Source organism: Lysinibacillus sp. NPDC058147 (assembly GCF_042884205.1).
In the GTDB taxonomy this organism is placed as follows: domain Bacteria; phylum Bacillota; class Bacilli; order Bacillales_A; family Planococcaceae; genus Lysinibacillus.
In genome coordinates, this window is record NZ_JBHVUJ010000002.1 from 725,836 (window position 1) to 783,506 (window position 57,671).

The following is a 57,671-nucleotide window of genomic DNA, read 5'->3' on the forward strand; positions in this document are numbered from 1 at the left end:
GAGCAACATAATTAGAAAATAATCAATTTATACGATTAACCTAACTAAAAATGCTTAAAAATAAAAGGTAATCACTATTAGACTTGATTAAGATGTGATTACCTTTTCTGTATGTGGTGGATAATGTAGGCTAACAAAGCTAACTCCATTTGTGGCTCATAACGAGAATTCGAATTCGTAAGTTAATACTTAGATTATATTTTCATGTTTAATTCTCTATAAGGGTTATAGCATTGTAGCCATTTATCAGCTTCACTAACCATCCACGTTCCAAATTCATTTAAAAACGATAACAATAGGTTTACATCAATTATGGGTGCTATGGCATATTCAAGTGCTATTTTCATGTCGTTTTTCTTTTCAGGGTAATATTTCGAAAACAATTTATAAGCAGGATATAAATCCCTTGTATATGTGTTTGCTTTAGTTATGACAAGTGCAAGTCCTGCTCTTACTATAATTTTCATAATCCACTTGCAACAATCTTTAATATCCTCTATATCTGAATTATCTTGAAGATCATCACAGGCATTTTTAATTTGACCTTGTAAATGAATTAGGTGCTCATTTGCTAAAGCTTCATTTGCTTTATATCTTGGTAATCGAGATATCAAGTCTTCTCCAAACACACATATTCCATGGGTTTTTAGTATGAAACTAATTATTGAAAAAGATGACGTATTTAAAATATCTTCTATGCAGTAAAAACTTAGTTCAATACCATCTACACAAGTATGTTTTTGATTTAATTCTTGTTCTAGTTATCCAAAGGGGCGAAGCTTCGCAACATTTTTATAAACGTCGTGACTTTGTTTTAAACATTGCATCTTTTTTACAAACATCGCGACTTTATTTTAAAACCACATATGACTATCCCCTGCCCTATATAATATCTAGTTAAAAGGCGAGCTAATCTTGTCTGTTAAATCATCATTTAGGAGTAGCGGAACACCAAATCATTTGTTTTTAAATTAATTGTGGTAATTTCTTCAAAAGCATGAAATTCGAATCAATTGCAAAAAAAATAGTGAAAAGTAAATTGTAATATAATAATATTAATATTGGTTATTTTAACAATAGTTCTATTTCCTCACCTCTTTTTGGATGTATAAGGAATGGAACCAAAGGGATTTTCTGTTTGGTCAATTGATTAAAATACATATTAAACTACATTATAAAAGTAAGGATTGATCTTATATCGGTCCCTTAGTTTTTATAATAAAAAATAATTAAGGAGAGTTTATCTTGAAAAACAAAATGAAAAAGGTTTTGGCATCCGTTTTAGCAGCTGGACTCATGTTATCCAGTTTCTCTTTCACAAAAGCTGAAGCAGCCATTCCTGAAGTACCTAATCCAAACAAAACAGTTATGCTAGTTCCCTTGGATGACAGACCTATGAACACTGATACTGTTAAAAAGGCAGCTTCGGCAGCCGGTATTAAGTTGATCATGCCACCTAAAAACATTATTGCTACTAGTTTACAAAAAAATTCTACAGGAGCTGGGTCACATGGCGGTGATGCTTCTGCAATTATTCAATGGATTAAAGATAATGAGCATTTAGCAGATGGATTTATCCTTTCAGCTGATATGATTCATTCTGGCGGTTTAGTTGAATCCCGAAGCTTTTCACCAACATACTCAACTGAACAAGGAAGTACTAATTTAAATATCATTGATCAAATTCGTGATGATTATCCTAACAAACCTCTTTATGTTTTTGATTCTGTTATGCGTTTAGCTTCAACTGTAGAATATGAGGGTCTGATACAAGAAGATTATGATAATTTACGAGCGTTTGGACAGGTACCTCGTGTTCTTAATTCTTCTAGCCATGCCAACGTTAAAGCTAACTATGATATTGCTCCTTCTAAAACAGATAATACTCAACCAGGTGGAAAAATTCAATTTTCTACTTCTAAGGTTTCTGAAGCAACTAGAGCTAAATATTATGCAACTAGAGCTAGAAAGTTTGATCTAAACAAAGTAGTTGTTGACAAAACAGCTGCCGGGAAAATCGATTATGTTGTTTTCGGTGTTGATGATTCAAGCACGAACACAATTCAAACGAATGAGATTAACTGGCTTACATGGCAACAAAATAACGTTCTTATCAATAAATCTAAAATTGTATCTGATCTTGACGGTATTTCTTTAAACTTATTAGCTCGTATGACGAAAGAACTTTACAATCAGCCTTCTTTAAAATACTATGTTGAGTATTTTGGAACAGACGGAAAAACAACTGAATTTTATGATGAATATGCTTATGAAAGTGTACATGCTACTTTAAAGAAACAAATTGAAATTAGTGGAGGTACTTATGTAACAGATAAAAATTCAGCTGATGTAAGTATCCTAGCATTAAGTCCAGATTCAATTTATCGTGGAGCGTTAGTTTCTGCTTTTGAAAGTAACATGGTAAACAGTATACCTACAGTTGTTTTGGATTTCTATAATATAAAACATCGTCCTGATAGTTATATCATTAGCAACATTTTAGCAGGAACAAATGCATCTCGTATGCTTGCCTATTCGGCTTGGAACACCTTTGGAAACCGTATGGGAATTGCTTTAGGTACTGCAGGCTCTAGAATGAATTTTATGAAATACGAAACAAATTCAACTAAACTAAGGGATGCATCTAAGGCTTTTACTTCATTGTCAATTGACCGTATCGCAGAAGACTATGGTTATAAAGCGAATAGACAAGAAAATGTAAAAAATGAAATTATGAAGTATAACGGTAATACTCAGAACATGAAAAATAGTAGCATGACGGATTCGGAAATAAAAGCTATTGATAATTACACGTTAACTCAAATGCAAGCTGCACAAAACGAAGTTGTAAAATCTTTTTCTGGCAGACGTGTTATTGAAAAAATTAATGGGCCAAGAAGTTTAGGTCTAGTATTCTTTAATTCTGCTCCTACATTAACTGATTCAGATGTTAGTCTTCCTTGGAACCGCTACTTTGAAGTACAAATTGACACTGGAGCATCTAACTTATCCGATTAAATCTTCCCCCTTTTGTTCTATTAGACTAAAGAGTACCCCTTCCTTTAAGGTTGGGGTACTCTTGTTTAATCAAAAGATGTAGCTTTGGAAAAAAAATGATTAAAAAATATCCCTAAACGGGCAAAATACTTATATTTATTATATTACTAGTTTTATAGTTTTTGCCCATCTTAAAAAACACCTATAACCGCACGTCCCCATTACTCGTATAATGGTTTTTCAGTATGGTTTTTAGGCTGTGTTGTTACATGATTTGTTATTTTATGCTCATCTATATTGACAGGTTCATTTATATTGACCAGTGAAAGAATAATATCATTCGATTTGATTTCTTCAACCTTTTTCCACCCTTCTACTAATTGAACCTTTCCTTTAGTTGCGAACACCCCTTTTATATCACTACTATTAACCTTCGTGTAATTCGAGTTTCTTCATATCCTGCAATAGGCGTAAACTGCATAATGAAGCGATTTTTTATAGCATGATAAACAATGGCCTCATCATTTGATAAAGTTTAGGTACTACATACGTTGGTATAATCGCACTATGGCTCTCTACTTTAGAGTTGTTGAAAACACGCTTCTTTTTGGAAAATCGGATTTCATGTCATACGGTAATCCTGTTTTCAATTTATCCAATACTTTGCAGTCTTCTCTACTAAACTTTCCTCTAAGTCGACACTTTAAGTCCTTTATCTAATGGACTTAATTACAATGTATGAAAGCTTAGATTATAAGTCATTAAAATTAGATTTCCTAATAAAGATAGCCATAATTATTTATATAACAGTTATACTGAAAATTAATTTATAATTAATATACAAGAAGTTGTAATTATTATTAATAGGAGAAGGATATATGAAAATAGTAATTGCAGAAAAACCAGATCAAGCAGCAAAATTAGCTGCCCCCTTTTCTTTTACAAAAAAAGCTGGTTATTTTGAAGTTAAGCCTAACACTTATTTTCCAGATGGAGCACTAATTACATGGGCGATAGGACATCTATGTGAATTGAAAGCACCTGAGGAATATAATCCAACATGGAAGAAATGGACATTAGAAACATTACCGATTATTCCAGATCGATTCGAATATAAAGTGACAAAATCAAAATATAAACAATTCAATGTAATTAAAGGTTTAGTAAAAAGACCTGATATTCGAGAAATCATCATTGGTGGTGATGCTGGACGTGAAGGTGAATTAATTATCCGCACCATTTTGAGAGTATGCGGTGTAAATAAACCGATGAAACGTCTATGGATATCATCTTTAACAGAAAACGCTGTAAAAAATGGGTTTGCAAACTTACTACCAGAAGAGAAAACACGCGATATATATTTTGAAGCACTAAGTCGTTCATGTGCAGACTGGCTAATTGGCATCAACACATCCAGATTATACACGGTACTCCTAAAACGAAATGGTGTGAAAGATGTATTTTCAATTGGTCGTGTACAAACACCTACACTTGCACTAATAGTAAAGAGAGAGCATGAAATTGCGAATTTTAAATCAGAACCATTTTGGGAAGTGGAAACAGAGTTTAATTTTGATGGAAAAATGTTAAAAGCAAAATGGCATAAAGATAACATTTCAAGGGTTCAAGAGGAACGACAAGCTATTGCGATTGCTAATTTCTGTATCAATAAAAATGTAGAAATTAATAGTATTAAAAGAGAAACAAAGGAATACGCTCCTCCATTGTTATTCAACTTATCTGCATTACAAGCTACAGCAAACAAGGTCTATAAATTCTCACCACAAAATACACTGGATATTTTGCAAAAACTTTATTTAAAGGGCGTAGTTTCCTATCCAAGATCTGATTCACAATTTTTAACGAATGAAGAAGCAAAAACACTACCAAAGATACTAGAGCATTTAAGTAAAATTGATAAATATAAAGGACTTCTTCCGCCACCAACAAGTTCAATTATAGATAATAAAAGATATGTGAATGAAAAAAAAGTAACTGATCACCATGCAATTATTATTACAGAGCAAATACCAGACGTAGCAAAGCTAAGTACAGAAGAAGAAAGGATTTATGATTTAGTTGCAAGACAAGTCATTGCAGCACATTACAACAATGCCATATTTTCTTACACAACGATTCATTCACTTGTCGATAAACGTGCAGAATTCATCTCTAAGGGCAAAGTGCTTATGGAAGAAGGTTGGCGTAAGGTTATTTATCATTCTAAAGATAACTCACCTACAGACAAAGATGAACTACTTCCCCTATTACATGAAAATGAGCAAGGTATCGTTGCGAAAGCTAACGTAAAAAAAGGTGAAACCCAGCCACCAAATCGTTATTCTGAAGGTAATTTGATTACCGTAATGAAAACAGCTGGTAAACATTTGGAAGATACGGAATTAGAAAAGGTCTTATCGAAAACGGAAGGATTAGGTACTGAAGCTACACGCGCTGGAATTATTGGTACATTAAAAGATCGAAACTACATCGAAGTTAAGAAAAACCAAGTCTTTGCAACGACTAAAGGTATGTTACTAATTGAGGCACTCGGTGAAAGTATCTTAACTTCCCCTTCTATGACAGCCAAATGGGAGGAACGACTTTCTGAAATAGGTGAAGGCAACGCTTCTCCTAAAGTATTTATGGAGCAAGTAAAAAAGCTTGCTGACAAATTGATTTCAGATGCTAACAAGCGTGAAAAGGAATGGGCATTTAATCAAAATGCAGTCGATAAAATCACTGCAAATAATCCGTACAATAAAAGATATAACAAAGAAAAAACAGTTGTTGGGAAATGTATCCTTTGCGAGGGGTCAATCATAGATCATGGCACTTTTTACGGGTGTTCAAATTATAAAACAGCTAATTGTAAATTCTCGGTTTCAAAGAAACTTTTAAGAAAAACTATTTCACAATCGAATATGAAAAAACTCTTGGCAGCTGGCGAAACAGACTTGATAAAAGGATTTAAAAAAGGAGAGAAAACTTTTAATGCCCACCTTATTTGGGATGAAAAAGAACGTAAAATTAATTTTAGATTTCCACAATAACTAACAATTCTACTTTCAACATATTGTTGAAAGTCTGTAGCTTTTATTAAGAATTTAATAATAGCCTTGATAAACAAGCAAAAAGAAAGAGCGTGTTTTTAAAAAATTTAATCAAAACGTGCTCTTTATCTATTTGATTGAATCATTCTTCTAATGATATTTCCTCCATTAAAATGCCCTTTAATGGAGAAACATGCCATAAATTATATTAAGCATGCTTTTTTAATATAGCTGTTTTCTCAAAGATTGTTGCTTCTGATTTTGCTTTCTTCTTCGATTAAAGCTCCCGTTAGTTTAAGTGGAAATGCTGGTGGCATAAATAACTGCGGCTATTATGGCGGCGGATATGGTAATGGTTCATCATTTGCCTTAATTGTTGTTCTATTTATACTTCTAATTATTATCGGCGCTACTTTTATGAATAGAGGGTATTAACATTTCTGATTTAAGGGTCGCCCTTGGCTTGGTGACCCTTTTATAGTTACTTTCCTCATTATTTAAAGAAGTAGTCATAATGGCTTTCTTCCCGATTCTAGCCATCCATTTCATTCAAGATAGTTATGAAATTTATAGTTTCACTTTGGTATCTTTGTTTAAAGTAACCTTCTCCTCCTTCTTCTTCAACTAACATGCTGCGTAGTTAAAGAAAGAATATTAGCAAGCTCTAGTTTCATAGAATAATTTTAGTAATAGTAATAAAATATTCGACGACTTAACTTGTTAAAACAGCTATAAACGAATAATTTTATTTAAATATCAATTAAAATTGGGGAGTGAAACATGGGGGCTATTAATGGAAAAGATTACATTAACCGATTAAATCAGCTAAATAATGAAATTTGGTACGACGGTGAAAAAATTGAGGGGTTGTTATCAGAACACCCTGCCTTCAAGGGACTTATTCAGTCCAAAGCGGATCTTTATGATTTGCAACATGATCCAAAAATAAAAGATGAGATGACTTTTATTTCTCCAGTATCAGGAGAGCTTATTGGTCTTTCCTATTTGCAACCAAAAACGAAAGAGGACTTAATAAGAAGAAGAAAGATGATTGAACATTGGGCTAGGTATTCAGGGGGTATCATGGGAAGAAGCCCAGATTATTTGAACACAGTTTTAATGAGCTTTGCCTCTTCAGTATCCTTTTTAAATAATAAGGACAAATGTTTTCCAAACAATCTGCAAGCATTTTATGAATTGGCTAGGGAAAATGACCTGTCGTTTACACATACCTTTATTACCCCACAAGTGAATCGTTCTTATATCTACATTGAAAATACGGATGAGCCAATCGCCGCAAAAGTTATTGATAAAAATGAAGAAGGAATCATCGTTAAAGGTGCACGTCTTCTTGCTACGCAAGGTGGTTTAACAGATGAAGTATTAGTATTTAGCGTAGGTAAATTTCTATTTAATGAAGATGAAGCTTTTGCTTTTTCGATCCCTTCTAACACCAAAGGATTAAAGTTTATTTGTAGGGAAACATTCATCGGCGGACAATCTTCTTTTAATCATCCATTAAGCTCGCGGTTCGAAGAAATGGATTCTATCGTCGTCTTTGACAATGTATTAGTACCTTGGAATAGGGTATTTTATTACAGCAATGCAGAAGTAGCCGGAGAATTCCCAATTCAAAGCTCTTTCCATCCCTTTACTAAGCACCAAGTATTGACTAGACAAATTGTAAAAACAGAGTTCGTCTTAGGTATTGCTGAGCTTCTTATAGAAACGATTAATATAAGCGAGTATCAACATATCCAAGAAAAGATGTCAGAAATCATCATTGGTCTAGAAACGATGAAAGCCTTATTAGAAAAATCTGAAAATAACGCAAAATTAGATGAATGGGGATATATGCGTCCAGAAATTTCCCCGCTTCAAGTTGCTGGTAACATCTTTCCTAAAATCTATCCTCGTTTCACTGAAATTATCCAGCTAATCGGAGCTAGTGGAATGATTACATTGCCAACCGAGAAAGCATTTCATTCTATTATTAGAAATGACTTAGATTTTTATCTTCAAGGAGCAACTAAGACCGCAGAGGAACGAGTAAAAATATTTCGTTTAGCTTGGGATCTAACAATGAGTTCATTTGGAACAAGACAAACCCAATATGAGCGATACTTTTTTGGCGACCCGATTCGATTATCCAGCGATTTATATAAGAAATATCCAAAAAATGAATATATAAAGGTAATTAGTAATTTCTTAAATCTTAAAAAAGAAGAGTAATAGAAATTCAATTATTGTCTTAAATGAATACAGGTTTAATAATTCCTTTTTAGGATCAAAATACTACGCTCAATCTTTTTATACATTGAGCGTCGTGTGTAGTCCTTTTGTTTATTCAATGTAGGAATCTCGGTAACTTTTGTACTTTAATTTAAAACAAAAAATCTTCCCTCACCCGATATGAAGGCTAGTTGATTCTTTGTAGGAGCCCACTTTATCCATTTTTCATACCCAAGCATTTTCCCTATAACTTAAAATTGATCTCCAGCTGCTGAAAGCACAGCTAATGTATTGCTATCATTAGACCAAGACGCAGTTGGTGCTAATAGAAAGCTAACCCAGCTACCATCAGGGCTCCACTTAAAATAATCTGCATCAATTGCAAATAAGTCGGTTGTATTTGTTTGAATGGTGTAAAAAGGCTTGATTTTATTCGTATCTAGATTGGCATCTACGGGCACTTTAAAAAGACGAACTGGTTCCCACCCAGTAGGAAGTAAATTAGATTGAGATGAAAAGATAAACGCTTTTCCGTCGGGGAACCATTCAAAATCACTTACACCTAGAGATACATTTTCAAAGCCGTGTGGTCGCCCATTTTTTGTTTTTGTAACATTTAGGATACCTCTCGAATTGTAAGCTAGTTGATTTGATGTTGGCGACCATTTAATTTGATTTGTTTCAATTGATGGATACGGTTGCGATAATTCATTCTTAGGAACCCAAAATAACTCTCCTTCGTAAGATGGAATAAAGTTCATATGCTTTGTTTCTCCGAAGTAAACATATTGTTGACGTATTTCTCCGCTATTTTTTACAAGCAGAATATATTTAAGCCTAAAGTTTTTGATTTCGTCTTTTTTAAAGCCTGTCTCTTCTTCAATCTCCTGTAACTAGCCTACATTGGTGAATTAATTTCATTAGATTCCATATGACCTCCAATTCCACCCCAAAATTCAAAATTAAAGATTTTACTATTTTCCTTTTTCATCATTAATACACTTCCATGATGAATTAGAAATGCAGTTGCCATTTATCGGACTTCCAATAATACCATCCTCTCTATTATTTCCACGTATAGTATTAACCTGCTCCGTTAGCACAAGAAGCGATTACTCTAATTGAACAATCGCCCTCCGTTAGTTTAAGAACCTTTTTTCTTCCCTAGACTCTTTAGTGTTGTTCCAATTAACATTAAAAAAGGCCCTATTATCGTGCCATAATGAAAGTTGGTATTAATTCCCAGTGGTGCAAATACCCCTAACATAATCAATACGAATCCAAAACTTGAAGTTATCTCTCCTATTGCGTTTTTATTAAACTTCTCTATATCAATTAGATCACTGATAAAGATTAAAAATACTCCAAGCAAATAACATATCAAGAAAAATTTAAAGGAAAAATCCACAATAAAAATACTCAAAAGAATTATGATTACGCCTAAAGAAACAAATTTAGTTCTTTTAGATAAACTATTTATAAATTTTCTTTCTTCTTTGAACAAATCCCCCCACCTCGCTAAATATTTTACCATAAAAATCCATATAAATTGTTAAACTATTCTTCACCATTAGTTCAATAAATAAAGAGCTGCCTATGCAACTCAGTTATCTTTAATTAACGCACCCGTTTATTTAAGTTTATTTATTCACAAAGTTAAAAAATTAGTAAATAAGAAACGAAATTCTTAATACTATTAAAAACTCCCTCTATTATGTAATAGTTTATTTGATTCTTTAGTATCTCTTTTAAATTTTCTATATTCCCGAAAGAACATTACTATATATGCGGTAATACACCCAATAGGACCTGCCCACGTTACTGGCCCATTAATACTCTATTCAGATAGTGCCATGACATTTCAACGTACCTCACTGTCTAATTTAAGCGAAGTAGGCGTCCTGCCTTAGCGACATATGCACAAAGCCTGAAGACAAGCAGAATTTATGCATTGTAATAGAAAGATGATACTAACACGTAGAAATAATGGGTTTAGACCTCTTAAGTCGCCCTTTGATATAGGGGTTGCCTTTGTATGTAGCCCGAATTTATGCTTAAAAATATAATTGGCTATAATAATAGCCAACATATTACCAAGGATATTTAATTAAGAAAAAAACAGCCATACTAGATGTAACATAACACCTAATCCGGCTATCTTATTATTTCAATTTATTAGAAATTTATATTCTACAATTATATTTCAACCTCTGTTTCAGAAAAATTCAATGCTTTTCCGCCCACCTTTACCTCAATAATTTCTTTCCCTTGAGTGGTTAACGCTATAACTATTTCTGAAGGTTTTTTCATAGAGTAACCTTGCTCAACAGATATATTAATAACATGTTCAGGTTTGATTTTACCATATTTATATAGATAACATGAAAGGGCACCATTGGATGTACCAGTTGCAGATTCTTCTGAAATTCCATATAAAGGTGCCAAATTTCTACAGTGAGCATTTGAACCCTTTAGTGATTCAAGGGTAAAAATATGATAACCAATGGTATTATATTTACCGCTGATATTTGTTACTTTTTCAAAATCTGGCTTTATAGAATTTAATATATCTAAGTTTCTAATCGGTACAAGCATATCTCTAAGGCCAGTAGATACAATTTGCACTGGTAGATCCCCCAACATTTCATCTACAGTAATATTTAAGGAATCTGCAATTTCCTCCTTGTCTATTATTTCATAATAGCTTGGAGCATTTTGATCCATCATAATTGATAGGTCTTCCATTACTTCTACATTTAAAATTCCAGCCTTTGTTTCTTGAGAATATTTTCCTGGTTTAATATATCCTTGGCTTGAAAGTGTATAGAATGCTGCTATCGTTGCATGGCCACAAAGATCAACCTCTTCATTAGGTGTAAAGAATCTAACCTTGAAGTCAGCAAGGTCTGACTTCATGACAAAAGCAGTCTCACTAAAACCGATGATACCTGCTATTTTTTTCATGTCCTCATCTGATAGATAATCAGCGCTAAGTACCACTCCGGCAGGGTTGCCTCCCTCAATGGATTTTGCAAATGAATTTAATGTGTAAACTTTTAACTTCATAATATGATCCCTCCAAATTGTATATCGATTTTATATTTGCACGATTGTCCCAACATTCATTTCTTCTGCTTTTGATACAATATATTTTGAAACTGCAAGATCCTGCAATGCTATGCCAGTACTATCAAAAATCGTAATTTCTTCATCACTTGTACGTCCTTTCGCATTTCCAAGTATGAATTGTCCAATTTCAGTCAAATTGTTTTTGCCTAATATACCAGCCCTAATAGCACTTTGTGTTTCTCCGACTGTCGATGCTTGTGTACTATCATCTACATATACAGAAGCTACCTCAAAGATCTTTTCATCTATTTCCTGTTTTCCAGTCATGTCTGCCCCCACACAGCTGAAATGTATGCCTGGCTTAATCCACTCCTTAAAAATCAGTGGTTTTCGCGAAGGCGTTATCGTAATTACTGCATCGGTTTCTTCCAAAGCTTTCACTGGATTTTCTACAGCTACAAACTGAACTGACTCAATTCTTTGTTTCCAGCTCTTATTATAAGTATCGTTGATATCATTTATGATTTTATCTAGTTCCGTCTTTATTGAATACTGGAATTTTGATGCATTTTCATATTTTACGGGGTCATATATATATACCTTGTTGATTGTCTGAACTTGAGATAGAGTGGCTGCTATTTGAAAAATCGCCTGAACTCCTGTACCTACAATCATTAGTGTTTTTGAATCTTGTTTTGACAGGTGTTTCACGCCTATTGAACCTGCTGCTCCAGTACGCATTCCTGTCAAATAACTTGCGTTGATCATTGCCTTAGGAAACCCATTCTTCAAATCAAATAACATAGTCAGCCCAGTTATAGCTGGAAGCCCTTGATTTTTATTATCACCAAACCATGAAACGAGTTTTAATCCAAACACATCTTCTTCATTAAGCATCCCTGATTTAATATCCATTTCTGCCCTACCCTCAAAAATCACCTCAGATACCATGGAGAATAGTCTCACCTGATCGTTGGCTTTAAGCGCATAGGCTTTTTCAACACATGCTATTGTATTCTTGATATCAAGAATGTTCTTAACATCATTATCACTTAGAATTCTTATTGGTACCATAGTTATCATTCTCCTTTAAATTTTTATTATCTGTTAATGTAATTGTATTTGAACAACAAAAAAAAGTATCCAACCATTCTTGGTTGTTATTTAACCAACCAAATGATAAAGTACAAGTACTATGATTTTGGAGGAATTTCATGTTAGATATCAACTGGAGACCTGATAGAAATAGTCCTTATCGATTGAATATACAGATTGTTAACTTCATAAAAGATAAAATAGCAGCTGGAGAATGGCCAGTTGGTTTCAAATTGCCAAGTCAGCGGACACTTTCTGAAATTTTCTGTGTAAACAGAAGTACCGTAGTATCTGCCCTTGAAGAGCTTACAGCTGAAGGCCTTATTAGCGGTAATGCTGGAGGAGGTACAAAAGTAATAAACAATACATGGACATTAATGTCCACTAATCATTCACATAATTGGCTTCCCTATATATCTTCGGGATTACATCAAACAAATCAAAATATAATGCAGCAGATCAATCAGGCTGAATTCCAACCTGATATCATCCGAATGGGGTCCTGCGAACCTTCCCCTGAATTAATACCTAACAAAATGATTCAGGGCGTACTAAAAAAACTGTCTAAGTCTATGGCATCGCTGGGTTATGAAGAACCAAAAGGAAATATCCATCTAAGAAGAGAGGTATGCACATACCTTAAAACAATTGGGATAGAAGCTGATCCATCCTCAGTTTTGATTACCTCTGGTGTTTTGCAGGCACTGCAGCTTATTTCCCTTGGCCTTTTGCACACGAACTCAGTAGTATATGTTGAAAAGCCATCCTACCTATACTCTCTTAGAACCTTTCAATCGTTCGGAATGCAGCTTTCGGGAATTAAGCTGGATGAAGAAGGTATAGAAATAAAAGAATTGGTTGATCGACATAGTCGGAGAAAAGGAGCAATGCTTTTTACAATACCTACTTTTCAAAATCCTACCGGGAGTGTCATGTCACTTGAAAGAAGAAAAACGCTTGTTGATGCGTGTGATAGGGAACGTTTGCCTATTATCGAGGATGATATATATAGGGAGCTTTGGTTTGATGAACAACCTCCACAGCCAATAAAGGCATTTGATAACAATGGACTTGTATTATATATTGGTGGAATATCGAAGAATTTAAGTCCTGGTCTCAGGATTGGATGGATTGTTGGATCAGAAAAAGTCATTGAAAGATTGGCAGATATAAAAATGCAAACTGATTATGGAACCAGCTCACTCTCCCAGAATGTAACCACAGAACTATTCTCTAGTGGTCTTTATTATCAGCATAACGATATAATGAGGAAAAATGTTAAGATCCGAAGAGATGTTGCTCTTGAAGCATTAAAGAAATATTTTACCGGAATCGGTACATGGAATATCCCTAGAGGCGGATATTTCATCTGGCTTAAGTTAAATAAAGGTATATCCATGTACCAGCTTTTTACTAAAGCCTTAAGTCGGAAAGTACTTGTTCACCCTGGAGATTTGTATGAGTTTCACTCTGATCAATATTTAAGAATTTCTTATTCTTATGCAACCTTAAATGAAATTGACTATGGAATTAAAACTCTTTCAGAATTGGTAGCAGAACAAATTTTTTAAGTTTCATATAGAGATTTAATTATGGCAGATAATTATAAAAATGAGGACGTCCTAGCCATCTAGATCATTTCTGCTACTGCCAACGTACACAATGTTCGCTTTAACCTATTAAAATAAGCTGACGTCCGGCATGGACCGTCAGCTTATTTATCTACGAAAGCGAACATTTATCTATTACATAATCTATTCTTGTGATTTATGCATATGTTTTAAGCAGCCTTATATTTGCACCAACTGCAACGACTTCTTAACCTCCTGAACATCTTTTGCTAATACGCTCTTCACATTGGCTCCAAACCATTCCAATGACGCATCTACCTCCATGTTCGAATCTACTTCTGCTAGGAATTCACCATAATCAACTGCACCTTCAAACAATGGAACCATCCCTTCTCTAGATCCTGCTGCAGCATAAACATTGTTAGGAGCAAAAACACCAAGTTGTGCACGTGAGGCAATATTTTTAAAGTGAAAATGTGAGATATAAGGACGAAGTTGCTTCATGGCGACAATAGGGTCCATCCCAGATTCCCATATATGTAAAACGTCAAAGTTCACTCGTAGGCTTGAGTGATTCGTTTCTTCGAGTAACTGCATTGTTGAAGGTAGATTATCTGTCAATGTGTTCGGATGAGTTTCAACAAGCAAATATTGTCCTTTTGACTCAAGATAATCACAGAGCATTCTAAGTCTAAAAATAAGTTCTTCTCTTTCTTTTTTACTCGTGTCTGAGCTGCCCTTCTTTCCTACAAATGTACGAATCTTATTTGTTCCCCAGCGCCTTGCAAGGGAAGATAACCTCTCTGTTTCAGCCATCATCACAGAAACTGGTGCTTCTAATGGCAAATAATCACTAAGCATGCTCGTTTCCAAACCGTAGGAGCTTAGCCAATCTGCTCCATAATGAAGTTCATCTGCCAAGTTCTTTGCATGAACACCCCAAAGCTCGATTCCTTGAAAACCTTGCGTTTTTGCAAATTGGGCTAATTGGTCAATCGAGTGGAGATGGTGCCGAAACGAGATTGTACAGATAGATAGTTTCATATTATAACCTCTTTCTTGTGCTGTAATGTTAACCATGCTTGAAAGCATTCTTGTAATCCTTGCTTAATTTTGAACTCAAGGAGATTTTGTTCTTCTAACTTCACAAAAATATCTTCCGCTAATAATAAATCTTGCGTCATCGCCAGTTTCATCGCTCGATACTGAATCGTTGTATAGCCATTCACTAGACGCTCAATATCATCACACCATTTGTCAAAGCCTTCCTCATCGCGGCCTAGTGCTTCCCAAAAAAATGCAAACGCATGCTCATATGCATACTTTCTAATCGCTATAACCGGCAATTGTTTTAAAGCAGTCGGAAGCTTTGACATAGTTTCTTTTCCTGCAATATACTCTTTAATAATTTCGGTAATTGCATCTGTCAACGGATTACAATGAAGCTTTATACATGTTTTAAAATAGGCTTCAACCGTCTCTGTAGTTGGAGCAATAATCGTCTTTGCATCAAAGTAATAGCCACCTTCGACAGTTGGCTCTTGAATTGCAGCTAAAATTCTCTCTTTCGGTAAAATCCCTTCCCAGCGAAAATCGGGGTCATACATAAACCATTCTTCTTCATTTTCTGTCGATTCTAGCATCACATAATGAGGGAATGGACGTTGATGGAATTTATTCTCTCGATCTGGAAGCATCGATAAATCAAGCATCACCATCACATGTTGATGTGGAGATTTATTCTCTAATAATCCTAGCAGTTTGTTTATATTTTCTTGTTTTGATTGCTTTTCGTCATACCATTTGTATAGCTTGATTCCATAGAGCATTTCATACCATGTTTGAAAGAAGTGATGATCAATTTGATCAGAGTGGTATGTTAGCACTCCGTTTTCGAGCACATCAAAATCTGCGTCCCATACCCCAAAATAGTAGGGCCTATGATCGACGCCTTTCGTTTTCTTAATAACCTCACAAACACAGCTTACAAAACAATGAACTTTTATCATTTTTAGCCTCCGATTATTCTACCTTTTGCTGTTTTTCTAAAAAGCTTGCTAGTGTTCCTACTGTTTTGAAATCTTTCGGAACGAGAACCTCATCGGGAATGGGAATACCAAGATCCAACTCTATATGAAGAATCAGTTGAAGGACCATAATTGAATCCATATACAAATCCTCATTTAATCGGGCATCTTCATTAAAAGAGGACAGTGTCTGCAACTTTAATGAATTTTCCATAATTTCATAGATGCTCTTCATCAATTGTTGACGCGTCATACTGGTATGCCTCCAAGTTTTTTTCTACTTACTTTTCCATTAGGCAGCTTTTCAATTTCATGAACAAACACAAACTCCACCGGAATTTGATGTGGCGCGAGATATTTCCTGCACCATTCTCTAAGTTCCATATTATCGATTGGTTCACTAGACACATATAGTGCGCATACTCGCTCTCCTGATAAGTTGTCTTGTTTCTTATATACGACAGCTTCGACTATTCTTGGCTCGCCCATTAATACAGCTTCAACTTCTTGCGGATACACATTCAAGCCAGCTACATTAATCGTGTCATCTATTCTTGCAAGAAATGAAAGAACATTATCTTCTATATAGCCAAGATCTTTCGTATAAATTGTTTGTGTAGACGATTCAATGATAATTTCGCTCGGTGTTTGTTTGTTACCAGCTGTCACCTTCACATGAGGAAGGGGGTAACCCATTTCTTTCGGATCTTCCACATTAGGGTGAATTGCAACACACCCCGATTCAGAGCATCCATACTGCTGTAGTACTTGGCGTGATTTCTCTCTTAATGATGTCAACCAGCTATGTGGCATCACAGTTCCTGACGTCATCACACGATCAAATTGTTGATGAATAGGTAATAATTTACTTAATGTATAAAGTAACGTTGGAGCCCCATAAAGTATGTGCTTAGGATATTCTTTTAGCTTTTTCAATATATATTTAGGATTACTATTCGTAATAATAACTGGCTTTGCTCCCCTTCTTATGCAAGCTAAGACACCACAGATGAATCCATAAGAATGAGTAACCGGACAAGCAACAACAGAATTTGTCAAGGAATCGACAGGTAACGTCTTCACATAACTTTCAATCTCTTCTTCCACTGAACTCCACGTTCGTTCAATACATTTTGGAGCACCTGTTGTACCTGAGCTCATTTGAACTAATACTCCTTCTTGGTTGTTGGAATGATTTGATAGTTCGATGAAAGAATCGATTGATTGGAACAACAAAAGATGACTACCTGCTGAAGAAGCAAGCCGTACAGATCCCTCTTTTGGCGTCGCTGGATGGATTGGGACAACTGATCCACCTTTTCCGCGAATGTATAAACAAAGAGCTATATATTGGAAAGTATCATCCATACAAATAGCTAGTCTGCGATTGTTACACTCCCTTAGATGAGGTAAGCTTTCATATAGTTCAAATTGCTTCTCGATATCTTCTACTGTATAAAATTGATCATTGACATAAAACATCATCATTTCCCCTTTTCATCCGCTTGCGCCAACGTATTGTTGACGATATGTCGAAAAATACCTTCTTCTTGATTTTGAACTTTCTTTGTTAGCAAAGATTCAACATAAATATGTGTGTTAGTATGCTGAAGCTGTTCATTTCTTGAGCATAATGATGGAAAGCGTTCAAAGTGCTTCTGAAGTCCGTTCTTAACTTGACTCCAAAAACGTGTTTCTGCAAATCCATACTGCTCTTCTAGCAAATAAGATAGTTCACTTAAATGAAATACGAATAGTGTATCCATAGCTAACTCTCGTAAAGCCTCTACAGAAGACATCCAATAATAATGATCGACAGGTGCATCTTTATAACGTTCGTGTATCGTTTCAAATTCTGGAATGAGGCTACTGTCTGCAATGAATTTTTCCATATATTCAATACTGTCGTGGAAATCCCTCAGTACAACTCGTGTTGGCCACCCATTTTGATGTAATAAAATCATATTTTGCGCATGTGCCTCAACAGCAATACCGTGAGCGACAAGCAAGTGCCACACGGGAATAACACTCACTTCGATCAAGCGTTTTACCCACTCCTCCGCTCCATATCGGCAAAGCCAATCATCAATAAATGGACGCCCATCTAACTCCATCATCATTAGTACCGTAAACGGTACCGCTTCCTCTTCATCCTTCATATACGTGCGCACACTTTCTCGCCATATTGAGCCAAGCTGACCTTCTAGTTTGCTACTATGTTTTTTTGGATTCGGTTCAAAAATAATCCCTGCATATTCTTCCAATACAATAAGAGACGCTTCCTTTTGTAAATAGTCGTCTAATTGAATCACCCGTTTAAGCCATGCTGAAATATGAGGAGCGGCACAAACAGCATGAGAATGTAATTTTCGTAATGAAGAGGTATTCACCATATTCATCGAGCATTTTAATTGCGCCTTTTTTGGATTTGAAAAATTCCATAATGTTCGCACTGATTGGGTTGCCCTATAGTAATCTCCTTTCACATTTAGAGGTATTAGATCTTTTTGCTCCATTAATCCAGCTAGTTCATGTTTCATGTTATGCCATTGCCAAGGATGAACAGGTAAAAACGTATATTCTTCAAATGTTCCATCGAATACCGCAAGCGTTGCAAGAAGGTCTCCCCATAGCAAATGCCCTAGCTCCCTTTTCCAAAAGCTCTCTTCCTCTTCAAGAACAGATATTCGTACGTAGCTTCTTCTCACTGCAACCCATTGAAGGGTAAAAGATTGCTTTGCCTCAGGGCCATAGTCTTTATGGTCGTCGATCGTAAAACCGGTTCTGGATTTAAAACAAGGATGATATGGATGTCCTTCAATGATTTCTGATTCTAATTCCTCATAGCTCGAATTTCTTCTCGACATCGGCATTTGGAGATGATGATCATTCCATTCACATAGCTTACTCGTCAAATGAAGTTCTTTCAGTAACCGAACTTTGTCTTTACTAGTTGAAAGTAATTCATCTACTAGATCCTCAAGCGTTGCTTCTAGTAACGTTTCATCTTTTCCTACTAGAAAAATACTATCCCCATTTATACGGATGCGATCAAAAGCCATTCTTCTCCCTTCACAACGATAGGTGCACTTCTGACCAACAAGAGTAAAAATTGAAGTCCATTTATCTAAACGTGTTTCTTCATATTTGATTAGTCCTTCAAAAATCATGGCCTCTACAAGTTGCCGCCTTACACGTAGTTCTCCTTGTTTAGAAGTTAAAGGCTGTAACTTCTGCATATTCTGCCTCCTCATGCTGAAGAACAAATGGATTTGGAATTTTCGTGTATACCGCTTGTTCAAGTTCGGCTTCTAGTTCATCTACATCATGAAACCTTGTTAATAAATTTGCTTTGAACGCAAGCTCTTCTTGTTTTAGAATGTTACGAACAAATGCCTTCCCGAAACCTGTAAATTCTTTTTCTAATAAGTGCAGTTGATCGATAGACCACTTCAAAAGAATTTTTTCATCGATTAGCTGATCTGCTCCAAATCGAGATATAACGGGAAACAGTTGATTCATAAACAAATAATATGTAAATCTATCATGAATAAGGGCATCTTCGTAAAATAGCTCAGCTGTTTCATGTAAAGAAGGCTCTATTGAAAGAAGTACTTCTTTATATGTTTTTGATAAGTAATAACCTTGGTTATCACGATAAAAATAAATAGTTGGATACCCAGAAGAAATGTTTAACAGACTATTTTGCTGGTGTGCTTCGAGAGCGATCCCATGCTCATCGTATAATCTTAATAATGATTCAATAGCACATTTCCAATAGTCTTTAAACCAGTCTAAACTTACACTCTCTATTGAGCGGAATTCTGATTGAGAGATTTTCATAATGAGCTGACACAGTTTTGATTTTTCGACTGGCAAGGGCTCTTGCACAAGAGTAGCGATCATGCATATTCCTTCATCATGCCCTTTAGGAAATACGTTTGAGCGAAAAATAACCTCAAACCCTGACTCCGTCTGATTTGGGAACTCTACAGTCATATAGGCTGGGTCATCAATCATCCGGAAAGATGGATGGTTCTGTAAGAAATCAATCTTATTCATTAACCGAGCCATAACAATTCCCGCTTTTAGTTCATGAGTTCTGTTTACCCTCAATGAATTCGTTATTTTTACAGGAATTGAAAACTTATACATCATTTCTTCATTTGGGCTATATACAGTTCTAATTGAAGAGGTTGCTGTATAAAATGCCCCAAGCGCACCTTCGTATTTTATCAACCCTTCAGCAATCGCTTCTTTTACATACTGTTGCTGTAAAAGCCACTGTGCTTGAAGTGGGTGCATCGGAATGAGGCAATGCTTCTCCGACATAACAAAATCAGGTTGTGATTTTGTTAATGACTGAGTAATGAGTTCACTTGCACTTTTTTCTAATACAGAAGACTCTTTCACAATTTTACGGTCGACACGAAAATAGTGAAGTTGGAAAGAACCTTGTAACTCTGGAGCAAAACTCGTTTGTTGCCAATCTGCCATCCCTTGTCTGCTTTTAGGTGTCGGATGAAGCCAATGGCCAAGTAAGAGAGACTGCTCAGCTTCAATAAACGTACAGTTAGCTCCATTTTGTTTCTTATCTTCCAAACTCTTTTCAATATAATTTGCCATCGTTTGATAGCTCTCTATTATGCGAAGAATGAGCTCATCAAAATGGGTAGAAAGTCCAAGACATCCATCCGCCTTAGCCATAAAATGTAGTTCCTGAATGAGCGTGATGAGTATCGTTAATTTATCTTCGACAAGCCATTGTTTTTGTTTCGTACAATACTTCAATGAGACACCAAATATATGTCTTCCAACTAGAGATTTGTATTCCATGCCAAATGCAAAACGTGTGTTTTGGATAGGCAACTCAATCTCTAACATATGTGCCTCTGTAATCAGGATAGATAGTCGCTGTTCTTTTATCCACTCCTCCTTTCTGACCGAATGTCCGCTACTCACCTCTCGTATATAACAATTCATAAACGCCTGAAACGTTGCATTTTCTGCAATCTGTTTAGCTATCTGTTGCATGTAATTAATCATCCTTTCACAAAGCCTTCTCCCTACCAAATGATAATGATTATCACTTACTGACAAAAAAATTAGTCTCCCTAATTAGAAAGACTGATGATAAGAAGCGAATAGAAACAAATGTGGTGCTAACAACAATTGATAATGATTATCACTTTCAATTACATATTATAGGAAAGACGGAAATGACTCAACTGCCTAAAGTCCTATATGGCAATATAAACCATCGAAATAAGTAAAAGTGCATAAGAATACGTCGTTTCTTGTATCACACGTGCAAGATTATTGATATACAGTACGGTGTGACAACAAAATATTATAAAGAACTAAAAAAAGAATCGTACGATTTGGAAAAGGTCTTTATGTTATTAATGTTCATAGTTATTGTTGCGATAATTTTATTCCGTTACTTTGTTTTCATCTTTACTTCGATAACAATTAAGATTTATGTCCATAATCTTTTACGCGTAAATGAACATATATATAAAAACCCTTTCTTATCAACGAAAGGGTTAAAATTATAAATATGTACATATATATTTACAGAGATAAATCAAAGTCAAACACAGTAATGACCATTTGATCATCTTGTCACTTCAATAAGCTATTAATGATTCTCAACTGTTTTCTTGCTCCATTATCGGCGCATGGATGGCAAGCACAGCTCCGTATTGTGAATCATTGGAAAGCTCAAATTGATTTTACCTGTTTCATATATTTGCTTCATTTTAGGAAAAAATTCTGGTGTTTCCTCTTTATCACCAATAGTTGAATTCCGATTGTACTTCATTTAATTTCAGAATATTTTTTAATGAAGTTAGTCTCTAGTTATCGGTTTATTTTAAAATTCACTTCCGGGTATTTGGTCGTCAGCCCTTTTAGGGTGGAGCCGTCGTCCTTCTGTTTTACATACTGGTCAAAAAATGCCAGGCTGAATTCGTTGATAATGCGATGAACTTCCTTTGGATCTTCACCTGGGCTCCGCAACAGAGGGGAAAACAAATGAAAATCAGTGAAGCTTGTATGGTCCGTATTGGGAATGACCATTGACATACCACCGCCAGCTAACCCACGTTCATTGCGAACCTTGTCTTTATAGGAATCTTCATCAGAATCTTCATTAATGTCTGCACTCATGAGCAGAAATGGTTTTCCAATCCCACTTTCAGGTAATACTTCCCCATATAATGTACCATCCATATCAATAGCTGCTTTGACACGAGAGTCTTCTGCAAGTATTTGTGCTGCGGTAGCCCCGCCGTAAGAGTGCCCAAACATTCCAATACGCGAGATATCAATCTTTCCTGTAAAGAAGCCAGTCTCATCGTTTTGATTAAGCTTCTCTAACTGGTCAAGTACAAAAGTGACATCTTCTTTCCATAATTTGATGTGGCGATCGCGTTCGTCAAAATCAGTTAAATTGAGGGACTGCGCGTAAGCAGTTCGACCATCTGGGAAGACGGTAGCTGCAGCATCAAATGTATGATCGATACCTAGAACAATATATCCTTGACTAGCCAACTCCTCAACTTCAAACGTGTTTTGATTACGAAAACCACTTAAACCATGGGAGAATACTAATATGGGATAATGATTCTCTGAGTCTGATAGTTTTACATCCTTAAACGAATGCGATTTTACCAAGCCCAGGTGGCTGAATGCAAATGCAGGAATGGACAATGCATTTTCCAGTCCCTTAGCAAGCTCTGTCATGTTCCCAATATAAGGTTCTCGATTCCCATTACTTTTTTCATCAGCTGCAGGATACCAAATTTGCACCATCAGTTCACGTCGGTCGGTTGGATTTTTCGAATATGGTTCACTTCTCTGATAATCGACCCAATGATATAGTTTCGTACCGACCATATGTGGGCCAGTTGGTTCTTCAAATGAAAATACTGGCATTAGTAAGGGTAACGTAACTGCTACAGAAATATAGATGAACAATAACAAAGACTTAACTATGAATATACTCCTGTTTCTGAACCCCTTTTTCCGCTCAGCTGATAAATAGCATATAATCAAGATAACTGGGGATAAATAAGCTGGAATCATCTGCCATCTAAAACCTTCTGCCAATAGCTGCATTATAACCATTCCAATAGCAACCAAAGATGCTAATTTGGACCACTTTTTCGTTCCCCTGCCTACTAACAGTATCCAACTCAATAGACTAAAATTTACAACTAACAAAACAACTTCCCAGAAATTCATTGGCCCACTCCTTTCTTCCTATCAAAAGCTTAAAATGCCCAGCTACCTTTACGGAAAATTGGCTCTACAGTTCCATCTGGTAAAATACCATCGATGTCCATCTCACCGCTGCCAATCATAAAGTCCTCATGTGTTACTGAAATATTTGCACCTAACGCTTCAAGCTGATCGTTTTCTAAATCTCTTCCACTTTCTAAGCAAGTTGGATAAGCTTTACCAATTGCTAAATGGTTCGATGCATTTTCATCAAACAATGTATTAAAATATAAAATCCCCGATGCTGAAATTGGTGATTCATGTGGTACAAGTGCTACCTCACCTAAATAGCAAGAGCCTTCATCCACATTAATTAGCTCCTGTAATAAATCATGTCCTGACTGTGCTTCAGCTTTAACAATTTTTCCTTCTTCAAATGTCAGTTTAAAGCCATCGATAATATTCCCTTGATAAACTAATGGTTTTGTATTGCTTACATAGCCATTTACACCTTGTTTCATCGGTAACGTATAAACCTCTTCTGTCGGCATATTAGCCATAAAGATCGTATCATCTGGCGTTATGCCACCTCCCGTAATCCATTTATGCTGTGGTGCTAATGCAATTGTTAAATCAGTACCTGGCGCTGTATAGTGAAGCTTCGCATATTTTTTATTGTTTAGTAGGACCGCACGAGATTCTAAATTTGTTACATGTTCACGCCATTTTTCAACAGCATTGCTTTCACCGATACGAACAGCTTTAAAAATAGCCTCCCATAATGCTGGTACTTGATCCTCAGCTGCTAAGTTCGGGAACACCTTCGATGCCCACTTGGATGAAGGAACGGCTACCATCGACCAAGCTATTAAATCCTTCATTACTGCGTTGCGATTGTTTCTCAGAGCAGCTCCTGCTACCTTTTGATAGGTAGCTAGACGATCTGCTGAAATACCTGTAAATTTATCAGGGTCTGCAGCATCTATCATTAATAGTGCTCCTTTACGTTCAATCAGCTCATCATTCATTTTGACTATCCATTCTGGGAAACGATTAAATTCTTCATCTGAGGCATGCTCAAAGTAAGCACGATCCATCTCATCATCTGATAAGTTAACATGAACACGTCCTGCCCCAGCCTTATAAGCCTCTTTCACAACTCTACGAGCGAAATCCAATGCATCCACAGATGTATTGACTAATAAGTATTGCCCTGGTTGAATATTGACACCGACTTTTACCAAAAGTTCTGCATATGCTTGTAATTTTTCTTCAAAAGTCATATTATTTACCTCGCTTTTGTCTAATTGTTTATTATTACCTTAAAGATAAACATTTACTTTATTTAAATGAATAACTGTTCCCTTACAATTTGAAATATTATCTTCTAAATTGTAACTATAGAAGTTCCTTTAATGTTTTTCCTAAACATGAACACTAAATCTCGAATTAAACCATGGAAATCATTTGCTTATTTGCGTTAAGAGTATGATGGAAAAGAATTTCGGTTTACCTAACTAAATTAGTTAGGTAATTGTTATTATAAATCTCACTCATTTCTTCCCAGTTTCTTTTATGCGTCTACGCCTGACTATAACACTCTTTAATTTTAGATTACCTTTAAACCAATAATCATCATTGTACCTTTCATAGTAAAGAGTCTCTGGTACACTGCTGATACTTGGATATTGCGCTGTTTTATAAAGATAAAAACCATATGGAGTGATTGCATTGTTTTTGATTAAAACTCACTTAATCTTTAATATAAGAAGTAATAAGGTACAACTTTTTTTATAAACGGTTGCAAGGTTCTACATTTTTGACCATTTTGTACAACGATAACTTTGGTTTATTGATTTCACCTGTAATCTGGTAGCCTATCCTCTGATACAATTTAATGGCAAGTTGGTTCTCTTTCTTTACCGTCAGAGAGCATTTGGAAAATCCTTGCAGGGAAGCCTGTTCCTCGGCAAACTCAAGAAGTCTGGTACCTATCCCCAGTCCCCGACTTTCGGGCAATAAGGCGATTGTTCCGATGTGAAACTCATCATCTTCTCCCTCCTTCATAGTAATCATGGAATAAAACATTTTGATATTCAGAATGTTATAAACAACATGACCAAGCTTTCGGAATGAAAGCAGCTGTTTAAAAGTGGGCCAGGCAAGACGATTTAAAACGGGTATGGGATAGCAAGTAATCATCCCTAAAGTTTTCCCGTCCATTTGAGCTTCATAAGAGTATTGATGACTAAAACGGTTGTTCCCCTGCCGCCATAGCGTACAAAATGTCTCTTCGACTGTGTTCTTCTCCTCAGATCCTGCAAGTGGAAACGCCATGTATTCCAATGCCATTACATTTAGCTGGGCGCCGACCATGGATTGATGAACAGCCTTTACAATAGAGATTTGATTCATTTCCTAACACTCCCTTTCTCTTTCTAAATTATTGATGTAAATTATCATCCTTAGCTTTGAAACCATAATAAAACGTATTTAAAACAAGCGCTGCAGCAGATTTTTTAGCCACATTTCCTTCATGTACCTGTTCCCAGGTATGGAAAAGCAGGGCATAAAGCGTATTCAAAATCCATTCGCTGCTAACCGTTTGCTGAAAGTAACCTCTTTGTTGTAACAGCTCAATAACGCGTCGTATGGGTTCCCTTAGCTTCTCTTCGGCTTCACCTAATTCTTTGTTGTTAAATACAGATGCATCATGACCTAGAAAATAGATTTTGTCACCTAAAGGGATTAACGCTTCAATGAGTTCCGGGATATAGTTTTCGCTTCTTTCCTCATCCAGTGGAATCTGGTTTACGGTATCACTTACCAGTTGTATAGCCCGATGGCCCAAGAACAGCATCAATTTCTCTCTGCTTTCGACGTAGCGATGGAGTGTAGCAATGCCAATACCGGCATATTCCGCAATTTCATTCATCGAAGCAGTAGGATTTTCAACAAGCAATATAGTAGCCGCATCAAGAATTGAATTAAATCTCGCTTCCTTCAACGCTGACAAGCCTTTTTCCATTGTTAATCTCTCCCTTATTTGTATAAAGTAATTATTTTTGATAGATAAATGTATCATTTGATATCAATATAAACCATTTAATACAAATTATCAAGCCATCGAATGTATTTTTTTCTATTTTTTACAAAATCATTTTTAGTAAATAAAAAATCCATTTTAATAAAGAGATTAATCAAAATGGATTCTTTTCTTTTTGAATGAACATTCCTTTAAAATTTTGATCAATTAAATGAACCTTCTTCAAATAACCACCTGCTAGTTGAACAAAACACCTTAACTCTACCATCTACAGTTTTTATTAAATTTTTATAATTCACTACCAATCTTAAAACATAGAAAAAAAAGACTAGCTAGGCTAAATTAGCTTGGCTAGTCTTCTTCTATTATGCAGCTATTGGATTGGCAACACGTCCAAGTTTACTGTCAATCCTTTAATAAACTAAGTCTTTACAGGTAGCTGTTGTAACTAAACCATAATAAATCTCATACGGTATTTTATGGAAATAGTCAATAACACGTTCTCATGAAAATATCTGATAATATTTCTTTATAAATTCTGCACCACAGACGGGATATTTTTGATGTGTGGGAACATCCTGCTTGTCCAATGTAGTAAATGCAGATAGCAAAGAGTTATACTTATTGTTAACAAAATAAAGAGCCGCATTAAAATGCGACTCTCCATTTTTACATTATTAATTTTCCTGACTTAAATCTTACTGGCCGAATTTGGCTAAAAAAGGGATACGTTTCGTTAGTTTGTTATAGATAGTGAATAGGGCTTGAACGACCGGCTCCAATATTTTGGAGAACTTGATAATGACAAAACTTGCCCCTAATGACAGAAGGGCTCCACCAATTACGTCGGCTGGATAATGTACTCCGACGAAGATACGCGAAATACCTACTAAGATGGCCCATACTAATACAGGATACTTCCACGAGTCTTTTCGTAAAAGTAACGTCCATGCTAGGGAGAATACTAATACTGAATGATCACTTACAAACGAAGAATCATCAGCATGTGGTACTAACTGATGAACATCATATGTAATGAATGGTCGTGGATGATAGGAGAATACGTGAATGAGTGCGTTTAGACCCAATCCAAGTAAACATGTAAAGACAATGTATATTGCAGTATATTGTTTTTCAGTTCTTTTTCCTTTGTTTGCAGTAAACCATAAAAATAACATAAATACGATTACGACATATGGAACGCTATCAGTGATGAAAATCATCCCTTTATCTAGTAAAGGATAGCGACCAGCTATATCATTTATCCATTGAAATATTTCATAATTCATTTTTAAATCTCCTTGCTTTTAATTTCTCATAAAATTATTGTTTTTCAAACATGCGCTAATACCAGTTGAGTACTTGCTTACCCTTTCATACATGACGTCATCATAAGCCTCATAGTTTCTTTTATTTACAAAAAAATACCCGTTCATCAACAAACTAAAGGGGAAACAGTAAAAATCTATCTCTCTCCCAAAATCGTTTTCTACAATATTGAACCGCAAACTAGAAAATATTATAGTAAGCTAGCAAAAAACGGTATAAAGATGATAAAATATTTTAATAAAGGGGGGCTTCAAATATGGGGAAATTAAGCAAAAGGAACATACTGTGGATAGTGCCTATCGGAATATTAGGGGTATTCTGGTACTTTTACGGTCCACAAAAGGACATTACAGATAATGAATATATTACATATGTAAAAAACTATTCATTCGAAAATAGTAGTAAATCTTTAGAAACAGGTTTTGCCAATGCTTGTAAAAATCCGTACTGGGTGTATTTCGAAACTCAAAAAGGACAGGACGTTGTTGAATTTAAAGGAGACTGTCCTATCAATAATAAAACCACAAAAGTGAATGTTCAATTTTTAGTTGATCGTGATAAGACAAATGTGAGGTACGGTGCAATGCTCGTCGATAATAAAATGCAAGAGGAAGCAGATCGAGATAAATACCTTCTAGCTTTAGTAGGAGCGAATAAATAGTTAAAAGCTCTCGTTCTAACTGCGAACGAGAGCTTCATTTTATTGAATCGGCGGATATACACTCAGCACTTGATAAAATATTGATTATTTCACCGCTTTCCAAATGGTCCATCTGTCCTTTTCAACTACAGAACCCTCAGTTGAAATAGACTTATCAATATATTTCACTAATTCATTTAATTCTTCATCGTCTAACTCGTGCAAAATACTTCTGCCTGTTCTATCCCGTAAATCTTTTAACAATTGCGCTTTATGTTCATACACATTTCTTATTTCCCATAATTTCACTTCTTCAATCTCGCTAAACCCAATTGACTTTAGTGTCTCCATCACTAACTCACTACTATGTCTGCGTTTAATTTCTTGTTCCTTTAATTTTGGGAAACACTCAAAGAAATAGCCTCTAATATGTTGGTCATCACCTTTTAATAAACAATCTTCAGGTGTACGGTCTTGGATAATATAAACTCCTTTATCCTCCAAAATTCTGTATGCCTCTTGAAAACAAGCCTTTAAATCTTGAATATGATGAATTAAAGCTCGTTCCAGTACTAACTGGAAGCTGTCATTGTCCAAGCGTGTAGCCAATGCATTTCCTTGCTTGAAAGTAATATTATGATAGTCTTTACAGTTTTCTTTAGCACCAACGAGCATAGTCTGTGAGAAATCCACACCTATTACAGAAGGTACACCCATATCTGCTAATGCTTTCGAGTAAATGCCTCCGCCACAACCAATATCTGAAGCCTTCGAAGTATTCATGAAAGGGACAAGTTCTTTCATTGCTTCCATCCACGAGTGGTCAGCCTGTCGAGTTGTATAAGTAGTTTGATTGTCCTTATTGTGAAAATCAATGCCCATCTTCATCACTCTTTTCTGTTTTTTATACCAATCTTTATGGATTTTCTTACTAACATTATTTTACAATCATTCAACACATAAGTAAAATCAATGTTAATTATTGATTTTCATAAGTTTTTGTTATCGCAAATTAACAGGAATGCTGAAAATATCGTTGGATTTTCAATGATTTAAATGTTACCTATATTCAAGTGCTTCCTTATCTCCTACTACTCACTATCTTTTTCAAAAATTGAACGTAATCCACTAGCTTCAAAGGTTCCTTTTAGCATTGTTTCCATCAACATAGTGGCGATTTCCTCTGGTAATTGTTGCGTATCATGTTGTAGCCAGTACGTTATAACTCCTAAAATTGCATTTGAGTTATACGCTAATATTAATTCGATTGGAAACCTCCATTTGCTTTTATCTATACGATTAACTAGAAAAGTATTGAAATATCTCACAAAAAACTGTCTCATTTTTTCATGAAAAAAAGGATCACCATTTGGACCTAAAATTAATTTTAAAAAATCAGCTTCTTCATAAAATACATGTAAAATTCTGATCATTACAGGTAATCGTTCATCTAAAAACTGATTGACATCCAACTCTAAATTTGTAGTTTCATCTAAAATGACGTTGAATTTTTCAAAAATTTCGTTCTCGTACTGTTCTAATAAATTGTATTTATCTACGTAATGTAAATAAAAAGTACCGCGGTTAATATTGGCACGATCCGTAATATCTCGAACCGTGATGGCTTCAAAATTCTTTTCAGAAAGCAAAGAGAAAAATGCTTGTTTAATTTCATTTTTCGTTCGTATAATTCGTCGATCTGTTTTTGACACGGAGTCATTCCTCCCTTTTAATGAACACATTTATTTTTATGTTGAGTATTGAACACTTTGCCTACATTTGATTATAGGAAGTAATTTTTTTAGAGTATATAATCAAACATAGAAATAATCAACACGATGTACATTATCTGAAAGGAGAATTTTCATGAAAGAAAATAAGTTTTTCGGTATAGCGTTTGTTGCTGTACTCTTATTATCCTTCATTTTTGTAGCAACACAAATCCCTGGAGCCCATTCATCACCTAAAGATCTTCCTATTGGTCTTGTTCTTGAGGATGAAGGCAATATGGGGCAAACTTTTGTCGAGATGATTCAGAAAAATTCTCAAGCAACAAAAGAATCGCCCTTTAAATGGGTAGTAATAAAAAATGAACAGGAAATGAAAGAAAAATTAGCGAATCAAGAATTGTACGGAGCTATTTATATCCCTAAAGATTTTTCTGAAAAGTATGCTTCATTTCAAACGCCCACACCAACATCAGCAATGCTTAAAATTTATATAAACCAAGGGAAAAATGCAAACGTTGCAAATATAGTTACACAAGCTTTATCTACAATGGTCGAAAAAATGAATGACAATGTCAGTGCCCAATTATTTGCGGTTACTGAAAAAAATAATATCCCGTTAAATGCTAATCAAGCACTTACTTATTCAAAGCCTATACAAAGTGAAATAGTCAATGTACATGAAACCGGTAAATTAAGCAATGCACCACTTTCATTCTTCCAGCCTATTTGGATGAGTAGTTTAATCAGTGCTATTCTTTTATGGTTTACTGGAAGAAAACGCAAGTTTAATTCTGTAATGGAGCAACTTAAATTCCGAGGATTCCAGGCTTTGATTGCCATGGTCATTGGTTTATTTGGAGGATATTTATTAACTTGGTACACTACTTGGATGCTGGATTATGAATTTGCAGATTTTAACCATGTTGCCCTATTTTTATCACTAACTTGCGCAACATTTATATTATTAATACTAGCTATCACTACATGGATTCAATTTGCGAGTCTACCAATCTTCGTTCTTTTAATGTTCTTTGGTTTACCGCTTCTACAAATCGCACCAGAAATGTTGCCTAGTTTTTATGCTGACTGGATCTATCCATGGCTACCGTTCCGCTTTATGTTTGAAGGATTAAAGGAGATTCTTTTCTATGACGGAGAACTTTGGGGCAATGCTGCTGTAACATTATGCTGGATGGCTGTTGTAAGTATTTTAGTATTACTTCTATCTGTAGTAAAACGTAATTTCTATAAAGTAGAAGATTCACCAAAAGGAATAAGTTCTGATTTGGAAGAGGGAAAATTTAAGATCGATTGAAGCCAAACAAAAAACTCATGCAATTATTTTTTGCATGAGTCTTTTAATTTTATTTATTTTGAATCTACGGACTGGATAATATTTAGTTCAAGAATTCGAATTTCTTTATTAAGCTTAGCAATGGCCGCTTCTATTTGTTCAAAGCGCTCCAACTGACTTTTACTGACATTGTGCGTAGGTACCACTTCTTTTAACGCTTCCTGCCCTGCATATAAAATTTCAAGTAAATCTAACTTTTCTAAATAAGCTGCGCTATATTGTATTTCCATTCTCCGTAAGCTCCTTATTGTTACTTTTTCACTACTAATATAAATACTAGCCTCTACTAGCACTATAACCGAAAAAAGTAAGCTCAAAACCACGCCTTAGTTACCATTTATTAACCAATAAAAGGTATATAAAGATGCCAGAAAAATATTTTCGTAGGTTAATGGGATTTATTCTCTAGAAGGTGTATTCCTTATCTTTTTTTAATACGGAATAAACAAATGTATCGTGTGCCTGGCCATTTTGATACATATAATCTCGAAGAATCCCTTCCTTTTGAAAACCTACTTTAGAAAGCAGCTTATTTGAGGCTTCATTTTCTAAATATACAACAGCTCCAATACGAGTTAACCCCATATGCTCAAAGCCATAGGACACAATTTCGGTAACCGCTTCTTGAGTATATCCTTTTCTCCAATTATCAGGATGAATTTCATAACCGATTTCTGCTCGTCTATGAACAGGCGACCAAGCATTAAAACCAATTGTCCCGATTATCCCCTTTGTTTCCCTTCTTTCAATTCCCCATCTTATTCCTCTTTTTTCGGCAAAGTTCTTTGAAAATAATTTCACTAAATTTTCTGCTTGCTGTATCTCTTTAAATGGCTCTTGTCCATAATAGCGAGTGACATCTTCATTAGAAAAGCAATTAAAGACACTTTCCGCATCATTCTGCGTCAGCTCTCTTAAAATAAGTCTTTCTGTCTCTAAATTAGGAAACATTGATTCTCCCCCTTTACTATCATCTATTCTCCAAACTTCCATTAAAATCCTTTAATTGTATTTGAAAGTAATGGGAGAAAGATAAAAATCATAGGGTAACAGCATGTTTTGAGACTTATTCATTTTTCCGTTTTCTATACTTTTTGGGACGAGGTTGGTTGATTAGTCCTGACTTTATTGTACAATTACAGTTATTTTATTGCCCATAGCTAAAAGCTGCCCTTCTGTTAGTGTGGGGTATTTTAAAGCGCACAAAAAATAGTAGTACAAACCATAGCATAAATGTGTACTACTAAAGTAAGTATGTTTTTACATGTTACTTATATCTCAATACAAGATATATAATACCCTCCACGTGCCATTCGTATTTCAACACGATAAAGTGTATTGTCTAAATAAAAAGTAATTGGCTTTATTTTACTTTCAAATTTTAGTTGCTCTTTAGACTCGGTTGCATATTTTTCTATAGCCACACAAATACTTTGTACGGATGGATAAATCAATGCTTCATCTAGCTCAATAATAAAACTTTTATTTACTATTTTTTTGAAAAAATCTTTCATTTCTTCATTTCCCTTCTACTATAATTTAATTTTAGCTAATCAACACATTCATTATATTAATTTAATTCATATATTCCATGATTATGTAAATACCATACCATTTGCTAAATGATTTTCAAAATCATTTTTTCTGATTTTTAAACATAACCCAAAGTATGATAGCAGTTGAAAATATTTCTATATATACCTTTTAAAAATAGCAGATATATGTATAATAGAAGCTAGACTATGCACTCCTACTTTAAGCATATTTAGGTGATTGAAATGACATCTTATGAACGAATACTTATAATGGTCCCGCCGTTTCCCTAGCTACGTCTACTCTTTTCTAAAGAAGTAGATTTTGCTTGTAGGAGGGCAATAAGTTGAAAAAACATGTAGCACCATCTTTACTATTAATGATTGTTCTTGTAGCTTTTCCACAGATTAGCGAGACAATCTATACACCATCTCTACCTGATCTTTCAGACGCTTTGAATGTTTCCAATAGCGCTGTTCAGTTAACCTTAAGTATTTATTTTATAGGGTTTGCAATTGGAGTCTTTTGTTGGGGATGGTTATCTGACTTTATTGGACGAAGACCGGCTATGCTAGGCGGTTTAATTTTTTATAGTATTGGAAGTTTCATGTGTTTTTACGCGGAAACTATCACTTTTCTATTAGTTAGTAGATTCATTCAAGCTTTTGGGGCGGCGACAGGCTCGATAATTACGCAAACCATTTTGCGAGAAAGCGTGTCTGGCAGTAAAAGGCATGCGATGTTTGCCCAAATTTCTGCAGTGATTGCCTTTACGCCTGCAGTAGGGCCACTGATTGGTGGCTGGGTTGATCAAGCACTTGGCTTTAGAGCTGTTTTCTTTGTGCTCGTTGCAATGAGTATTTTGTTGTTTATCTACGCTTATTTCAGACTTCCTGAAACAACAGATAAATCAACGAGAAAAAGAATTGCTATTTTCCCAGTTGTAAGACGTATTATTTCATCCCCACGAGTACTTGCCTTTGGACTGCTGATTGGTGGGATAAATGGTGTGTTATTCAGTTACTATGCTGAAGCTCCCTTTATCTTTATTGACCATTTCAATTTATCACCAGGTCTTTATGGATTTCTTGGCATAATTGTGGCTCTTGCCTCTATTATTGGTGCCATGATTTCCAAAAGACTTATTAACAAATATCAGCCAGAAAAAGTAATCCATCTCGGTTGTCTTGTGATGACTTTCGGTGCTTTATTACTATTAATCGTTAGTACATTACCATTGCCTAATATCGTCTTACTAATAAGCATTTTAGTAACCATTTTTATAACGTTATTAGGATCAGGGATTGCTCTACCTAACTGCTTAAGCCTCGCGCTTGTTAACTTTCAGGACGTTATCGGGACGGCTGGCGCAATTTTCAGCTTAGGCTATTACTTACTAGTAAGCGTTATAACATCAGGTATGAGTTTCTTGCATAATGGTTCATTGATGATTATGCCACTATATTTCTTCATCCTATCGATGATACTGTTATTATTCGGAAGAAAGTTTATTGTGTAAAATATTGTAGCGGGAATATATATAATCAATAGCACTTCCTTTATCGGCCACCCTATATATCTACGAGGGTGGCTGCTTCTTTACTGAAAATAATAATTGACTACCTCTTCAGCCGAATGAAAAATGATATTGCTTTGAGTTTTATAAATAAACTTTGGTGAAGTACAAGCTTTTTCGAGACTTTTTGCGTACTTTAATGTATCTGTCATTTGCTCGATAATCTCAGAGTATCCATCGAGATTATTGGAAATTTTCGGCATCATTGTATCAGAAATGTCTAAAACAATGGAAACTTGATCTTCCGCAAAATTATTTAAATTAATGAAAAAACACTCCTCCAAATCTTTCGAATGCTTGTCAACATTAATAACTGCTTCACTATATTTTGCGATTAACCCAGTAGATGTCACTGTAATCGTAAAGCCTTGTTCGGTTAGTTTTTTATTAATGGCATCTAACAATGTATTGACTTCCGTATCCATTAATGGCGTTACAGTTGTCTGGATTAATTGATCACAATTTTGATGTATAGTATCAATTTCTGCCTGGTTATCAACAAGTAATTTAAAGTTTGATATCGAGTACACACTAAATCTCCCCTTTATTATAAGGTTGACATTCGGGCGTTTTTTTAGTCATCTTTGAGCTATATATTTTTACAATAAAAATCGAATTTAGGAGGATTTACATGCAAATAAGAAATTCTGTTAAAGCATTAATTATAGAGAATGACAAAATTTTACTAACAAAAAATCAAGATGTAGAAGGCAACTTTTATCTTTGTCCTGGTGGCGGACAGGAACATGGAGAGACTTTTCACGCCACTTTACTAAGGGAATGCATAGAGGAGATTGGCTGTTCAGTTGAAATCGGAGAGCTACTTTTTATTCGTGAATATGTAGGGAAAAACCATGAGTATGCATCTTTTGACTTTAATGTTCATCAAGTAGAGTTTTATTTTGCTTGTCAGTTAATTCAAGGGGAAAAAACGAACTTTCAGCCAACAAATCCTGATAGTCATCAAATTGGATTAGAATGGGTGACGATTAAAGACTTATCTAGCTTTCGACTTTATCCAAAAGAATTAAAAAAGTATCTCCAGCAATATTGTAGCGGTCAAGTAACTCCCATCTATTTAGGAGATATAAATTAATAAATGGTAAAGGCTGTCGTAACGAAATATTGTGACAGCCTCACTTAATTTAAACTAGATGTTTTACCATTGTAAAGTAGCTACTACCAGGAGGATAATCTTTTATTTCACCCACAACTTGATAACCCCTAGCCTCATAAAACGTACGTGCTTGAAAGTCATATGTAGTTAACAATGCTTTCGTAGCACCCATTTGCTTGGCTGTTTCTTCAGCTTTCGCTAGTAACTTTCCACCAATGCCTTTTCCTCGGTATTCTTTACTAAACCAAAACTTATTGATTTCTACCCAACCCCAATATACCTCAGCAGTGATACCGCCAATCCATTGCTGTTGATGATCCGTTACGATTAAGTTTAACGGACGAACAGAACCCTTTTGTCTACTTTCTTTATGATACGGTGAATGTTCATTGTTGTACTCTCTAATCTTTGCATTTAAAAACGTAGTAAAGTCATCATGATTTTTTAATAAAATCTCAACTTGATAATCCATAGGAATCCCCTTTCCATATGTACTCTATGCTTTATAACGCTCCATTAGCTTTTCTTGGTGAGCTGAAAAAATTTCTTCCAATGAAATATCATATTTATTAGCGATAACAATAATATTCCCTAAAACATCACCAAGCTCCTCTACTAATTCCTGCTTATTTTCTTCATATGTTTGAATCTTTTCATCAGGTCGATCTCTACCAATCTCTAACGCACGTATGGCTCTTGCTACTTCCCCAGTTTCTTCAGCTAGGAAGCCAATACGCGTAAAAATACTTAAATCAGACCAACCACGTGTATCATAATAATCCTTCACCCATTTTTGAAACTCATTTAATTCCATTTCTATTTCCTCCATTTCTTTCCTTTCGAAATTAAATTATACTATAAAAGTGAAACATGAATCAGGGGGTTTTTTCATCCCTGCTTAAAGTTCACTATCCGTTAATACGGAAAGAACTTATCAGATATGGAGGAACAATAATGGATAGTATTGCAGTATTTTGCGGATCAAGCATCGGAGCTTCTGAAGCATATAAAGAAGGAGCTATTCTTCTAGGAAAAGAATTAGCAAAACGTAATATTACCTTAGTTTATGGCGGTGCGAGTGTTGGTGTGATGGGAACAGTTGCAGACACGGTTCTTCGTGAAGGTGGTAAGGTGATTGGCGTTATTCCGACGTTGTTAGAGGAACGTGAAATTTCTCATAAGAATTTAACAGAACTAATTGTCGTCAATTCTATGCATGAACGTAAAAGCAAAATGATGGAACTAGCTGATGGCTTTATTGCTTTACCTGGAGGACCTGGTACGTTAGAAGAATTTTTTGAAGTATTCACTTGGAATCAAATCGGTCTCCTGCAAAAGCCTTGTGGTCTTTTAAATATCAATCATTATTACGATTTACTCATTGGGTTATTTGATCATATGCAAAACGAACAATTTTTACAAGCCCAATATCGAAATGCCCTACTTATAGATGAGGACGTTGTGGGACTATTAGATAAATGTGCAGCCTATGTTCCACCTAAAGTTAAAACTTATCAAACTAATAAATGAATAAATATAGGAAATTGTATTTGATTTGATTTAATCAATTTTTCCTTCGGGATAATTCCGTCCGGAGGATTTAACTTTTATATTCAAAAAACAGCTGAACATATGCTTCAGCTGTTTTCTATGTTCCATTATGCTAATGAAATGGAGTGTCCTATTAAATAAAGTAGGCTCTGAACCCGAAAATCTTTCAATTCAGTAGTGAGCCGATCTGCCTTCGGATAATATTCTTTCACATCAGTTGTTTTGACGATATCTTCAGCGTGATAGGAACCTAAGCTTCCAACGTTGGTTCGACATTGTTGAAGCTTCAGGAGTTGAAATATCCTTCCACAGCTTCGCGTTGTTGACTAAGTTTCTTCCGGCTTTACTTCTTCAATTTTAGGTCCTTCCTTTGTATATCCTGTTAATTTAAACACTTACAAATAGTCCTGTATATGCTATTTTCATTAACTTCATAAGTCGGCTCCTTCTATAATTGGAAAGTCTCGTACCAAACACAAACCTATTTTTCTCTTAGCACTAAACCTAGTTAGTTAGATAGCAACAATCTTCAAGAAAACAGCCATTATTTTTGTTCGATATGCTCCAATGTCAATTGATAGAGTTATTAGTTGTATTCAAATTCTTTTTGTTTATACCATTTAGCTTGCATATTAAATAGTTCTGTATATTCCCCATTTAATAATATCAATTCATCATGTGTCCCTTGCTCGACGAGTTCTCCATCTTTCATTACGAGAATTACATCCGCATTTATACAACTTCCCAAACGATGTGTAACGAAAATTGAAGTTTTCCCTATTGAGATATCTAAAAATTCTTCAATAATCTTTGCTTCACTAACAGGATCTAAAGCTGCAGTTGGTTCATCCAGTATAATAATCGGACTATCTTTAAACAACGCCCTACTTAGTGCTATTTTTTGCCATTCTCCTCCAGAGAGTTCTCTTCCATGCAAAGTGGCGCCGACATTATCACTTATTTCTAAATCATACTTATGTAATAAATCAGAGGTTCCAGTTCTTTTAATAACTTTTATTAGTTTATTCTCGATTTCATCATTTAGGTCATTAGTTAAAGCGATATTTTCATGTATCGACATTTCATATTTCAGAAAATCCTGAAAAACAGCACTAAAAAATTTCTCTCTTATTTCTTTAGTGAGAGGTTCTTCATTTAATAAAACTTCACCATCTACGGTTGAATATAAGCCCGTTAAGCATTTGACTAATGTGCTTTTCCCTGAACCATTTCTACCTACAATAGCTACCTTCTTTCCAGCAGATATTTCGAATGAGATGTTTTTCAAGACAAGGTGTTCATGATTTGGATAGGAAAAAGAAATATTATCCACTCGTATACTTTCAAAATTTCTCATTCCACTATTGTATTCCAAGTTTGATCTCTCCGATGGCACAGTGTCTTTAAATACGTAATAATCATTAAGAGTAAGAGAATCTCTAAAAATTTTACCCAATGCTGACGCAAGCTGATAGCTAATATTTATTGAATTTGAAAGAACTTGAGATAAGGCAACAAATTTACCTATAGTAATTTTTTTTGTTAAAACATAAAACCCTATTAAGCTCAAAAAAACTAAATTCAGAAAGAAATGCAGCAAACTAACCGTAAATAGCTTCCTACTATTTTTTTTCTCCAAGCTATATTGTTCATCACTAACTTGCCAAAATAATCCCTTCCATTTTGTAAGTAAATATGGACTATGTTTAAAAATGCGTAATTCCTTTGCAACCTCTTTAGATTTAAATAATGATTCGAAGTAATCTATTTTCCTAGTTTTTAATATTTGACTTATGAACTGTTCATAATCTGATTTTGATGTATATATATTGATTCCTATTAAAAGGATGACTATAAAAAATAAGAAAAGAGCGATAGACCAATGGATTACATAAAGGCTTATAACAAATCCAATAAATGTAATGCTTGATTGTACAAATGAACGTACCTCTTGTAAATATACACTTGACCCTTTACCTATTCCTGTAGTAGCTTTTTCTAATGAATTATAGTAATCGAGATCATCATAGTAAATTAGTGGAATATTAGTGCAAATCGAAAAGGTTTCATTATTAAAATAATATTCCATTTTTTGGTATAATCGAAAATTTATTATCTTATCTATATAATTTATGCCTTCCATTACTACTAAATATAAAAACTGCATAAAAATGAAAAAAAAGGGTGTTGCAGAAATAACCGAATCGTTTAGGTCATTAATAAGTGAACTAACTGTTTTTTCAGTTAAATATATGAAAATTAAAGGGGAAATTCCTTTTAACAAAGTTAGAAAAAGTGTAATTATAAGATAGAAAGGAGAAACTTTATGAGAAGTTGATATTGTATTTATGGTTACAGAAATTATTATCCTACTATGATAGATGATTTTCTTAATCATATCAAAACCTCCGCTAGACACTGTTTTAGGTATGTTTCCATATGTAAAAAATTCTTCTCCAAGGAATTTAGAGAAGAATTTTTCTGAGCATATTAGCAACAACCTACATATTCATCTGCAGTACATTTTGCTCCCGATGCATATGTGTACTCTTTTTTTTGCCATTCTAATTTTTTAGATCCACCGCAAGAACCTTGGCAAAAAGTAGCACCTATATTTCTTTCTACATTCCATCCTCCTGGACATGCCATATTAATCACCTCCTTAAAATTAAATTTTTTAGAACAGACTTTCTGAGCATATTAGCAACAACCTACATATTCATCTGCAGTACATTTTGATCCCGATGCATATGTATACTCCTTTTTCTGCCATTCTAATTTTTTAGATCCGCCGCAAGAACCTTGGCAAAAAGTAGCACCTATATTTCTTTCTACATTCCATCCTCCTGGACATGCCATATTTATCACCTCCTTTAAATTAAAATTTTAGAACAGACTTTCTTAGCGTATTAGCAACAACCTACATATTCATCTGCAGTACATTTTGATCCCGATGCATATGTGTACTCCTTTTTTTGCCATTCTAATCTTTTAGATCCACCGCAAGAACCTTGGCAAAAAGTAACACCTATATTTCTTTCTATATTCCATCCTCCTGGACATGCCATATTTATCACCTCCTTTAAATTTAGCGCAAATTTTTCTGAACATTTTTTTACAACAGCCTTTATAAACAGCTTCAATTCAAGTTGTACTTGTACTAGGCAGAACTGTAACAAAGAGTGAACTTATTGTTCGTCTATATATAACGGATATTTGAATAGTTGTTTATTATTAGCATATATAGAATATTCATAGTTTCCACTGATATAAACAGGAAATCTAATCTCAACTGCTCCATCTATTCCTGGTAACATTTCAGGTGACCTAAAATTACTTAGGTCAGGTAATACAGCTTCATATACAATTTCACCTGAAGGATCCGAAACTCTAATTTCACATAAACAATCTTCTAATAAAATTTCTTTTGAAAATATGAATTTAGAATACACATATGTAATTAATACCGTTGGAAAAGTAGGAACAGAAACTCTATTTAATACATTATGAATCGTATGTTGTTTAACAATAGGATCAAATTCTACTTTTTCGGCGATTAATATTTGACAATTTATATCCATGCTTTTTTTCCTTTCACATTAAAGTTTTTATCTTCTAAAGCTTCAATACATTGTAATATTGCTAATGCATTAGAATGTTTAATCAATTTACCTTTTGCAGAGTCATATAAAATAAGCTCATAATTATTGTCATACAAAAAATCTGTCTTTTTGGTATGAACTACATAATGATTTAACCATTTTTCTTTTCTAGTATTAAATAACCAAGTAGGTGAATTTAAAAAAATATGACACTTCATTTCAGTAGTACAGAGAAATTCATCCAATTTTTTAAAATCAATTGAATCATAATTAATTAATAAAATTTTGTATTCTAAAGTCTTATCAAGTTTCAAATCTAAGTTTGAGAAGAAATTCTTAAGAACTTTTAAATCATTGGCATGTGCTTTTTTTTTGATATAAACAGTACATGACAAACCAAACAAAAGAATTAAAATAAGTAATAAAATAGAGAGTGCAATCATATGTAATTAACCTTCAACTTTTTAATTTGGATTAATAAATTATAGAAAATAATTATTATGAATATTATTAAAAACAAAACCATTTCCAATCTAAATGTTAAATCATAATTAGGTAAGAAAAATTGAATAATTAGTAAACCCAATAAAACGAAATTTCTAAATAAAGGATATTTATTCATAAACTCCATATCCCCAAAGCATCCACAACTACTTTTTGCGTTTTTCTCTTGTTTTCTCTTTTTCAAAAGTATTATGCAAAAAAATATTAATAAAAAAGCACAGAAGATATTCTTTTTAAATCCAAATAAATTAAAAGCAAAGCACAAAGAGATCACTAATTCTGTTAATAACAAAATATAACTAGATAGTTTTACGAGGTATCTATTCTTTAAAATATTATACGAATAGATCTCACAACTCGTACTAAATATTGACTGAATTTTCATATAAAAAGAAGATATAAATACACAATATATCGTCAAATTAATAACTAAAGAAAAGTAATGCAACTAAAATTACCTACTTTCTTCAATAAAACTATTTACCTCTTCAATTGTTTCAATTGACACTATTTCCAATATTTTTCCACCCGCTTCAACAAGCATCAAACTAGGAGTTTCTAAGATTAAATTATGAAATGAATCGTATTCAATGGATAAAACAGGGAAGGAATATTCAAACTCTTTAACAATTTCTTCATTATCTAACTCAGTTCCATCTGTTAACAAAGCAAACCCCTGGCTGATATTCCCTAATTTCGGTAATAAATCAATGCAAATTTTACAGTATAAAGATACGGAACAAACAACAAATTTATTATTGAAGGTATGACCTTCTAAAGAAAACGGAAATTCCTTACCAACACTTAACGGTTCCATACCATCTACAACTTCAACTTCATGTCTATGGTTCATGAACATTTCCTTTAGACTTTTAATATCTAACACTCCAATCTATGTATTATTTTTAATAATGTTTTTTCAAGCTGATCAAACATATCATCCATATAACCTAATTCTGTATAAATAACTTGTCCTAATTTATTCAATAGAAAGATACTCGGTACCCCATAGACATTAAATTCTCTTTCCATTGTTCTCTTAGAAATTTTGTAGACACTCGTATTATTATTATAGAATTTTTGTAAAAATTCTACATTTTCCACAGAGCTATCAAATAAAACTATCGAATTTGTATATGGGTGCTTCTTTAAAAAATCTTTAAGTTCTTCAATAACTGGTAAACACCCTTTACAAGATGTACTAAAAAAGCAAACTAGGAGATAATCATCCAGGTAATCATATAGTTTCTCATTATTCCTGGTGTCAATAGTACCATTTTTTATAATATCTCCTATCTGTAAATCTTCGTAACGTTTTAGAAAACGTAGATTATTATCATTCATAAGGCACCTCATAATCCGACTTTATATTTCCAATTATACCAATATATTACATAAAATTACAAGTCCTTTTCTTAAAATTTCCCAAAAAATTAAACCATTTAGTTCATTAATTTCCAATATAATCTATTTTAGTCTAACAGAACCATGGTAATATTTTCAATAATGATATTAAGTTCTTTTTTATATTTATCTATAGTGAATAATGTATAGATAATATTTAATATGGTAAGAAAAGGTTTTAATTTATACTCAAAGGCAATATTTTCTACATGAAAAATCGCTATGATCCTATTGGAACATAGCAATTTTATTTGCTGTAATGAATACATAGAAGTGATAAAAGACATACACTCATTTAATATCTCCTAAATCAGCATGTCCTGTGCAATACCTTTAAAATATCTTGAATTTTCTATCAAATTATCAATGATGAAATCCGCTTCAACACTTTGCCATGCATCATTTCGTTTCCAAATAGTCGTCATCCCTACTTTTTAGCAGCTTCCACATCATTGAAAGGAAGATCCCCAACGTAAATACTTTCAATAGCTGTTACTTTTAGCTTAGATAGCGCTCGATCAAATATTTCTGCATCCGGCTTTTTGATACCCTCCCATTCAGAGATAAGAATCACGTCAAAAACATCTTCAATTCCTAAAGCTCGTATATTATCTAATTGAAATTGCCCATAACCATTTGTAATCATGCCAAGTTTTAAGCCTTGCTTTTTCAAATTGTGCAACAAGCTATGTAAGTTAATAAATGGAATTCAAGAATGCTTAAATTCCTGCAGGTAATCCTCTAACATGGCTTTTGGAGATAACCCAATCGATAATTCTTTGACTAATTGTTGATATACTTTATCTTTCCATACATAACCATGATTATCTAGCTCAATAAAGCGTTGGACAAAGTTCTCTTTTAAAATATGCGTTAGATTCCGCTTTAATCGCTCATATTGTTGTTCAATAAAAAAGCGAACAGAACTGTCACGATCTAACAATGTTCCATCTAAATCAAAAATCACCGCTTGAATCATTAGTTTACATCCCCTTCGTTTAAATTTTTATCCTACAACCCTTTTCGTTTTTCACTGCCACTACAGTTATCAACTTCAAGACCATGTGATAATATGCGTTAGCTTAAATTCTACAAAGTCAATTGTGGCTTGTTTTACTGAATTCTTTTCTCATGCAACTATTTAACACTTAACTTGGAACGTTTGAAACTTTTTAACTTTTTCAAAAAAACGATGAACCTTTTCGCTTGGTAATTCGTCTAAATATTGGTAACTTTGAGTTCCAGAGTAAATTAAAGGAGAAATGATCATGAAAAAACCGATTAAAAAGACTTGGATGATTGCTTCAGCACTAACAATAGGAATGGCTGTTCTAACGCCACTTCAAGCAGGAGCTACTTCAGTAGAACCAACAAATGGTATTACTGTTCAAATCGAACAACAAATTACAGGGACGATTAAAAACTTCTATGGAGACGGTATAGATATAAAAGGTAGAGACGGTAAAAACTACTATATCAGTTTCTATAAATTCTCTGAAGATCAACTAGCAAAAATGAACTTTGTAGAAGGACAGGAAATCACAGTTGAAGGCAGCGTTGCAGAGAGTTATTCAGACTTCTTCACATTCGAAGTTTATAAAAAGAACTTGCCTAAAGAGGTAACTAGTGAAGATCTAACAAAATTAGAAAAATTGTTTAATGAACTGAAGAAGTTGGAAAAAGAAGCTTCAAAAGCGAGTGAAAATGATGAAATGTTAGAAAAGATTTTTGAAAAAATGAATACTGTTTATACAGACATGAGTAAAATTACTAAGCCATATTATTTAGCTATTTGGGAGCCTCAAATATTTGAAGAGTATTTAAATGATTTCGGATTTAGTGAAAAAAATATAGTTATTGCAGAAAAGGACAAAAAAGATCTTAAAGCTATTTATGAAGAATGGGTAAAACTTGAAAAAGATGGCCAAGAGGAAAAGTCTAACGAAAAGATGGATGAATTTTACAAAATAATCCAACCATATCTAGATGAACTTTATCCACCTCAAACATTTGAAGAATACATGGAAGGCATGGAGTTAGATATCCCTGCTGAAACTTTAGCAAAACTAAAAAATATTTATAAGGATGCCCAAAAAGCAGAAAAAGATGACAATGCGGAGTTATCTGATAAACTATGGAGTGAATTCCATGAAATCATTGATCAGTTCATAAAACCTCAAACATTTGAAGAATACATGGGTGACTATGATTTTGAAGTTAGCGAAGCGGATAACAAGCAATTAAAACAGCTTTATGAAGAAATCTTAAAGCTAGATAAAAAAGACGAACAAGCAAAAATTGAAGAGAAATGGGTAGCCTTTCACAATATTTTAAAGCCATATTTTACAGCAAATAAAGAAATTCTAATCTCTGCTTCTAAAGTAATAATTAACGGCCAAGAATATCTTCCTCAATAAATAAAAGAATTGGGGTGTCTCAACAATCATTTAGGATGATTGTTGAGATTTCTTTTTAATTCCAAAGGTTTTTTTCCAAAAGCATAGTGTAATCATTTTACTTCTATAGTAAAAATAAATAGAACTTCCAACATATATAATTGCTAAAATCATGTCGCAACAATTGAAAATGCATTTTACTCAATTTCACGTCATTTAAATTATGTATAACAAAAAAATGAATTAAGTGAATAATTAGCAAGCCTATATGACACATTACATATAGGAGGTGGAAGAGTAATGTCTAAAATAATTGGTGTGGAACAATCATTAACAAACGTTGAAGACGCTTTAAAGGCAAAAGGTTATGAAGTTATTCAACTTCGTACTGAAGAAGATGCAAAAAAATGTGATGCCTGTGTAATCACTGGGCAAGACCGAGATATTATGGGAATTAGCGATCCTATCATGGCAGGACCTGTTATTGACGCTGATGGTCTTTCTGCTGACGAAGTACTTCAACGTGTTGATAAATATTTCCACTAATAAATGACTTGGTGCTGTCGCTGTAGTTTTTGACTATGGAGCAGCACCTTTTAATATTATGTCGATAGAACGGTTAATAATAAATTCGCCAGTTCGGGTCTTTTATATCTTCTTTGTTTGGTTGTCTTACATTTTTTACGTATTCTTTTTCACAAGCTCCGAAAGTAAGGAAATTTTGTTGTGCTTGTTTTAAGGATACTTCATTTGCACCGCCTCTATAATCTGGATCACGAAATTGAACCCCATCATCTTCCCAGAAGCAAATCTTACAAATTTTATATGTATCTGGTGGTTCCTCATCTAATGTTTGATATCCGCAACACGGACAAGTGTATTTCATGTTTTCACCTCAAAAAATTTACGATTGTAAAATAAAATTACATTCTTTACAGTACCATTTTTCAAGGATTTGCTCAATTTCCTCATAGTTCACTGGGTAAAGAATTTCAGAGAACACTCTCCATTAATAAGATTTACCTAAACATTCTTCTCAGATACAGTAGTTATCCATAATTATTATTCGGAAACTTTATTGGTTTACGATTTAAAGTTCTAACCAAACGTACTACTGCTTGAAAATGCTCATTAACTTATATAGTCCTTGGCGAAAAAACATTTTTTATCCCACCTATTATTCCAGGCACAAGAAATACGATGCCAAAAAAGATGGTAAGTAAATTGAAATGTTGTGTTTCATAAAAAGTAAACCACTCTCTGAAAATTGAAGATTCAGTAATTCTTGCAAATAACGTACCACTAAAATCTCGATAATTAGGTATCCACCCCGTTACTTCAGATGTAATGAAGATGATTTGTGACATTACAAATACACCAATTGAAGATACCCAAGGTCTTTTCAAAAATGGAATATGTTTTTGTTTTTTATTCATGTAATCCTCCTCCCTCCATTAAATACTAATTATAGAGACGAGTAAAATCAAGGGATGATTTCCAAAATTAAACAAACTTTTCGTTATTAATAAGTCATCACCAACCGGATATGACTTTACCTAACCCAAACAATTTGTAAGTTATTATAAACTTTTCCTAAGGAATCCTATGACAGATATCGCAGTCCCTTTTGAAACTAAACATATTATAAAATAAAGAAATGAGGAATTTTATTATGTCTCAATATTATGGTGGTAACAGTGGTTATGGCTACGGTTCAGGATTTGCGCTACTTGTAGTTTTATTCATTCTTCTAATTATTGTTGGTGCCGCTTTCTTTAATAGTGCGTATTAACATTTCTATCAAAAATTAAACTTAATAACTTCTAATGTTCATATTTAAAATATTCCATATACCTCTATTTCTTTGCTATGGGTCACTATCCTTCGGTGACCCTTTTATTATTTCTCTTCTTTCTATTTATGATAATGGCCAGTTATCTAACGCTCGTGCACATACTACTATTACAGCTATAATGTATCAAACATTTGTACGTAAATAATATTTCATAGCAAACAGTTTAATATTTCAATGACTTGTGCTTCAATTTACGAAAAATCAAAAAAAGACAGAATTGATTCTACAAGAATTTGTAGATTTATTCTGTCTTTATTTTTTAACAGCAACATACTTTTAGAAAACAACCTTTTTAAAGCTAAGCCACACAGAGTTAGATATGACTTCAAACATGTGATTAATCAAATTCTAAAACATTTTTTTCTACTACTACTTGATAAACTTCTTTAGTACTGATTAAAATCGTTTTATAATGTTCTGTTTCAGTAAATGAATACCAAGACTTCTCATTGAACCCATTAAAAAGTTCTTCTGTAAATGTTTCTTGTTCAATATTATTCTTTATTTTATATTCTTCTTCACGGCCTTCGTCAAAGTAAAACTTTACTTTATATTCATACTCCATAAATAAACACCTCCCATCTACTTATATAATGGGTTGAGAATACAAAAAATATGAAACATAATAAAATGCCACACCTAGTTAGGTATGACATTCTATCTGCTTCATTTTCTGCTCAATTCTGCAGACATTGCTCATAGCCCTCAAAGTTCACGGGTTTATCGAAGAAAATATCCGTTAAATTGAACTTTCACTATGTTACAAATCAAAATTTTGATTTACCTATGTATTTTTATCATTACATTTCACGCTGAATATACCATTTAGTTAATTATTTTGAGTCACTTATTTTTTAGGCTATGTTAAATTTTAATGTTGTGGCTTTGAATTAAGATAAATTTTCTAAACCCCAATCATTATAAGTATTTTTTTCGTCTTCAGATATAGGTTTATAATCCATACAAAAATCAAGAAGGTTCCGACTTTTTGTATGAAATATATATCCTGTTTAGAGAAGATTTTAACGAAATCATCGCGATTATGAGGAGTCATTTCTTTTAAGCAAAACACTTCATTTTCTAAATCACCGAATGGATTGAAATTACCGAGTTGGCAAGATTGACAACACGCAATACCAATGTTGTTTGAAAGTTCTTTCTGTAAAAACTTTATTGCATATTCAATAGAGTCGGATAACTTAGATTGGATGTGGTGATTATTTATCGAAACTTCGAAATAAATGTTATGAAATTCGTCTTCATCTGGGCTTCAAAAAAACGTAAGCTTTCCTACGTATAATGACTGCCCCTTTTCATAGTTTAATCAACTAAGCTCAAATCATCGATAAACATCCTGTCCGCAATTCAACCAACGAAAAAAATAGCCCTCTTAACAAATCCTTTTTAAGAGAGCTATATAATCCTAATCTATCATTTATCTACAACCGGTTTTAATAAATTCACTGGAATCCAATGTGTGGACTCGTTGTTGTCATCTCTTTTCCAAGTTACATTTAGATAACCATTAATTTCAAGACCTTCTGAAACTAAAATGCTTCCTTTTTTCAATGTACTTATAGTTGCAGATGTTTTTATTGGATCGAGTTTAAAATCTGCAGCTTTTGTTAGCTCAAAACGCACGCCTTTTTCGCTTCTTTTCGACTCAGCGATTTTAAGATCTGTACCAGGATACTGTATACACTCTTTAGAACTAACATCATTTGGACCGCAATAAGAAAGTATTTGTCCATTATTTATAAAAGTAAAACCTGGGTTGGTACTTTCATTGAACCACATTCCGTAAGTTGCGATATTACTATTACGATTAATAAAGATATAAGTTGGATTGTTATAGAAAGATGAACGAATTTTTATTGGTACTTCTTTGAAAACTACCAAATCCGTTGCTTGTACGCGATATTGCCCCATCTGGTAGAATGTTTTGCCATCATATTTTTCAATATCATACGTTCTAAAAAAATTATTTCGCTTAACCACTAACGAATCAAACGTACCATCTGGATTTTTCTTGTACACCTTGATGTCTTTTTTAAAGGTCATTTTTCCCGTTTGCTCTTTTACAACTTCTGCTCCATCATACATCACTTTCGCTTCTGATTCTGTTGGATGTACTACTGCAAATACAAATGCTGCTAGTAACCCAATAAATAATCTTTTCATTATTCTCCCCCTACATAAATTAAATTTGCTAATAATCCAATATTTTACTAACAAAAACGTAATAAAGCAAGATAAATTTAATAAAAATAACATGTTTTACCTTAACATAATTTTACCTTTCTACCGTTCAAGCCGATATTATATATTCGATATAATTGTGTACAATAACCCGCATGTCAACCTACCGTATAAAAAAGCCCTCTTAACAAATATTATTAAGAGGGCTTTATATAATTCCTAATCTATTACTTATCTTTAACTGGCTTTAGTGAATTCATTGGAATCCAAACAGCATTATCGAGTCTTCCTTCTAAGTCATCGGCTACATATATATAACCATTAATTTCAAGATAAAACCTTGAAAAAACAGTACTTCCTTTTTTCATCATTCTTTCAGTTTTAGATTCTTTTAATGGAACACCTTTCCCTTCTGCATCTTTTGTTAGTTCATAACGTACGCCACTATCTGTCCATATTTTCTCAACGATTTTAAGATCTGTACCAGGGTACTCATAACAAAATTCGTCTTTATCATATTCACTGTTGCATTTCTTCAGTAGTTGTCCATTCTTTGTATTCTTGAAATCAAAAAACCACGATCCTTCTTTTCTGATGATGTCTCCGTAATCTTTGCTAGCATTAATACCATCACGAGTACTAACAATATAAATTGGGGATTTATAGAAAGACGAACGAATTTCTAATGGTACTTCTTTAAAAACTACCAAATCCGTTGCTTGGACGCGATATTGCCCCATCTGGTAAAATATTTTGCCATCATATTTTTCGATATCATACGTTCTAAAGAAGTTATTTCGTTTTACTACTAGCGAATCAAAAGTACCATCTGGATTTCTCTTGTATACCTTGATGTCTTTTTTAAAGGTCATTTTTCCTGTTTGGTCTTTTACAACCTCTGCTCCATCATACATCACTTTTGCTTCTGATTTTGTTGGATTTACTACTGCAAATATAAATGCTGCTAGTAACACAATAAATAATTTTTTCATTTTTCTCCCCCTACACAAATTAAGTTTAGAAAACAAAATTCCTTCGTATCACATGCTATACAAAAAGCCCCCTTAACAAATTATTAATAAGAGGGCTTTAGATAATTCCTAATCTATCACTTAACTGGCTTTAATAAATCTACTGGAAGCCAAGTGTAACTTTTTGGATCCGATTCACTTAATACTTGTAGATAACCATTAATTTCAGTACCTTGCGATGAAAAAGTGTTTCCCTTTGCATACATTGTTTCAGTTTTAGCTCCGTTTAATGGCGTACTTTTCCCACCTGCATCTTTTGTTAACTCATAACGTACATTGCTTTCTCTCGATACTGTCTCAGCGATCTTAAGATCTGTACCAAGATAATAAATACACGGATCGTAAGTACCATCATCATCGGAAGCGCAATAATTAAGTTTTTGTCCATTATTTGTATCCGAGAAAGAAATATACCATTGGTCTTGTTCTCTGAAGTAACTTCCGTATTTATTAGTAATACCATCACGATTAATATAAATATAAGTTGGATTATTATAGAAAGATGAACGAATTTTTATTGGTACTTCTTTGAAAACTACTAAATCTGTTGCTTGTACCCGATATTGCCCCATCTGATAAAATGCTTTGCCATCATATTTTTCAATATCATACGTTTTAAAGAAGTTATTTCGCTTAACCACTAAAGAATCAAATGTACCATTTGGATTTCTCTTGTATACTTTGATGTCTTTTTTAAAGGTCATTTTTCCTGTTTGCCCTTTCACAACTTCTGCTCCATCATACATCACTTTTGCTTCTGATTTTGTTGGATGTACTACTGCAAATATAAATGCTGCTAGTAACACAATAAATAATTTTTTCATTATTCTCTCCCTACCCAGCTTTATTATAGAAAACACAATTTTTTAGTATACTATACTAACAATCCAATATCCTACCAATAAAAACGTGATAATGGAAGTGATTTAACAAAATTAGAGTGTTTTTCCTCAAAATAATTTCTTATCTCTAGGTACTCTGATATGAAAATGACGGTTTACATTTAAAGAGATTTAACTAGTAAAGATATAAATAAAGCTAGTGACTATTTTGATGAATTAATGTAGTTGGTCACTCGCTCCATCTTCTGCTCATTTCTGCACACATAATTCTTTAAAATTACACCCTTTACAGTGCCATTTTTCAAGGGTTTGCTCAAATTCCTCAAGGTCTACAGGTTCATTGGAGAAAATATCAGCCTGATATTTAAATTGAACTTTCACTATGTTTCAAGTTAAATCAAAATCTTGATTTACCAATGTTTATTTATCGTTGTATTGTCATTAATAATCACCAACTCTAGCTGAATGTAACGTTTAGTCAATTGTTGGTCACTTTTTAGTCACTTATTTTTTTAAAAAACCACCCATCACGGAGTGGCCTTTTTATTGATTATTGAAGTAAACACTTCTTTCTAACATTAGATAGTTGGGTGACACATCCGTTTGATTGCATGTTTGAATAAAATATTAGAAAAAAGGAGGTGTTAATTTGAATATAAATAATAATGGATTTCATCAATCAGGTTGTGGTTGTCAACAGTGTAGTAATGGAAAATTCAATTGTACTGGAGTTAGACCGCTCAGGGCTATTGACGCATCCTGTATACCGCCTGTTATTCCCGATCCACCAAAAGAGGAGACGACTTTAGCATATGGATCGTTTTACGATTCCACTGAAGACTATGTAACGATAATTACCCCAACTATACCGCCTACTTTAGGGCAGAAAGTTATTTTCACGACACTTGGTCCGTCATTAAATGTAAATCCTGCTACCGTTCCTAATAATACTACTGACCTTCAAGTTGCCACCGCTGGCATATATGAAATCAAAATGGACATCTCAGTCAATCTTATCTCTTCTAATGATAGTGCGGCTGTTTGGTTTGGATTGTTCATCAATGATTCAACCCTTGCGACTGCTAGCAATTTTGAATCTTTAAACATTATTGTAGTTTCAGTTGGTGATCAAGATGTATTATCAGAAATGGTTAACACAATAGGAAAAACAATACAACTACGATTAAACGAAGGTGATAGACTTAGCATCAGGGTCATAAGAGCCACAGGATCCGTCACTTATAGATTCCCATCATTGGTCGTAAATAAAATTGCTGATTAAAAATATACAGGCTGACTCGAAAGTGTCGGCTTGTATGCCATTAAAACTGTACAATAATTAAATAGCCTTACCAATCGTTCTAAGTATCTTTAAAAACAATGGTGACATTTGAATTAATACATAACCTAATCCAGCGTTCATTATCATGGACCAAGCTTTTTCATTATTACCAAACATGAAGAAAAAGCATGCACCAATCATAATTACGGACGCTATCGGAAAACTAATTGAAACCATCACCTGAATTAAAGGATCCAATATTGTAGTTAATATATCTAATGACTTATCTACAATGATTCCAGTCGGTTGAGCAATAGCATTAAGAGGTACTGCGGAAGGCATTTGTGCCATTACTGGAGCTAATACCAACTTCTGCTACGTCTCGTGCATCGATAAAAATTTCATGACGATTGAATGCTGAGAAATCACCGACCTCTATTACACGTCTCTCAATTCCTTCACCTTGACCAGCAACGATAGCCACATTTTTGTAATTAAGCTCGCTCTGTGTGTACTGTAGCGATTTAAGTGACTCAAATTGAGGACTGAAAATAACTGGTGGATTAATAGATTGTCCAGCAACTAGATTCTTGCCTTCCACAACATCGAATACCCATTGTTTATTGTGTATATCTAACGTGACATCCCATCCTAATCCACTCGCTAACGATAATGTACTCATCTCCTCTGCACTTTTTTAAAACGAGAAGAATAATCTACACGCATTCCACGTTGCTTATCAGGTGCAATTACAAGTTGTGGTATTTTACGCCTTTTATCCACTGGATTGACTATATGATTGTTAATGTAATGTTTCATTACTGTTTCGGAACTACATGACTTATTGTCGTAAGCAGTATTTACTGGTGGAATTGTAATACGCTGTGCAACGATCGATTTAAGAGCATAAACTTTTATAAGCCAGTTCTCTGTAATTTTGCCTTTTTCTTTACTAATTCTGACGGCTATCCATCAAAACCAGCTGCGATAGATACGGTATGGAGAAGAATTATTGAAAAATACAATCTTCCTCAATTAAATTTTCATGCTTTACGACATTCGTATGCTCCTTATATGGTTAGTAAAAATGTCAACTTTAAGATTATTCAAGAACAATTTGGTCACTCTGATATAAAAATGACGATTAACATTTAAAGTCATTTAGTAAAGATAAAGATAAAAATAAAGTAAGTGACTATTTTGATGACTTCATTTAGTTGGCACATTTTGATCGCTCGCTCCATCTTCTACTCAATTCTGCACACATAATTCTTTAAAATTACACCCTTTACAGTGCCATTTTTCAAGGGTTTGCTCAAATTCCTCAAAGTCCACAGGTTCATTGGAAAAAATATCAGCCTGATACTTTTTCATTTCTAGTACACTTCGCTGAAACGTATGTAAAATATTGTCCATATCAAATGCTGTAAAGGCATATTTTTTTCGTTTGCCAGTCAATAAATATTCATTATAGACATCAATCTGGTCAAGAGATACGCGATATTTCTGCTGAATATAGTAAGCGTAGAGCGCTAATTGCTGACGATCATCATCGGACTCTCCACCTGTTTTCCAGTCGATAATAATCCACTTGTCTGTCATTTCATCATAATAATGAAAATCCATTACGACGAAAACTTGTGTCCCCTCGATTTTCATGGAACGAAATTGTTCAGGCTCACCGATTCTTAGTGAGCCTTTTTGAGCTGTAATTTGCTGGAACGTTTCACTGTTAAGAAAGTTATCAAAGACAGCCGTCATTCGCTCCTTATAGTCCTGTACAAGTTCAGGATTTAACTGCCCTTCGTAATAAATTTCCTGCATCATATAAAATTTATTAGGCTTATGTCTCCATAAATCTACATGGCGTGTAGAATCGATAAAAGCGGCATTAAGCTGGCCACGCGCACGATTTACTAGTTCAGCAACAGTCGGCGCCTTGCCGGTTTGTAAATAATCATTGATCGATTGCTCTATTAAATGATGGACGATTTGCCCAAATAAAATCGGCATAGATTGCAGCTTTTTTAAGCGATAGACATGTTGATGATATGGCTCCACATTGTAACTTAACCAGCCATTATGAGAAAAATAATATTCATAGCCATATTTTCGTGCACAGCTTGTTAACGTTTTATGACGTGACAGTGACCACGAAAAAGATGGATAAGGTGTGATTTCAAACATGGTTACCGCCTCCCTATAACTGTATTTTATCAATTTCGCCTTGGCGTAATTGCGCCCGGATTTTGAATTGTGCTCGCACAATTCATTCCTCTCAAAATCCGTGACATCCGCCGAAGGCTTTAGGCCAACACGATGTTGGTCACTCAGTCGTTGCCACAGGACGTAGCGTTCCTTAGACTGAGTTCCTCTATTTCAGTAGATGTTTGGATATCCACTGAAAAGGAAACTCATCTCCATTTATCTCATCACCTTCATACATGGGCGTATTCTACTGAATGAAGATAAAATCATACAAGAGCTGTACTATTAGTACAATTGTCACAATACGTAGTAATAGCTTTACTTGATTTGCCTTAACCTTTCTTGCAAGTATAATTCCTATTTGCGCACCAATAACAGAACCAACCATTAAAACGATGGTCAGTGGCCAATCAATTTTACCTGTGGCAATATACGTAATTGCGGCTCCTGAGCACATCGCAAAAACACCTACACGCGACAGACCTACAGCTTTCATATAAGAGATTTTCTCATGAGCATATGTATAAAGTGCCAGTGTACTGCTCCCAGGACCGAACATCCCATCATAAAAACCAACACCAAGAAGTATTGGACCGTTTTTGCAATTCATTGTAAAAGTGTCTTTTTCTCCAAATTCAGCCCCGCCTATAAAGGACATAACAAGGGCAAAGCCTAATAAAATTATAGCGATAAACGTCAATGTTTGACTGCTCATAAACGATGCAAACAGCCCACCAAGCGTACCACCTACTAGGGAAACAAATAATACCGAACGCATTTCTGACCATAACAATTCTTTTCTTTTAAAAATAGTATAGAAGCTTGAAAAAGCACTGACCATATTAGAAACCTTATTTGCGCCTATCGCTGAATGAACTGGTACCCCCAATATCATCATGGTCGGTAATGTAATTAGCCCGCCACCTCCCACTAATGTTCCAATAATGTTGCCAGTGATGCCGATTAGTAAAAACAATAAGTATTCCATCTAATCCTTCTTTCTATGACACACTTGATCTTATTCATATGATACAGTATAACAGACTGCTATTTTTTAAATGATATATGAGGTGAACGAATGCTTGAACAACAAAAAACACCTACACCGCGTTTTTGTACACCGATAACGCTTATTGTCGCAACAATTTTTATAGCTGGCATTACGGCAACGCTTATCCAATACAGTAAGCTCCCCGCTTCTATACCAGTTTTACAAAGCTTTACAAGTGAACATGCGCAATTTGGACCGAAGATCGCTATTTTTTATTTACCCTTTATTGCTTTCATGCTATTTTTACTTTTACAATACTTAGAGATTAGAGCAGCTTATCCTATATTACGTAAAAATAAGCCTACTCTCTCTCATGTACAGAGACAGAATGGGATCATTACTTTTTGTCTCATCAAAAATAGTATACTACTGTACTTTACATATTCACTTTTCAATGACTTAACGGTGGCTTTAGGCCATAATCGTATTTTACAGCAGTGGCATGCTTATTTATTTCTATTTGTACTGTGTATTATATTTATAATGGGAATAGTACGTGGGGTTTTATTGAGTAAGAAGGAATAGATAATACCTCGCTCCAAACTGTATGATGGGTAATTAAAACCACCTATATCTTTGCAATTGTTATGCAAAAAGAATAGGTGGTTTTATTGTTATATCTATTAATAAAGTATAATAATTAAAACAAGTGTTGCACTAATAATACTTATTTTTATTGTTTCTACTTTATATATGGCATATGTCTGTACCTCTCGCTTTATATTATGCCAAATAATGAAACCATATAAAAACGCAAACATAATCATTAATGGTTTATACAATGGACCAACCCATGTTGCCCAAGCAAAAACACTTGAAAGCATCGCAAGTACAAGTACTAACAGCAACCATAAACGTTTTGATGGTTTAAATCCTTGGTGATTATGACGTTTATAATAGTACATAGAGAATGTATTTACAGCTACCATAATAAGTGGCAGGATAAATATCCATGGTATTGTTTCTACAGAGTATAATGTTTGAAATACTTCATCATACATGTTAGAGTTCCCAACAAAAAACTGGCCAGAATCAACATTTAGCATGCCTGTATCTGAGATCTGATAGCGCTCTTCCTGACGATTTCTTACAACGACTACATCTGTAATATAGTTACCTAACTTTCCATCTGCCTTTTCAACATATTGTGTTAAATCTTCAAAAAAACTAAAAACTGATGTATCTTCAACCTTTTTCACAGATATATATAAACTTGAACTTCTAGCAAAGAAATTCCCCTCTTTTCCTCCAAAATGCTTATAAATCGCTTGGATGGATTGACTAGCAGTTTGAGGCGGTGAAGAATTTTGTGGAATCAAAATAAAAAATAGAGCAATCATGGCGATCGTTAATATTAGGAAACTTTCCTTCCATAACGTTAAGCCATTTCTCTTTTTATGGTGAATGTGTTCATAAATACGGGCCTTTACAGCTGGGTCCTCTGGTAATTTATTGAGTTCCTTCAGTCGTTTGTTTAAATCCAAATTCATCACCTCCAAGTTTCTTCTCTAAAGCCTTCATAGCGTTTCGCTGTGTATTCGCTATTTTTACTGTAGACCACCCTAAGATTTCACTAGTTTCGGCTAAATTCAACTCTTCAATTTTTCTGTAAATAAGAACCTCTCGATATTCAGGCTTTAATAATTGGATTGCTTCATATAATAGCCGACGCTCCTCAGACTGCATAATCCAATCATGTGGTACATATTGTTTCTCACGTTTTTCATGTTCTTTTTGAAATGGTAGCCATTTAATAAGTGCTTTTTTTCTATAGGTGTCATAGACAAGGTTTCGTGCAATTCTCCTTATGTAAGTGCCCATAGCAGCCTCATTTCTAAACTGTCCTTTATAAACACGAATAAAAGTTTCCTGCGTTAAATCCTCCGCTAAACCTGGATCCGAGACCATATAGTAAATAAATTGATAAATGCATTGAAAATATTGTTCATAAAGCTCATCAAACTCCATCTTTTCACCTCTCTTACTTTATTAGACGAATAAGTATACAAGATTTGTATGTTTAAATGTAAATTTACTAGTTAAAAATAGGCTACCTGACACCATATAGCATCAAGTAGCCTAAAATTTTTAGAGATTCGTTTTCATTTTTTCAAATGTATGTATTAACATATATTTTTGTACACCACGAGCCA

63 protein-coding genes and 3 pseudogenes (1 of these 66 running past the window's edge) are annotated in these 57,671 nt (G+C 34.1%); 16 read left to right on the plus strand and 50 right to left on the minus strand.

The genetic code is table 11. The annotated features are described in order from the left end of the window. Positions 1-194: 194 nt before the first annotated feature. Positions 195-614, minus strand: coding sequence for a hypothetical protein (locus ACFVT8_RS09075; RefSeq protein ID WP_387083279.1), 420 nt, complete (start codon positions 612-614; stop codon positions 195-197). A 631-nt stretch (positions 615-1,245) separates the two neighbouring features. On the opposite strand from ACFVT8_RS09075, the gene ACFVT8_RS09080 reads away from it, so the two are divergent. After that, positions 1,246-3,018: a DUF4127 family protein gene (locus ACFVT8_RS09080; RefSeq protein WP_387083280.1), complete on the plus strand. Its 1,773-nt coding sequence runs from the start codon at positions 1,246-1,248 to the stop codon at positions 3,016-3,018. A 186-nt stretch (positions 3,019-3,204) separates the two neighbouring features. Here the strand turns inward: ACFVT8_RS09080 and ACFVT8_RS09085 are convergent. Next, positions 3,205-3,700: pseudogene (locus tag ACFVT8_RS09085) on the minus strand (DNA topoisomerase); the annotation flags it as partial. Positions 3,701-3,875: 175 nt separating this feature from the next. On the opposite strand from ACFVT8_RS09085, the gene ACFVT8_RS09090 reads away from it, so the two are divergent. The 3 genes from ACFVT8_RS09090 (at position 3,876) to hpaB (ending at position 8,282) form a co-directional block, all read left to right on the plus strand. Continuing rightward, positions 3,876-6,050 (plus strand): DNA topoisomerase III, encoded by a 2,175-nt coding sequence (locus ACFVT8_RS09090; protein WP_387083281.1) that lies wholly within the window; start codon positions 3,876-3,878, stop codon positions 6,048-6,050. 315 nt (positions 6,051-6,365) lie between these two features. Further along, a complete protein-coding gene (locus ACFVT8_RS09095; RefSeq protein WP_387083397.1) occupies positions 6,366-6,485 on the plus strand; it encodes a YjcZ family sporulation protein in 120 nt (39 codons plus the stop codon). A gap of 345 nt (positions 6,486-6,830) precedes the next feature. Further along, positions 6,831-8,282, plus strand: coding sequence for a 4-hydroxyphenylacetate 3-monooxygenase, oxygenase component (hpaB, locus tag ACFVT8_RS09100; RefSeq protein ID WP_387083282.1), 1,452 nt, complete (start codon positions 6,831-6,833; stop codon positions 8,280-8,282). A 149-nt stretch (positions 8,283-8,431) separates the two neighbouring features. Here hpaB and ACFVT8_RS09105 read toward each other — a convergent pair. The 5 genes and pseudogenes from ACFVT8_RS09105 to ACFVT8_RS09125 form a co-directional block, all read right to left on the minus strand. After that, a pseudogene (locus ACFVT8_RS09105) lies at positions 8,432-8,983 on the minus strand (translocation protein TolB); the annotation flags it as partial. A gap of 197 nt (positions 8,984-9,180) precedes the next feature. Further along, positions 9,181-9,315, minus strand: coding sequence for a hypothetical protein (locus tag ACFVT8_RS09110; RefSeq protein ID WP_387083283.1), 135 nt, complete (start codon positions 9,313-9,315; stop codon positions 9,181-9,183). A 111-nt stretch (positions 9,316-9,426) separates the two neighbouring features. Continuing rightward, entirely contained in the window at positions 9,427-9,786 is a 360-nt protein-coding gene (locus ACFVT8_RS09115; protein ID WP_387083284.1) for a hypothetical protein, read from the minus strand. Between the two features lie 692 nt (positions 9,787-10,478). Further along, positions 10,479-11,348, minus strand: coding sequence for a PhzF family phenazine biosynthesis protein (locus tag ACFVT8_RS09120; RefSeq protein WP_387083285.1), 870 nt, complete (start codon positions 11,346-11,348; stop codon positions 10,479-10,481). 30 nt (positions 11,349-11,378) lie between these two features. After that, positions 11,379-12,425, minus strand: a complete 1,047-nt coding sequence (locus tag ACFVT8_RS09125) for an ornithine cyclodeaminase family protein (RefSeq protein WP_387083286.1) — start codon at positions 12,423-12,425, stop codon at positions 11,379-11,381. A 140-nt stretch (positions 12,426-12,565) separates the two neighbouring features. On the opposite strand from ACFVT8_RS09125, the gene ACFVT8_RS09130 reads away from it, so the two are divergent. Then, complete coding sequence (locus ACFVT8_RS09130) at positions 12,566-14,017, plus strand: aminotransferase-like domain-containing protein (protein ID WP_387083287.1); 1,452 nt, start codon at positions 12,566-12,568, stop codon at positions 14,015-14,017. A gap of 219 nt (positions 14,018-14,236) precedes the next feature. Here the strand turns inward: ACFVT8_RS09130 and ACFVT8_RS09135 are convergent, their stop codons facing one another. From ACFVT8_RS09135 to ACFVT8_RS09185, 11 genes are all read right to left on the minus strand, one after another. After that, positions 14,237-15,061 (minus strand): sugar phosphate isomerase/epimerase family protein, encoded by an 825-nt coding sequence (locus tag ACFVT8_RS09135; protein WP_387083288.1) that lies wholly within the window; start codon positions 15,059-15,061, stop codon positions 14,237-14,239. After that, positions 15,058-16,026, minus strand: a complete 969-nt coding sequence (locus ACFVT8_RS09140; protein WP_387083289.1) for a DUF6005 family protein — start codon at positions 16,024-16,026, stop codon at positions 15,058-15,060. The genes ACFVT8_RS09135 and ACFVT8_RS09140 overlap by 4 nt, the downstream gene beginning before the upstream one ends. Before the next feature lie 13 nt (positions 16,027-16,039). After that, positions 16,040-16,297 (minus strand): petrobactin biosynthesis protein AsbD, encoded by a 258-nt coding sequence (asbD, locus tag ACFVT8_RS09145; RefSeq protein ID WP_387083290.1) that lies wholly within the window; start codon positions 16,295-16,297, stop codon positions 16,040-16,042. Further along, positions 16,294-17,526: an AMP-binding protein gene (locus ACFVT8_RS09150; RefSeq protein WP_387083291.1), complete on the minus strand. Its 1,233-nt coding sequence runs from the start codon at positions 17,524-17,526 to the stop codon at positions 16,294-16,296. The genes asbD and ACFVT8_RS09150 overlap by 4 nt, the downstream gene beginning before the upstream one ends. A gap of 2 nt (positions 17,527-17,528) precedes the next feature. Next, positions 17,529-19,283: an IucA/IucC family protein gene (locus ACFVT8_RS09155; RefSeq protein WP_387083292.1), complete on the minus strand. Its 1,755-nt coding sequence runs from the start codon at positions 19,281-19,283 to the stop codon at positions 17,529-17,531. Next, positions 19,255-21,078 (minus strand): IucA/IucC family protein, encoded by a 1,824-nt coding sequence (locus tag ACFVT8_RS09160; protein ID WP_387083293.1) that lies wholly within the window; start codon positions 21,076-21,078, stop codon positions 19,255-19,257. Before ACFVT8_RS09160 ends, ACFVT8_RS09155 begins: the two co-directional genes overlap by 29 nt. Positions 21,079-21,906: 828 nt before the next feature. Continuing rightward, positions 21,907-23,292, minus strand: a complete 1,386-nt coding sequence (locus ACFVT8_RS09165) for an alpha/beta hydrolase family protein (RefSeq protein WP_387083294.1) — start codon at positions 23,290-23,292, stop codon at positions 21,907-21,909. 29 nt (positions 23,293-23,321) lie between these two features. Further along, on the minus strand, positions 23,322-24,551 hold the full coding sequence (locus tag ACFVT8_RS09170) for an aminopeptidase (protein ID WP_387083295.1): 1,230 nt from the start codon (positions 24,549-24,551) through the stop codon (positions 23,322-23,324). 508 nt (positions 24,552-25,059) lie between these two features. Further along, entirely contained in the window at positions 25,060-25,683 is a 624-nt protein-coding gene (locus tag ACFVT8_RS09175; protein ID WP_387083296.1) for a GNAT family N-acetyltransferase, read from the minus strand. Between the two features lie 28 nt (positions 25,684-25,711). After that, the gene (locus ACFVT8_RS09180) at positions 25,712-26,296 is read right to left on the minus strand and encodes a TetR/AcrR family transcriptional regulator (RefSeq protein ID WP_387083297.1); all 585 of its coding nucleotides are present in this window, start codon (positions 26,294-26,296) and stop codon (positions 25,712-25,714) included. Positions 26,297-27,012: 716 nt separating this feature from the next. Next, a complete protein-coding gene (locus tag ACFVT8_RS09185; protein ID WP_387083298.1) occupies positions 27,013-27,603 on the minus strand; it encodes an undecaprenyl-diphosphatase in 591 nt (196 codons plus the stop codon). A gap of 296 nt (positions 27,604-27,899) precedes the next feature. On the opposite strand from ACFVT8_RS09185, the gene ACFVT8_RS09190 reads away from it, so the two are divergent. Beyond that, positions 27,900-28,304, plus strand: coding sequence for a glucosamine 6-phosphate synthetase (locus tag ACFVT8_RS09190; RefSeq protein WP_387083299.1), 405 nt, complete (start codon positions 27,900-27,902; stop codon positions 28,302-28,304). Between the two features lie 84 nt (positions 28,305-28,388). Here ACFVT8_RS09190 and ACFVT8_RS09195 read toward each other — a convergent pair whose 3' ends face one another. After that, a complete protein-coding gene (locus ACFVT8_RS09195) occupies positions 28,389-29,165 on the minus strand; it encodes a class I SAM-dependent methyltransferase (RefSeq protein ID WP_387083300.1) in 777 nt (258 codons plus the stop codon). A gap of 209 nt (positions 29,166-29,374) precedes the next feature. Then, positions 29,375-29,995 carry a TetR/AcrR family transcriptional regulator gene (locus ACFVT8_RS09200; protein WP_387083301.1) on the minus strand — a complete coding sequence of 207 codons (621 nt, stop codon included), beginning with the start codon at positions 29,993-29,995 and terminating at the stop codon, positions 29,375-29,377. A 154-nt stretch (positions 29,996-30,149) separates the two neighbouring features. Here ACFVT8_RS09200 and ACFVT8_RS09205 point away from each other — a divergent pair, with 154 nt between their 5' ends. Continuing rightward, positions 30,150-31,328, plus strand: a complete 1,179-nt coding sequence (locus tag ACFVT8_RS09205; RefSeq protein ID WP_387083302.1) for a YhgE/Pip domain-containing protein — start codon at positions 30,150-30,152, stop codon at positions 31,326-31,328. A gap of 53 nt (positions 31,329-31,381) precedes the next feature. Here ACFVT8_RS09205 and ACFVT8_RS09210 read toward each other — a convergent pair whose 3' ends face one another. The 3 genes from ACFVT8_RS09210 to ACFVT8_RS09220 form a co-directional block, all read right to left on the minus strand. Next, positions 31,382-31,597 carry a hypothetical protein gene (locus ACFVT8_RS09210; RefSeq protein WP_387083303.1) on the minus strand — a complete coding sequence of 72 codons (216 nt, stop codon included), beginning with the start codon at positions 31,595-31,597 and terminating at the stop codon, positions 31,382-31,384. 175 nt (positions 31,598-31,772) lie between these two features. Further along, positions 31,773-32,318, minus strand: a complete 546-nt coding sequence (locus tag ACFVT8_RS09215; RefSeq protein WP_387083304.1) for a GNAT family N-acetyltransferase — start codon at positions 32,316-32,318, stop codon at positions 31,773-31,775. 320 nt (positions 32,319-32,638) lie between these two features. Then, the gene (locus ACFVT8_RS09220) at positions 32,639-32,881 is read right to left on the minus strand and encodes a DUF4318 domain-containing protein (protein WP_387083305.1); all 243 of its coding nucleotides are present in this window, start codon (positions 32,879-32,881) and stop codon (positions 32,639-32,641) included. A gap of 365 nt (positions 32,882-33,246) precedes the next feature. Between ACFVT8_RS09220 and ACFVT8_RS09225 the strand changes: the two genes are divergently transcribed. Next, a complete protein-coding gene (locus tag ACFVT8_RS09225; protein ID WP_387083306.1) occupies positions 33,247-34,419 on the plus strand; it encodes a multidrug effflux MFS transporter in 1,173 nt (390 codons plus the stop codon). A gap of 80 nt (positions 34,420-34,499) precedes the next feature. Here ACFVT8_RS09225 and ACFVT8_RS09230 read toward each other — a convergent pair whose 3' ends face one another. Next, the gene (locus ACFVT8_RS09230) at positions 34,500-35,006 is read right to left on the minus strand and encodes a hypothetical protein (RefSeq protein ID WP_387083307.1); all 507 of its coding nucleotides are present in this window, start codon (positions 35,004-35,006) and stop codon (positions 34,500-34,502) included. A gap of 101 nt (positions 35,007-35,107) precedes the next feature. Between ACFVT8_RS09230 and ACFVT8_RS09235 the strand changes: the two genes are divergently transcribed. Beyond that, on the plus strand, positions 35,108-35,572 hold the full coding sequence (locus tag ACFVT8_RS09235; protein WP_387083308.1) for an NUDIX domain-containing protein: 465 nt from the start codon (positions 35,108-35,110) through the stop codon (positions 35,570-35,572). 49 nt (positions 35,573-35,621) lie between these two features. Here ACFVT8_RS09235 and ACFVT8_RS09240 read toward each other — a convergent pair whose 3' ends face one another. Beyond that, a complete protein-coding gene (locus ACFVT8_RS09240) occupies positions 35,622-36,065 on the minus strand; it encodes a GNAT family N-acetyltransferase (RefSeq protein WP_387083309.1) in 444 nt (147 codons plus the stop codon). A gap of 24 nt (positions 36,066-36,089) precedes the next feature. Beyond that, positions 36,090-36,407: a MazG nucleotide pyrophosphohydrolase domain-containing protein gene (locus ACFVT8_RS09245; RefSeq protein WP_049667163.1), complete on the minus strand. Its 318-nt coding sequence runs from the start codon at positions 36,405-36,407 to the stop codon at positions 36,090-36,092. Between the two features lie 140 nt (positions 36,408-36,547). Between ACFVT8_RS09245 and ACFVT8_RS09250 the strand changes: the two genes are divergently transcribed. Then, the gene (locus tag ACFVT8_RS09250; RefSeq protein ID WP_387083310.1) at positions 36,548-37,123 is read left to right on the plus strand and encodes an LOG family protein; all 576 of its coding nucleotides are present in this window, start codon (positions 36,548-36,550) and stop codon (positions 37,121-37,123) included. A 607-nt stretch (positions 37,124-37,730) separates the two neighbouring features. On the opposite strand, the gene ACFVT8_RS09255 is transcribed toward ACFVT8_RS09250, so the two are convergent. From ACFVT8_RS09255 to ACFVT8_RS09300, 10 genes and pseudogenes are all read right to left on the minus strand, one after another. Beyond that, positions 37,731-39,542, minus strand: coding sequence for an ABC transporter ATP-binding protein (locus tag ACFVT8_RS09255; RefSeq protein ID WP_387083311.1), 1,812 nt, complete (start codon positions 39,540-39,542; stop codon positions 37,731-37,733). Positions 39,543-39,634: 92 nt separating this feature from the next. Next, positions 39,635-39,793, minus strand: coding sequence for a hypothetical protein (locus ACFVT8_RS09260; protein ID WP_387083312.1), 159 nt, complete (start codon positions 39,791-39,793; stop codon positions 39,635-39,637). A 51-nt stretch (positions 39,794-39,844) separates the two neighbouring features. Beyond that, complete coding sequence (locus ACFVT8_RS09265; protein ID WP_387083313.1) at positions 39,845-40,003, minus strand: hypothetical protein; 159 nt, start codon at positions 40,001-40,003, stop codon at positions 39,845-39,847. Between the two features lie 50 nt (positions 40,004-40,053). Next, entirely contained in the window at positions 40,054-40,212 is a 159-nt protein-coding gene (locus ACFVT8_RS09270; RefSeq protein ID WP_387083314.1) for a hypothetical protein, read from the minus strand. A gap of 120 nt (positions 40,213-40,332) precedes the next feature. After that, entirely contained in the window at positions 40,333-40,725 is a 393-nt protein-coding gene (locus ACFVT8_RS09275) for a hypothetical protein (RefSeq protein ID WP_387083315.1), read from the minus strand. After that, positions 40,716-41,189: a hypothetical protein gene (locus ACFVT8_RS09280; RefSeq protein ID WP_387083316.1), complete on the minus strand. Its 474-nt coding sequence runs from the start codon at positions 41,187-41,189 to the stop codon at positions 40,716-40,718. The genes ACFVT8_RS09275 and ACFVT8_RS09280 overlap by 10 nt, the downstream gene beginning before the upstream one ends. Beyond that, positions 41,186-41,698, minus strand: a complete 513-nt coding sequence (locus ACFVT8_RS09285) for a MauE/DoxX family redox-associated membrane protein (protein WP_387083317.1) — start codon at positions 41,696-41,698, stop codon at positions 41,186-41,188. The genes ACFVT8_RS09280 and ACFVT8_RS09285 overlap by 4 nt, the downstream gene beginning before the upstream one ends. Positions 41,699-41,704: 6 nt before the next feature. After that, positions 41,705-42,103 (minus strand): hypothetical protein, encoded by a 399-nt coding sequence (locus ACFVT8_RS09290; protein WP_387083318.1) that lies wholly within the window; start codon positions 42,101-42,103, stop codon positions 41,705-41,707. A 26-nt stretch (positions 42,104-42,129) separates the two neighbouring features. Then, positions 42,130-42,594 (minus strand): TlpA family protein disulfide reductase, encoded by a 465-nt coding sequence (locus ACFVT8_RS09295; RefSeq protein ID WP_387083319.1) that lies wholly within the window; start codon positions 42,592-42,594, stop codon positions 42,130-42,132. Between the two features lie 365 nt (positions 42,595-42,959). Continuing rightward, positions 42,960-43,633: pseudogene (locus ACFVT8_RS09300) on the minus strand (HAD family hydrolase). 289 nt (positions 43,634-43,922) lie between these two features. On the opposite strand from ACFVT8_RS09300, the gene ACFVT8_RS09305 reads away from it, so the two are divergent. Both ACFVT8_RS09305 and ACFVT8_RS09310 read left to right on the plus strand, forming a co-directional pair. Further along, positions 43,923-45,071 carry a hypothetical protein gene (locus ACFVT8_RS09305; RefSeq protein ID WP_387083320.1) on the plus strand — a complete coding sequence of 383 codons (1,149 nt, stop codon included), beginning with the start codon at positions 43,923-43,925 and terminating at the stop codon, positions 45,069-45,071. A gap of 279 nt (positions 45,072-45,350) precedes the next feature. After that, on the plus strand, positions 45,351-45,596 hold the full coding sequence (locus ACFVT8_RS09310; protein WP_132358618.1) for a YkuS family protein: 246 nt from the start codon (positions 45,351-45,353) through the stop codon (positions 45,594-45,596). A gap of 73 nt (positions 45,597-45,669) precedes the next feature. Here the strand turns inward: ACFVT8_RS09310 and ACFVT8_RS09315 are convergent, their stop codons facing one another. After that, positions 45,670-45,936, minus strand: coding sequence for a CPCC family cysteine-rich protein (locus ACFVT8_RS09315; RefSeq protein ID WP_387083321.1), 267 nt, complete (start codon positions 45,934-45,936; stop codon positions 45,670-45,672). A gap of 250 nt (positions 45,937-46,186) precedes the next feature. Further along, positions 46,187-46,486, minus strand: coding sequence for a YfzA family protein (locus tag ACFVT8_RS09320; RefSeq protein WP_387083322.1), 300 nt, complete (start codon positions 46,484-46,486; stop codon positions 46,187-46,189). 236 nt (positions 46,487-46,722) lie between these two features. Here ACFVT8_RS09320 and ACFVT8_RS09325 point away from each other — a divergent pair, with 236 nt between their 5' ends. Continuing rightward, a complete protein-coding gene (locus ACFVT8_RS09325; RefSeq protein WP_387083323.1) occupies positions 46,723-46,842 on the plus strand; it encodes a YjcZ family sporulation protein in 120 nt (39 codons plus the stop codon). Positions 46,843-47,242: 400 nt separating this feature from the next. Here the strand turns inward: ACFVT8_RS09325 and ACFVT8_RS09330 are convergent, their stop codons facing one another. The 4 genes from ACFVT8_RS09330 to ACFVT8_RS09345 all read right to left on the minus strand — a co-directional run bounded on the left by ACFVT8_RS09330 (position 47,243) and on the right by ACFVT8_RS09345 (position 50,959). Beyond that, a complete protein-coding gene (locus ACFVT8_RS09330) occupies positions 47,243-47,470 on the minus strand; it encodes a hypothetical protein (protein ID WP_387083324.1) in 228 nt (75 codons plus the stop codon). Positions 47,471-48,336: 866 nt separating this feature from the next. Continuing rightward, on the minus strand, positions 48,337-49,086 hold the full coding sequence (locus tag ACFVT8_RS09335) for a hypothetical protein (RefSeq protein WP_387083325.1): 750 nt from the start codon (positions 49,084-49,086) through the stop codon (positions 48,337-48,339). A 245-nt stretch (positions 49,087-49,331) separates the two neighbouring features. Continuing rightward, entirely contained in the window at positions 49,332-50,096 is a 765-nt protein-coding gene (locus ACFVT8_RS09340) for a hypothetical protein (protein WP_387083326.1), read from the minus strand. Positions 50,097-50,212: 116 nt separating this feature from the next. Then, complete coding sequence (locus tag ACFVT8_RS09345; RefSeq protein ID WP_387083327.1) at positions 50,213-50,959, minus strand: hypothetical protein; 747 nt, start codon at positions 50,957-50,959, stop codon at positions 50,213-50,215. A 667-nt stretch (positions 50,960-51,626) separates the two neighbouring features. Here ACFVT8_RS09345 and ACFVT8_RS09350 point away from each other — a divergent pair. Further along, positions 51,627-52,259, plus strand: coding sequence for a hypothetical protein (locus ACFVT8_RS09350; protein ID WP_387083328.1), 633 nt, complete (start codon positions 51,627-51,629; stop codon positions 52,257-52,259). A 57-nt stretch (positions 52,260-52,316) separates the two neighbouring features. Here the strand turns inward: ACFVT8_RS09350 and ACFVT8_RS09355 are convergent, their stop codons facing one another. Genes ACFVT8_RS09355 through ACFVT8_RS09365 form a run of 3 tightly spaced genes read right to left on the minus strand, consistent with a single transcriptional unit; the run spans position 52,317 to position 53,228 of the window. Then, the gene (locus ACFVT8_RS09355) at positions 52,317-52,601 is read right to left on the minus strand and encodes a hypothetical protein (RefSeq protein ID WP_387224251.1); all 285 of its coding nucleotides are present in this window, start codon (positions 52,599-52,601) and stop codon (positions 52,317-52,319) included. Next, positions 52,579-52,941, minus strand: a complete 363-nt coding sequence (locus tag ACFVT8_RS09360; RefSeq protein ID WP_387083330.1) for a Gp37-like protein — start codon at positions 52,939-52,941, stop codon at positions 52,579-52,581. Before ACFVT8_RS09360 ends, ACFVT8_RS09355 begins: the two co-directional genes overlap by 23 nt. Beyond that, complete coding sequence (locus ACFVT8_RS09365) at positions 52,938-53,228, minus strand: Gp37-like protein (protein WP_387083398.1); 291 nt, start codon at positions 53,226-53,228, stop codon at positions 52,938-52,940. Before ACFVT8_RS09365 ends, ACFVT8_RS09360 begins: the two co-directional genes overlap by 4 nt. Between ACFVT8_RS09365 and ACFVT8_RS09370 the strand changes: the two genes are divergently transcribed. Beyond that, positions 53,166-53,414 (plus strand): tyrosine-type recombinase/integrase, encoded by a 249-nt coding sequence (locus tag ACFVT8_RS09370; protein ID WP_387083399.1) that lies wholly within the window; start codon positions 53,166-53,168, stop codon positions 53,412-53,414. The two genes, ACFVT8_RS09365 and ACFVT8_RS09370, sit on opposite strands and share 63 nt — an antisense overlap. 96 nt (positions 53,415-53,510) lie before the next feature. On the opposite strand, the gene ACFVT8_RS09375 is transcribed toward ACFVT8_RS09370, so the two are convergent. Both ACFVT8_RS09375 and ACFVT8_RS09380 read right to left on the minus strand, forming a co-directional pair. Next, positions 53,511-54,446, minus strand: coding sequence for a PD-(D/E)XK nuclease family protein (locus tag ACFVT8_RS09375; RefSeq protein ID WP_387083331.1), 936 nt, complete (start codon positions 54,444-54,446; stop codon positions 53,511-53,513). Positions 54,447-54,714: 268 nt separating this feature from the next. Beyond that, positions 54,715-55,455 (minus strand): sulfite exporter TauE/SafE family protein, encoded by a 741-nt coding sequence (locus ACFVT8_RS09380; protein WP_387083332.1) that lies wholly within the window; start codon positions 55,453-55,455, stop codon positions 54,715-54,717. A 90-nt stretch (positions 55,456-55,545) separates the two neighbouring features. Here ACFVT8_RS09380 and ACFVT8_RS09385 point away from each other — a divergent pair, with 90 nt between their 5' ends. Then, a complete protein-coding gene (locus ACFVT8_RS09385) occupies positions 55,546-56,043 on the plus strand; it encodes a DUF1648 domain-containing protein (RefSeq protein ID WP_387083333.1) in 498 nt (165 codons plus the stop codon). Between the two features lie 98 nt (positions 56,044-56,141). Here the strand turns inward: ACFVT8_RS09385 and ACFVT8_RS09390 are convergent, their stop codons facing one another. The 3 genes from ACFVT8_RS09390 to ACFVT8_RS09400 all read right to left on the minus strand — a co-directional run. After that, positions 56,142-57,002, minus strand: a complete 861-nt coding sequence (locus ACFVT8_RS09390) for a hypothetical protein (protein WP_387083334.1) — start codon at positions 57,000-57,002, stop codon at positions 56,142-56,144. Beyond that, on the minus strand, positions 56,968-57,486 hold the full coding sequence (locus ACFVT8_RS09395; RefSeq protein ID WP_387083335.1) for an RNA polymerase sigma factor: 519 nt from the start codon (positions 57,484-57,486) through the stop codon (positions 56,968-56,970). The genes ACFVT8_RS09390 and ACFVT8_RS09395 overlap by 35 nt, the downstream gene beginning before the upstream one ends. 120 nt (positions 57,487-57,606) lie before the next feature. Continuing rightward, positions 57,607-57,671, minus strand: partial view of a hypothetical protein gene (locus ACFVT8_RS09400; RefSeq protein ID WP_387083336.1) — the final stretch only. 559 nt of this gene lie beyond the right edge of the window; the window shows 65 of its 624 coding nt (coding positions 560-624); its start codon lies off the right edge, out of view; the stop codon is at positions 57,607-57,609.

Coding starts and splice junctions, on each gene's coding strand:
- ACFVT8_RS09330 (WP_387083324.1), bottom strand. CDS start 47,470: ATGGAGTATGAATATAAAGTAAAGTTTTACTTTGACGAAGGCCGTGAA.
- ACFVT8_RS09250 (WP_387083310.1), top strand. CDS start 36,548: ATGGATAGTATTGCAGTATTTTGCGGATCAAGCATCGGAGCTTCTGAA.
- ACFVT8_RS09175 (WP_387083296.1), bottom strand. CDS start 25,683: ATGAATCAAATCTCTATTGTAAAGGCTGTTCATCAATCCATGGTCGGC.
- ACFVT8_RS09380 (WP_387083332.1), bottom strand. CDS start 55,455: ATGGAATACTTATTGTTTTTACTAATCGGCATCACTGGCAACATTATT.
- ACFVT8_RS09275 (WP_387083315.1), bottom strand. CDS start 40,725: ATGGATATAAATTGTCAAATATTAATCGCCGAAAAAGTAGAATTTGAT.
- ACFVT8_RS09125 (WP_387083286.1), bottom strand. CDS start 12,425: ATGGTACCAATAAGAATTCTAAGTGATAATGATGTTAAGAACATTCTT.
- ACFVT8_RS09170 (WP_387083295.1), bottom strand. CDS start 24,551: ATGACTTTTGAAGAAAAATTACAAGCATATGCAGAACTTTTGGTAAAA.
- ACFVT8_RS09290 (WP_387083318.1), bottom strand. CDS start 42,103: ATGAACCATAGACATGAAGTTGAAGTTGTAGATGGTATGGAACCGTTA.
- ACFVT8_RS09235 (WP_387083308.1), top strand. CDS start 35,108: ATGCAAATAAGAAATTCTGTTAAAGCATTAATTATAGAGAATGACAAA.
- ACFVT8_RS09340 (WP_387083326.1), bottom strand. CDS start 50,096: ATGAAAAAATTATTTATTGTGTTACTAGCAGCATTTATATTTGCAGTA.
- ACFVT8_RS09110 (WP_387083283.1), bottom strand. CDS start 9,315: ATGGCAACTGCATTTCTAATTCATCATGGAAGTGTATTAATGATGAAA.
- ACFVT8_RS09210 (WP_387083303.1), bottom strand. CDS start 31,597: ATGGAAATACAATATAGCGCAGCTTATTTAGAAAAGTTAGATTTACTT.
- asbD (WP_387083290.1), bottom strand. CDS start 16,297: ATGACGCGTCAACAATTGATGAAGAGCATCTATGAAATTATGGAAAAT.
- hpaB (WP_387083282.1), top strand. CDS start 6,831: ATGGGGGCTATTAATGGAAAAGATTACATTAACCGATTAAATCAGCTA.
- ACFVT8_RS09315 (WP_387083321.1), bottom strand. CDS start 45,936: ATGAAATACACTTGTCCGTGTTGCGGATATCAAACATTAGATGAGGAA.
- ACFVT8_RS09245 (WP_049667163.1), bottom strand. CDS start 36,407: ATGGAATTAAATGAGTTTCAAAAATGGGTGAAGGATTATTATGATACA.
- ACFVT8_RS09135 (WP_387083288.1), bottom strand. CDS start 15,061: ATGAAACTATCTATCTGTACAATCTCGTTTCGGCACCATCTCCACTCG.
- ACFVT8_RS09205 (WP_387083302.1), top strand. CDS start 30,150: ATGAAAGAAAATAAGTTTTTCGGTATAGCGTTTGTTGCTGTACTCTTA.
- ACFVT8_RS09360 (WP_387083330.1), bottom strand. CDS start 52,941: ATGAGTACATTATCGTTAGCGAGTGGATTAGGATGGGATGTCACGTTA.
- ACFVT8_RS09345 (WP_387083327.1), bottom strand. CDS start 50,959: ATGAAAAAATTATTTATTGTGTTACTAGCAGCATTTATATTTGCAGTA.
- ACFVT8_RS09270 (WP_387083314.1), bottom strand. CDS start 40,212: ATGGCATGTCCAGGAGGATGGAATATAGAAAGAAATATAGGTGTTACT.
- ACFVT8_RS09160 (WP_387083293.1), bottom strand. CDS start 21,078: ATGCAACAGATAGCTAAACAGATTGCAGAAAATGCAACGTTTCAGGCG.
- ACFVT8_RS09355 (WP_387224251.1), bottom strand. CDS start 52,601: ATGCCTTCCGCAGTACCTCTTAATGCTATTGCTCAACCGACTGGAATC.
- ACFVT8_RS09255 (WP_387083311.1), bottom strand. CDS start 39,542: ATGATTAAGAAAATCATCTATCATAGTAGGATAATAATTTCTGTAACC.
- ACFVT8_RS09375 (WP_387083331.1), bottom strand. CDS start 54,446: ATGTTTGAAATCACACCTTATCCATCTTTTTCGTGGTCACTGTCACGT.
- ACFVT8_RS09185 (WP_387083298.1), bottom strand. CDS start 27,603: ATGAATTATGAAATATTTCAATGGATAAATGATATAGCTGGTCGCTAT.
- ACFVT8_RS09150 (WP_387083291.1), bottom strand. CDS start 17,526: ATGTTTTATGTCAATGATCAATTTTATACAGTAGAAGATATCGAGAAG.
- ACFVT8_RS09155 (WP_387083292.1), bottom strand. CDS start 19,283: ATGCAGAAGTTACAGCCTTTAACTTCTAAACAAGGAGAACTACGTGTA.
- ACFVT8_RS09265 (WP_387083313.1), bottom strand. CDS start 40,003: ATGGCATGTCCAGGAGGATGGAATGTAGAAAGAAATATAGGTGCTACT.
- ACFVT8_RS09325 (WP_387083323.1), top strand. CDS start 46,723: ATGTCTCAATATTATGGTGGTAACAGTGGTTATGGCTACGGTTCAGGA.
- ACFVT8_RS09280 (WP_387083316.1), bottom strand. CDS start 41,189: ATGATTGCACTCTCTATTTTATTACTTATTTTAATTCTTTTGTTTGGT.
- ACFVT8_RS09335 (WP_387083325.1), bottom strand. CDS start 49,086: ATGAAAAGATTATTTATTGGGTTACTAGCAGCATTTGTATTTGCAGTA.
- ACFVT8_RS09190 (WP_387083299.1), top strand. CDS start 27,900: ATGGGGAAATTAAGCAAAAGGAACATACTGTGGATAGTGCCTATCGGA.
- ACFVT8_RS09120 (WP_387083285.1), bottom strand. CDS start 11,348: ATGAAGTTAAAAGTTTACACATTAAATTCATTTGCAAAATCCATTGAG.
- ACFVT8_RS09295 (WP_387083319.1), bottom strand. CDS start 42,594: ATGAATGATAATAATCTACGTTTTCTAAAACGTTACGAAGATTTACAG.
- ACFVT8_RS09305 (WP_387083320.1), top strand. CDS start 43,923: ATGAAAAAACCGATTAAAAAGACTTGGATGATTGCTTCAGCACTAACA.
- ACFVT8_RS09310 (WP_132358618.1), top strand. CDS start 45,351: ATGTCTAAAATAATTGGTGTGGAACAATCATTAACAAACGTTGAAGAC.
- ACFVT8_RS09320 (WP_387083322.1), bottom strand. CDS start 46,486: ATGAATAAAAAACAAAAACATATTCCATTTTTGAAAAGACCTTGGGTA.
- ACFVT8_RS09385 (WP_387083333.1), top strand. CDS start 55,546: ATGCTTGAACAACAAAAAACACCTACACCGCGTTTTTGTACACCGATA.
- ACFVT8_RS09260 (WP_387083312.1), bottom strand. CDS start 39,793: ATGGCATGTCCAGGAGGATGGAATGTAGAAAGAAATATAGGTGCTACT.
- ACFVT8_RS09195 (WP_387083300.1), bottom strand. CDS start 29,165: ATGGGCATTGATTTTCACAATAAGGACAATCAAACTACTTATACAACT.
- ACFVT8_RS09220 (WP_387083305.1), bottom strand. CDS start 32,881: ATGAAAGATTTTTTCAAAAAAATAGTAAATAAAAGTTTTATTATTGAG.
- ACFVT8_RS09395 (WP_387083335.1), bottom strand. CDS start 57,486: ATGGAGTTTGATGAGCTTTATGAACAATATTTTCAATGCATTTATCAA.
- ACFVT8_RS09090 (WP_387083281.1), top strand. CDS start 3,876: ATGAAAATAGTAATTGCAGAAAAACCAGATCAAGCAGCAAAATTAGCT.
- ACFVT8_RS09165 (WP_387083294.1), bottom strand. CDS start 23,292: ATGAATTTCTGGGAAGTTGTTTTGTTAGTTGTAAATTTTAGTCTATTG.
- ACFVT8_RS09140 (WP_387083289.1), bottom strand. CDS start 16,026: ATGATAAAAGTTCATTGTTTTGTAAGCTGTGTTTGTGAGGTTATTAAG.
- ACFVT8_RS09130 (WP_387083287.1), top strand. CDS start 12,566: ATGTTAGATATCAACTGGAGACCTGATAGAAATAGTCCTTATCGATTG.
- ACFVT8_RS09240 (WP_387083309.1), bottom strand. CDS start 36,065: ATGGATTATCAAGTTGAGATTTTATTAAAAAATCATGATGACTTTACT.
- ACFVT8_RS09180 (WP_387083297.1), bottom strand. CDS start 26,296: ATGGAAAAAGGCTTGTCAGCGTTGAAGGAAGCGAGATTTAATTCAATT.
- ACFVT8_RS09215 (WP_387083304.1), bottom strand. CDS start 32,318: ATGTTTCCTAATTTAGAGACAGAAAGACTTATTTTAAGAGAGCTGACG.